Genomic DNA, 57671 nt, shown 5'->3' with positions numbered 1-57671 from the left:
ACCTATTTTCATTCGCTATTCCTCTTCTCTAACATCTTTTGTTTAGCACGTTCTTTCTTTTGACGCTGAATATCTTCTTGAATCATAGCACGTTTGGCTTTCCGTTTTAATTTTTCTACTTCCTGCTGACGCTTTTTCTTATAACCTGGCTTTACTTTTTTCTTCTTACGAGAAACAATCTTTGCAATTTCTTTCTCTAATGGGTCATCTTTGCGTACTTTCTTCTTATGCAAAGGTTCTAAATCGCACCACTGACCATTTTTTATGGTTTTATGATCAAAATGAATGCCTCGAACTTCTAACTGACGTATAGCAGTATCATCTTTTTTTTCATATAGTGCATAACAGATACCCTCATGTCCTGCTCTGCCAGTACGTCCGCTACGATGGATATAATAATCTAATTCTTTAGGAAATCCCATCGATATAACATGAGATATCCCTTCAATATCAATGCCACGGGCTGCAATATCGGTTGCCACTACATATGATTTTTGCAAATTGGACAAATCCTTCATCGCTTTCGTGCGCTCTCTTGGAGTTAAATCTCCATGCAATTCTATTACACCATAACCTGCATCTCGCATATTGCTTGCTACATTAGCAGCTTCACTTCGCGTATTAGCGAAGATTAAGCAAACATATGGGGTAAAAGAAGGTAAAATCTCTAATACTTTTTCAGCATATGTTTTATGCTGGACAGGCACTAAAATATGTTGGATCTTAGGATGAAATGCACTTTGTTCTTCAATTTGTACAGTTTGCGGATGATCCATATATTTCTTTAGAAACAAGCGCAGCTCCTGAGGAATCGTTGCTGAAAAACTCATCATCTGCAAGTCCTTGCGCATCTTCCCTGCAATCGCATCTACATCTTCCAAAAAGCCAAATTCTAAAGTCATATCAGCCTCATCCACCACCATGATATCTGCGGTATCCACGCGCAAGACCTGTTCGTTTAAAAACAAGTCCTTAATACGACCTGGAGTTCCTACAACAATATGTGGTTGAACTTTTAATTGTTCAATCATCCGGCTCTTTTCAATTCCGCCTGTAATTAAACGGATGACGAGTTTGGGATCCGCTTCACTCATCTTTTCACATCGCTGATAAATCTGTAAGGCTAATTCTCTGGTAGGTGCAGTGATTACCGCCTGCACACAAGGTTTACTGCTGTCTACTTTTTCCATAATAGGAATCAAAAAAGCGTGTGTCTTCCCTGTCCCTGTCGCTGAAATACCGATAATATCTTTTCCTTTACAAGCCATAGGGATTACCGCCTGTTGAATCGGTGTAGGTTCTATAAATTTTTCAAGTTCAATAAACATTTTTGTATGTTTTTGAAACATATAATCGCTATATTTACTCATGAATGCCCCTCCTTTTTTAAAAGCAGCTCTTCTATTATACATGAATCCTTTTTGTTGTAAATAAAAAACACTGTTTTTACTTCCTTATTATACCCGAAATTCTAGTATTTTCCTATCTTTTCACTCATAAAATACGGTATAATAACAACAGGAGGAACGCTTATGAAGGTAATAAAAGTCACTCCTCGCGGTTATTGTAAAGGTGTCACAAGAGCCATTGCTCTTGCTCGCAAAACAGCGATGGAGTATCCCGATAAAAACATTTATGTTTTAGGTATGTTAGTACATAACCGTTTTGTCATGCAGGCTTTAGATCAACTGCATATTCATACCATTGACGATAAAACGAAAACAAGATTAGCATTGCTGCAAGAGATACCATCTGGCAGTGTAGTTATTTTTACTGCTCATGGAGTTGCCCCAGCAGTAAAGCAAAAGGCCGCAGAACTTGGCTTAATTGGTATTGATGCCAGCTGTCCAGATGTTGTAAAGACACAAGCTATTGTACAAACAAAATTAGAAGAAGGATATGATGTGTTCTATATTGGAAAAGCTTTTCATCCAGAAGCTGAAGCTGTCATCTCATTAAGCCCAAAGGTTCATTTAATAACAAATATGGAAGATATTCAGCAGTTGCCTACGACAATGTCTAAGGTTTTTGTCACAAATCAAACAACAATGTCAATATTTGATATTGAAACATTATTTACCGCGATTGCTCAAGCATATCCGCAAGCAGAGTTTTGTGAAGAAATCTGCAATGCCACAAGAATCCGTCAGCAGGCCATAGCTGAGCTTGATGCTGCTGAAATAGATGTCTTATATGTAGTTGGTGATAAACATTCCAATAACTCCAACCGCCTTGCTCAGATTGCAAAAGAGCAAGGGATCGCAAATGTTTTTCTTATTGATGATGTACACGATATCACTGATGAACAATTGGCTAACTGTAAAGCTGTAGCTATTACAGCAGGTGCTTCCACACCAACCTATCTGACAAATCAGGTGATTCAGTATCTAAACAGCTATACACCAAAATTGGCGAAACCTATTACAGAGGTGGCCAAAATCTTGCAATAAGCTTAAAAAGATAAAGTACTCTATATGATAAATAGCCATCAGAATTTAACGTTTTGATTATTAAGACTGTATAATGATTGATAAAAAATCTGTGTTTCTAGCCTTATTTAGCCGGAAACACAGATTTTTTTGATTGCGCCAATTTATTTTTTATACGTTGTATATCCTGTTTTAAATCAGCATAGCCAACATGATGTGGCTGTAACTGCTTCAAAATATTTTCTTTTTTTTCAAGAACATACATCCAATATTCTGTAAATAAAGGATGTTGATCTAAAAAAACACCAAACAAAATCTCATCCTCAGTTAATGTTTGCTCACCGCTATGTACCGATAATATTTGATAATAGTGCTGTTCATGCACCAGATCCTCACCATCAATCACAAAATGATGCTCATTCAGCCATCGTCTTAAATCATCGACATGATTATTCGATTGTAAAACAAGTTGTGTACAATGATGTGCTTTTTCTATGTCCTGTGCCAGTATGGAAGTAATACTTTCCCACCCCATACCAGCGATCGTAATACAAGTAATATCATCCGCCACATTCTGTAGACCATCACTTAATACGGTATGGATCCGATCTTCAAGATGCACTTCTTTAATTGCCTTTGCGCCCCGCTGCAATGGTCCTATATGAATATCACAGGCATAAGCTTTTTCGCACTTCCCACTTTGCATCAATGCTATTGGAAGCATAGCATGATCACATCCGATATCCGCTAAAATGCAAGGGCTATTTACCATATCGTAAATAGCCTTTAATCGTTTACTTAATTTCATCTTAAGGTTTATCAACAAAATCCTTTAAACGTTTTGAACGGGTTGGATGTTTTAGCTTACGTAATGCCTTTGCCTCAATTTGACGAATGCGTTCACGAGTAACATTAAATTCCTTGCCGACTTCTTCTAAAGTTCTTGTTCTTCCATCATATAATCCAAAACGCAGACGCAGCACCTTTTCTTCACGTTCTGTCAATCCTTGTAATACGGTATTTATTTCATCCTTTAACAGCTGATTGTTCGCATATTCATCTGGTGATAAAGCCTCTTTATCTTCAATAAAATCACCCAAATGTGAATCGTCTTCTTCACCGATTGGTGTTTCTAAAGATACTGGTTCTAGAGCAATCTTCTGAATTTCACGTACTTTTTCAGGAGAAATGTTTTCCATTTTCGCTGCAATTTCTTCTGCCGAAGGATCTCTTCCTAAATCTTGCACCAATTGACGCTGAATACGTGTTAATTTGTTAATGGTTTCAACCATATGTACAGGAATACGAATTGTTCTCGCCTGATCCGCTATGGCACGGGTAATTGCCTGGCGAATCCACCATGTTGCGTATGTTGAGAATTTAAATCCCTTTGTATAATCAAATTTTTCTACTGCTTTAACAAGGCCCATATTTCCTTCTTGAATCAGATCCAAAAACAGCATGCCTCGTCCTACATACTTTTTAGCAATAGAAACAACCAGACGAAGATTGGCTGAAATTAATTTTTTCTTAGCCTCTTCATCTCCAGCCTGTATTCTTCTGGCAATTTCTGGCTCTTCTTTCGGATCCAGCAATTCTACACGACCGATTTCTTTCAAATACATTTTAACCGGATCATTAATCTTAGTATGAGAAGAATTGGCAAAAGATTGTTCTAAGCTTTCAATCTCTGCTGCTAAAGAGTCTTCCTCTTCATCTTCATCATCTAAAAAATCAATGTCGTCATCATCACCAACAAGAGCGTCGTCATCTAATAAGTCAACATCGTCTTCATCATCTTTGACAGCGATGCCGTTGTCGCTGAACCACTGCAACAATTCATCAAAGTCTGCATCACTCATATCTAAATGTTCAACCGCATCCATGATATCTTTTTGATACAGTACCTTATTGACCTGATATGCTTCCTGCAATTCATCTTTGATTTCATCTAATGTCTTATATTCCTGCAGCTGTGCTTTGGCTTTCGTTTTTTTCATATCTCTACTTCCTTCCTTGGCAGAGCCGTTCTCCGCGTTCTTTGATAAGTTGGTTTTTCTCACCTGCTAGCTTGGCTTTTTCCATAGGATCATTCACTGTTTTGATTTTTTCATTCAGCATTTGAATCTTATCATCAAGGAAACAGTCCTTAACCTTTTCTACCGCTTCTTTCAATACTTCCATATCTACCTCTTCTCTTGCTAGCTCCCAATCTGCTATATCAAGTGCTAACGTCTTGACCGTTTCTTCTTTGATGGTATCTAACAAATCAGCGATTTCCATGAGCGTATGCGTGCGATAATAATCGATGATATAGATTGCAAGCTTATTACAAGTATCATCCTTCAAAAAACCTAATTCTTCTTTATAGTAGTTGCTGGCAGAAATACCACTTAACATCTGCGAGAGTATTTCGTATTCGGCATGACTTCGTCCACTTTTGGGAAAAGTCAAAAAACTTCGTTTTCCAAATGTTTCTTTTTTCTGAATCTGTCGTTCATTTATAGCAGTATTTTTTTCCTGCATATCAAAATCAGTCAGTTCACGAAGTCGGATATAATAGCTTTCTTTTTCAAAGTCATCCTGCAGATGCTTTATGGCATCAGCCATTTCCATAGCAAATTCTTTTTTCTGTGAATAATTATCTAAATTATATCTTGTTAATAGGTATTCAAACAGAAAGTCTATCCAAGATAAGGTACGTGAAGAGAGAGCGATCAGTTCATCTTTACCATAAGCATCAATGATCTCATCCGGATCCAATCCATACCGATTATCGACGATTTCAAATGCAATTTGTTCCTGAACGGCCATCTTCCCAAACTTATAAGTTGCATTTTTTCCTGCCATATCCCCATCATAACAAACAACGATAGGAACATGAAGCATCTTTAATAATTGCAATTGTGTTTTGGTGATGGCTGTTCCTAAAGTAGCAAGCGCATTATGCAATCCAACCTTTTCAAATGCTAAAACATCCATTGCACCTTCAACCAAGAAGACCTTTTTGGCTTTTCTTGCTTCTGGTTTCGCCCGATGATAGTTAAAGATTAAATCCCCTTTTTTATAAACATCAGTTTCTGTTGTATTTATGTATTTCGCCTCGTCACTTTCTTTTATGCGGCGGGCTGTAAATCCAACAGGATGACCATCTGCATCATGAATTGGGATCATGATACGATTCGCAAACACATCTTTCATCCCCATAGAACTCATACGGGCAAGACCGGCAGCTAAAATGTCACTATCCGGTATTTTTTTTGCATGAAGGAAACGATATAATGCATCTTCTTCAGGATTATACCCAATTGCAAAGGTTTTGATAATCGCGTCAGTAAGATTACGTTTATATAAGTATTCTTTTACATGACGAGCATCTAAAGTATCTAATTGATAGTGCGTATATTCAATTGTTTCTTGATTTGCCTTATATAAGGCAGCTAAATGAGGGTCGATTTTTTTGACAGGAAGAGCCAAAGAATGCTCAATGGGTACTCCGGCATACTCTGCCACTTTATAGACTGCCTCAATAAAAGAAATTTTTTCATACTTTTGGACAAAACCAAAGACATTGCCGCCTGTCCCACATACAAAGCATTTAAAAATCTGTTTATCCGCATTTACTGACATGGATGGGTCATGATCATCATGAAAAGGGCACTGAGCAACATAATTACGCCCTTTTCGTGTTAAAGGAACATAGCGTCCTACGACATCAACAATGTCAGCTTTGGCGCGAATCTGATTAATTTCCTGCTCACTTAATCGAGCCATGCGCTACACCACACTTTTCGCTTATAGTTTGATACGTTCTTCAATATATGATACTAAATCATTCAGATTTACACGTTCTTGTTTCATCGTATCACGTTCACGTACGGTTACACAGTTATCTTGTTCTGTTTCAAAATCCACTGTGATACAGAATGGTGTACCGATTGCATCATTACGACGATAGCGTTTTCCGATACTTCCTGCATCATCATAATCACAATTTGCAACAGGCGCCAACATCTGGAATACTTCCATACCTTTTTCGCTTAATTTCTTTGACAATGGTGTAATACATGCCTTAATCGGCGCAAGGAAAGGATGCAAATGCATAACGATACGCGTATCATTTTCTAATTCTTCTTCATCATAAGCATCGCATAAAAAGGCTAACATCAAACGTTCCACACCAACGGCTGGTTCCACACAATATGGCAAATATTTTTCATTCGTTGTAGGATCTAAATATTCTAATGATTTTTTACTTGCTTCTTGATGCTGTTTTAAATCATAATCTGTACGGTCTGCGATTCCCCATAACTCACCCCAACCAATTTGAGAGTGAAAGTTATATTCAATATCACAAGTACCCTTGCTATAGAAAGCAAGTTCTTCCGGTGTATGATCACGGAAACGCAAATGCTCAGGATCTACCCCTAAATCTGTCAAAAATTTCATACAGTAGTTTTTATAATATTCATACCATTCTAAATCTGTTCCCGGCTGACAGAAGAATTCCAACTCCATTTGTTCAAATTCACGGGTGCGGAAGATAAAGTTACCTGGCGTTATCTCATTACGGAAGCTCTTACCGATCTGACCAATACCAAACGGCAGTTTTTTACGCATAGAACGCTGAACATTTTTAAAATTGACAAACATTCCCTGCGCTGTTTCCGGACGTAAATAGATGGTATTTTTACTATCTTCCAAAATACCTTGAAAAGTCTTAAACATCAAGTTGAACTGACGAATATCAGTAAAGTTGTGCTTACCACATTTCGGACAAGCTATATGATGTTCATTGATATACTCCATCATCGCTTCATTGCTCCATCCTTCGACACTGACTTCACCATTTGTTGCTTCTTCAATCAGCTGGTCAGCACGGAAACGTGATTTACATTCCTTGCAATCCATCAAAGGATCGCTAAATCCACCAACATGTCCACTGGCAACCCACACACTAGGATTCATCAAGATAGCGGATTGGATACCGACATTATATGGTGATTCCTGAATAAAACGGCGCCACCAGGCTTTTTTTATATTTTCTTTCAATTCCACACCTAACGGCCCAAAATCCCAGGTATTAGCCAAACCACCATAGATTTCACTACCCTGATAAACAAAACCACTGTTTTTCGCGTGGGCCACGACGGTGTCAAATAATTTTTCGCTGTTCATAGATACGCCCCTTTCAAAAAAAACACATCAGCTGATGATGCTTAGCGAACAATTAAAAATAGTTACAAGAATACACTATAATATAACACTTTTTAAAGGAAAATGTCAATGCGAATCGTGTGATTTTCCATGATGTTTGCGCATTTTGTTTGAGTTCTGCTTTCCTTTTGTCACCAATTCTTTTTCCACCTAGAAAACATTTGTTTACTTAAGATAAAAAAAGCCCTATTTCACATTTCATCAAGCATTCACTATTACTTTTTCACAAAAAAAATGAAGGATCAAATTAACTTGATCCCTAATTCTAATAATATTACAATAGCTATTCTTACATTGCTATGATCGTTTTTAAAAATTTTACACTTTTCAAAGATATTCCGGCGTATTCATAAAAAAATGCATACAAATCTTCAAAATTTTGATAGGTAAAAGCTTGATAGCTTTTCAAAATATCATAATGTTCCATATGCGCCTTACATAACAAACGAAATACTTTCAAATCTTCTTTAGAACGCATAGCATCCTGTTCCATACGGTAGCAGGAATGACATATGAAACCACCATCCCTTATGGAGATTGCATAAATTGCCTTTTGATTGCCACAGCGCACACAACCATCCACGTAAGGTTCAATACCATGCATACGATTCATGATTGCTTGAAATAAACATAAAATCCGTATTGGATGCGTTGTTTCTTGTAAGATATCCAAAACCGTTTGCACGACCTCAAATACATCTTCCTCAAATTTACTGGCATCTATACATTCACAAACATACGCGGCAATGCTTTGCTTTAATAGATCTTCTCGGATATGGCGATAGCCTTCGATAATTTCGGCACTACGTAATGTGTAAATACTGCGTGTTTCTTGTAAAGGCAACTGCATACGTACATGGGTGAACAATTGGCATGCCGGAGCGTTTTTGCTTTTCACCTTTTGAATTCCCCTGGCATTCACATGCACAATGCCGCGTTTTCGACAAAGCACATGTAAGATAGCATCGTGTTCACGATATTCCTGATAACGAATGATGATGCCTTCTAACTCATCCTTCATGCGTATCCTCTAATTCTAAATAGCCGAATTGCTGCAATTTGTTACTGCGATTGCGCCAATTCTTTTCTACACGCACATATAATTCAAGTTCTACTTTTTTATGAAATTTCTCTTTCAATTCTTTTTGCGCAGCTAAGCGAATGCTGCGAATCATCGCCGCCTGTTTTCCTATCAAAATAGCTTTTTGCGATGTGCGTTCCACGACAATAAGAGCCTGTAAGAAAACAGCGGTAGCTGTTTCTTCTTTTCTTTCAATAACGACTGCTACGGAATGAGGGACTTCTTCATTAGTTTTATACAAAACCTTCTCACGAATGATTTCAGCTATCTGAAATTGTTCGCCGTGATCACTCACCATTTCATCTGGGAAAAATTTCGGTCCTTCTTCTAAATATCCCTTCGTGACTTCCAGTAAGTCATTCAGATTATCCTTTTGCAAAGCGCTGACGGGAAAAATTTCTGCAAACGTGTGACGTTCTTGCCATTGTTGCAGAGTACGAATTAGTTTTTCTTTGTCTAAAAGATCAATTTTATTTAAGATCAAAAAACATGGGATATGCGATTGTTTAATTTTTTCTAATAAAAATTCATCCCCACTGCCAAAGCTTTGTGTAGCATCCACGACCCAGAAATTAACATCAGCTTCTGCAATTGCTGTATAAGCATTACGATTTAATGTTTTCCCTAGCTCATGTTTAGGCTTATGGATTCCCGGCGTATCCGTAAAGATAAATTGCGCATCCTCTCTGGTCAGTATTCCACTAATATTGTTTCTGGTTGTTTGCGGTTTCGGGGTGGTAATGGCAATCTTCTCATTTAATAGTGCATTAAGCAGTGTGCTTTTACCAGCATTCGGACGTCCGATAATAGCGATAAATCCTGATTTATAATTCATGATAGATCCTCACTGTCAAAACTCATTGGCAATAATTCCGCAATCGTTGTCACCAATGTATCTTTTCCATTGCTTAAAACAATCGGTGTATCCTTTTCTAATAGCTCCACAAGTACCTGACGACAAGCTCCACAAGGCGTGCCGATCCGTTTACCATCGCTGACAATTGCTAAAGAAACAATATCCTGCTTGCGATAGCCTTGAGAATAAGCTGCAAATATTGCACTACGTTCAGCACAATTGCTTAAGCCATAGGATGCATTTTCAATATTGGCCCCTTGAATATATGTACCATCTTTTGTCTTTACACAAGCTCCTACATGATATTTTGAATATGGCGCATAGGCATTTTTCATCGCCGCGAATGCTTGCGTTAAAATATCATCATAACATTCCATAAATTTTACCTCCTATAATAATGATACCTGAAATAGCTGCTGCTATGGATATTACCAATACAGCGGCAGCTGCATAGTCTTTGATTTTTTTGGCTTCCAATGAATATTCCGGTGAGATTTTGTCAGTAATGGTTTCTACTGCACTATTGATAAATTCAAAGGCAATCACCAGTGCGATCATAAGAATGATCACAAGCCATTCCCATACTGTTAAGTGCAAAAAGATACAGGCAATAAAAACAAATAAGCCTATCAGACATTGTAAAGCAATGCTGTGATCATGCCGAATACCATCAAACAATCCCGCAAACGCATAGCGGAATTTATTTATGAACTTTTTTAGGAACGATTGCATCTAATATCACATCCTGTAACGCAAACATTATTTTCTCATCATCTTTTTCCATATGATCATAGCCTAACAGATGAAGCAGACCATGGGTAAACAAAAAACACACCTCTCTGCGCAACGAATGACCATATTCCGCTGCCTGATCTACCACTGCTTGAACATTTATGAAAATATCTCCTAATTCATCCAGGCCTTCCATCATTTCATAAGTATCTTCTTCATCTTTTAGCGCAAAGCTGATAACATCCGTAGGACGGTCTATATGGCGATACTCACGATTGATTTCATGAATCATTGCGGGGTCCACAAAAATGATAGAAGCGTTGTAATCTTGTGATAAAGATAATATCATTTTCGTCCGTTCGGCGATTGCTACAAAATCTTTTTTATAACGATTCCAGCGTTTCTCGCTGCTTTGATTGTTGATGATAACATTCATAAGAAACACACTCTCTTTCATACTGTTTTATTATAACATGGTTTATGATGCTCTTCCTATAAGTTTTTGCATTCTTTCATAGCAATCGAATGTTTTAAGGATAAAGATGGATATCACTAATATTAAATTAAACATTTCTTTTTCATTTGCGGTATCCATATGTAAGTATTGTGATACCATTTATGTAAAAGTTCTGTATACATCAGGTAAAAATTCTGTTAAAATAAGAGTGTTTCAGAAAGGTTTTGGGAGGTTTTCTTATGATACATACCGCAGCACAGACCCTGACCCTGTCCAGCATCAGCTGGGACTTCATTATCGGAGGATTGGCATTATTCCTTTTTGGAATCCAATTTATGGGTGACGGGCTAAAGAGTATCGCAGGAGAAAAATTAAGAGATTATATCGATAAGTACACAAACAAGCCATGGAAAGGGATCTTGGTCGGTACTATCATCACTGTATTTATTCAGTCAAGTTCAGCAACTAGCGCTATCGCAATCGGTTTTGTCCGGGCAGGCTTAATGAGCTTGGAGCAATCGGTTGGAATCATCATCGGGGCGAATATTGGTACGACCATCACGGCATTTCTGATTGGTTTAAAAGTTGAAACACTGGCATTATATTTTGTCTTCCTCGGTGTCTTAATCACATTGTTTGCAAAACGTAAAAAACAAACCTATATGGGACAGATTGTCTTAGGGTTTGGGTTATTGTTTTTTGGCCTTCGTCTAATGGGTGATGAATTGAGCAAATTGGGTGAGTTGGATTTCTTTGCAAATCTAGCTACCACCATGCAGGATCAACCAATTTTAGGATTCTTGTGTGGTATTGGAATGACTGCTGTTGTCCAATCCAGTAGTGCCGTTGTCGGCATCATTCAAAAGATTTATGATTCTGGTGCCTTGACATTGACGGCGGCTTTACCTTTTGTTTTTGGTAGTAACATCGGTACGACCATCACGGCTGTGTTTGCTTCAATCGGCGGCAGTATTTCTGCCAAACGAAGCGCTGCTGTTAATGTTTTGTTTAATGTAGTTGGTTCTATCTTATTTATGTTCTTATTACATCCTTATGTAGATCTGATCACGAATTTGAGTACCACATATCATATTTCCCCAATGATGCAAATAGCGATGGCTCACATTTTGCGTACCTTAGTAATTTCCATTCTCGCCTACCCTTGCATCAATATCATGGTCAACATCATAAAGAAAGTGATTCCAGGAGAAGAAGAAAAAATCGAACTCAATTTGGATGTACTTGATCCCAAACTGGCCGCATCCTTGCCAGCTGGAGCTTTAGGTGTTAGTAAACAGGTTACCGTGAAAATGGGTGAACTAGCAGCTGATTGCATTCGCGCAAGTCAAGATTATTTTAATAAACAATCCGGCAAGTATTGCAATGCCTCTCGACAATATGAAGATGCCATCAATTCTCTGGATGCCAAGATTACAGATTATCTGGTAAATATTGCTCATAATAGTTTGAGTGAGCATGACACGGATGAATTTATTTCCAATCTGCAAGTCATTAAAAATATAGAACGTGTCGGTGATTTGACAATGAATTTAAATGAATTCTTTGAATTAACCTATGAGGATAAAGGAAACTTTACCGATGAGGCAATTCGTGATGTGAACGAAATGTATGCAACTGTTTTAGAGATGAATGAGATGGCCTTGGCTTATTTCACAAGTCGTGATGAGTCTTATTTGAAAATGTTGGATGATAAAGAAAATTATTTGGATCTTGTTGAAGAAAAAGCTCGCCAGCGTCACTTCAAGCGTATGGCTGGTGAAGTCTGTGGATCCGGTGTTGCGGCAAGTATTTATGTTGATATCCTTGGTACCCTAGAGCGTATTGGTGACCATATATGGAACATTGCAAAAGAAGATAATGAACCTATCCCAATGCACAAAACATTAGCCGAACAAGCCATTTAATTGTTTTATCATGATGAAGACCGCTTCAGTCAAGAAACGGTCTTTTTTTTACAACATTTTTTCAGAACCTTACCAATGCTGTAAGCCTTTTTCTGATATTACTTCTATCATCCTTATCCGAAATCATAATGCTGCCCTTTTACCATATAAATGATATGTTCACAAATATTTTTTGTATGATCTCCAGCACGTTCGATATTTCTAAGCATGGCACTTATTTCAAATAGTTCTACTACCAGCGTTTCATTCGGATGTTGCAACAAATTCTGTTTCAGTTCCTCATACAGTTGGTTAATGCCTTCATCTTTTTTAGGAAGTTGAAAAGCTGCTTTTACATCACGTTGTTCATATGCCTTTAAAGTTTCTTTCAACATTTCAATAAAGCGTTTTTCCATTGCCGCCGCATATGCCATCACGTTTTCTTCTAATACTTCAGATTTAATTAAAAAAGCCGCAATATTTTTAGCATAATCTGCAATTCTCTCTAATTCACTGGCTATTTTTATATCTGCCACCACTTTGCGCAAGTCACTGGCAACCGGTGATAATAAAGCTAAAGAGCGCACGGATTGATCATTGATTTCTTCTTCTAAATGATTAATAAAATCATCTCCCTGCACTATATCCAGAGCAATTTCACGGCTTGGTTTTTCCAAAACACAAACAACTTTTTCATGCATTTGTACAACACTTTCTGCCATCCTTTTAACACTATCTTCATTAACTTCTAGCTCTTTTTCAATTTTAACCATAATCTGACCTCCTATCCAAATCGTCCGGTGATATAATCTTCTGTACGTTTATCATCCGGCTGCTGAAAAAGTTTGCTTGTTTGATTACATTCAACAACTTCACCCAAAAGGAAAAATGCCGTTTCATCACTGATACGTGATGCTTGTTGCATAGAATGTGTTACAATGACAATCGTATAGTCTTTTTTCAATTCTTCCATTAAATCTTCAATCTTGCTTGTCGCAATCGGATCTAAAGCACTGGTCGGTTCATCCATTAAAATAACTTCCGGTTCCATAGCGATTGCACGCGCAATACATAGACGCTGCTGCTGACCTCCGGACATTCCCAAAGCACTATCCTGTAAACGATCTTTAACTTCGTCCCATAAGGCGGCTTTTTTTAACGATTGTGCAACAATATTATCCAAAATTTTTCTTTTTTTTATGCCCTGACAACGCGGACCGTAAGCAATGTTGTCATAAATGGACATAGGAAAAGGATTTGGTTTTTGAAAGACCATGCCAACTTTTGTACGTAAGTCTACAACATTCATTGAAGCATCATAAATATCAACACCATCTAATGCAATACTCCCTTCAATGCGACAGCCTTCAATTACATCATTCATGCGATTTAAGCAGCGCAAAAAGGTTGATTTGCCACAGCCACTGGGGCCAATCAATGCAGTGATATGATTTTTTCTTATCGTAAGATCCACATTTATCAATGCTTGTTTTTTTCCGTAATATAAGTTCAATTTCTCTACTTGAAATATCTGTTCATCCATGTCTTTTCTCCTATCTTTCCATATTCTGTACACATAAAACGATTTACCATCTTCAGGGTTTTCCATTGCTTCTTTTTCAATACCAGGCTTTATTGAAACGCCGGCTCATCAATTTCACCAAGAGATTTAACATGAATACAAACACCAAGATCACAATTGAAATCGCACAAGCTAATTCAAAATTGGGTTGCTCACTACTCATGATGTTATAAATATGTACCGCAAGTGAAGTACCTTGGGAGAGCAGCGTTGGACTATCGTTAACATAGGTTCCCATCGTATATATTAATGCGGCACTTTCTCCGATAACACGACCAATACTCAATAAAACACCACTCAAGATGCCGGGAACGGCACATGGCAACACAATTTTAAAAATTGTCTGACTTTGGTTAGCTCCTAATGATAAAGAAGCATCACGCAGTGTTTGCGGAACGATTGCTAATGCTTCTTCGCAAGAGCGAATGATGATTGGTAATAAAATAATGGCCATTGTCAAAGAACCTAATAAAACATTCGTTGTATCAGCTCCTGCTAATTTTGTTAATGGGAATAATACAGCGACGCCCATTAAACCAAAGATGATGCTCGGGACTCCTGTCAACATCTCAATAGCACTGCGAATCCCTGAAGTGATTTTATTCTTAGCCGCATATTCATGCAAATATATGGCTGCGCCGATTCCTAAAGGTAACGCAATCAATAAGCTGATTATAATGAGATACAATGTTGTAAGTAATGAGCCACGAATACCTCCACCAGGTGTTTTGAAATAGATTTTATTAATTGAAACGGCATCTTGATCTAGCAATCTTGCTACTGTTTTCGCATCTTGTGAAACGATATTGCCAGCTAAGCGTGTAGTTCCCTGTGTTGTTTGATAGGATAAGTTTTCTAATAAATAGCCACTTTCAGCACTTATGGAAGGCTTATTTTGACGACTTTCATCCTTAAGATGAGCAAATGGGGAAGCATCATCTATTGCTTCTACAAGAACGATAGCCTCATTATTTTCATTTCTAGCATCAACGAATCCAACACCCCAACGTTCACTCCAATACATATCATCCGAGGCATCTTCAGGTGATTTATACGTACTGGGATGATTGTTTTTCTCCTGGATACTCGTCATGTAGTTTTTTGCCCAATAATCGCCTGTTAATAATTTCATTCCAAGCATACCACTACCTTTACTAAAGATGAATATGAAGATACTCAACAATAACAATACACATATTGCACTGGATGCATATGTAAGCATGTTCAATATACCATCCGTAAAACGACGTTTATTTTTTTGATTGCGCATAGTTTCATTCATTTTAATTTCCCTACTTTCTTCTTCACTAGATTCAATATTAAATTTGACAGTAGTATAACCGCCATCAGTACCAATCCAGCAGAAAAACGTATATCATAATCTAAACCGGTCGTTTCTTTCAAACCGGCCAACATGGTCGTTGTTAAAGTACGGGTAGTATCAAACAAATGAAAGGTTGGGCCGAACATCTTATTCCCTGCGACCATTGCAACAGCTGTAGCTTCGCCAAAGGCTCTGCCAATACCTAAAATGGCGCCTGCGAAAATACCTGATTTCGCTGCTGTCAAAACAACCTTAAAATGCGTTTGTGTTGCTGTAGCTCCTAAGGCCAATGAACCAAGCTCTATTTCCTTATCGACAGAGCGAATAGCCGTAATACTTAAGGCTGTAATTGTAGGGAAAATCATAATTGCCAATAATAGAATAACAGCCAATAAAGAACTTCCCCCTGCTGTAACAAAACCGAAATTAGCAGCTAAGGAACTAACAAGCAAAGTGATCGTACCAGAAGCAAATACGCCATATACGACAGAAGGTATAGATGCTAGTAATTCGATAACAGAACTCAAAAGTACGGCAATACGCTTTGGCGCTATTTTTGCGATATAAAGAGCAGTGAGCACGGATATCGGAAAGGATAGCAGCATAGCCCCAAAAGCAGAAATGAGCGTATTAACGATAATAAATCCAACACCGTAAATCCCCTGATCTTGGCGCCATGTCATACCAGTTATAAACGGAAGAAAATCAACACTGCCATACGTATAATTGGGAAGAAAAGGTGCTATGCCTTTGATACTGATAAATACGATGATCACTGCAATCGCGCTGGATGCTAAAAGTGCCATCATCAAAAAGAGTTTTTTCATCCTTTGATCTTTTCTTAATTTCTTTTGATTCTCTATTGTATTAATATACTGTTTTACATAACTCTTCATTTTTACCCTTCCTCTTATCATAGGAAAGAACAGCTCTTCATTTCCCTTTGAGCTGTCCTTTTCAAACACGAATTATTTTACATCTTCCCAATTCGTAGTTTCACCAGTAAAGATTGCTTTTAGCTGTGCCTGTGTCAAATTGGCAAAGTCGTTATTCTCTTTATTTACAACAGCCACAACAGCATCAATACAGTATTGTCCACTCTTCATAGCTTTCGATATATCACCATCTTCTTCCTTAAAGGCACGTGATGCAAAACCGATATCGCCACGATTTGCTCCATCTTTTTCTGCACCTAATACACGTTTTGTAGCATCTCCACTACCCGAATGATTCATAACAAATTGGAAATTACCTGCCATTGGTGAAAATTGTTCTAGTGCAGCTTTTAATGTCTTTTCCACAGAAGTGGAACCACATGTCGTAATGGTAATTTTTGAATTATCTTTTGTTACAACTGGATATTTTTTCGCTAGTTCATCCCAAGATTTTGCTTTGCTCATATCAACTTCACCGCCGTTTTTCGCGACAACTGCCATACCTTCGCTGGAATTTTGAAGATAATCCAAGAATGCCAGTACCAACTGTTCTTTATCTGCACTGCCAAAATCATTTTTGGCTCTTGTCACAAAGTTGAATGGTCGCTGCAGTTGATAAGAACCATCCAATACAGTTTCGCTGCTTGCTGTCACACCCTCAAATTGCAAAGCTTTGACATTGTTCTTGGCAAAGTCTGTAGATAGTGATGTATAACCGATACCGTTTTTATCAGCACCCACTTTCGCCGCCATATCATCGTTACTGGAAACCTCATTTGCCTGCTTTGTCAGCTTTCCTTCAAAGTCTATTCCTTTCTCAAAAGCTTCTCGAGTTCCACTTGATGCATCTCTTGTATACACCTTGATAGCACCTGTGACTTTTCCTGCATCATCACCTGTTGCATTTCCACAACCTGCTAATAATCCTAACACAACTAAACTTACAAATATTTTTTTCATCTTAACCTCCATCTAACCGTTTTTTTAACGGCAACATATTCCTCCTTGAATACGCTCTTATCTTAAACCATAAATATAAATAGACCATCAATGTCGTGTTAAGCATTTGTTAAATAATTGTGATAATTACACTCTTTATAAAAAAAGAAATCATTCGGGTAATCACTAATACATTGCTTATTACCTTTCCTGTTTTTCTTACCAGCTATATAGAATTTTCCAAAATTTCCTTGCCAAGTTTATGTGATAATGCTATAATATGACAGCAGTAAAAACATGTCGCGTTCGGCAAGCGGTTAAGCCACAGCCCTCTCAAGGCTGTACCACGGGTTCAAATCCCGTACGCGATACCATGATAAAAATAAGCCCGAGTCATCGAGCTTTTTTTATGCGCGTTTAAGTATGAATCATTTTGATTTCGCTTTATACAAAATCATCTATTCATGTTAGCCTTTATTATTTTACGAACACATCATAAAACAATAATTGTGATAACAGATTTAACATGCATCAGAATTGTCGATACATGGTTTAATCACATAATCCCTATCTGGTAAATTGGATTTTGTCAAAATAGTCTTTGTTGCGACATTATTTCTTTTCATAGGTCTTCTGCCATCTGCTTTTATGATAATCCTACCATTTTTTCTTCACATTCAATATACTTTTCTCATAACTGCTTACGGAGCTATATATTACAACTATAAAAATAACAAAAAGACACGCTTATGTATGATCACTAGGAAAGAAACCGGTTCATTTATTTTATAAACTTGATGGTCATTTCATAATGTAAGCGTGTCTTTTAATTTTTTAACTTTATCCGAAATAAGGTTCCTTTGCCATAGGTGCTTTCCACTTCTATGTTACCGCCATGTGCCTCAATGATGGATCTGACGATCGGCAATCCTAAACCGCTACCACCACTTTGACGACTGCGTGCATCATCTACACGGTAAAAACGATCAAAGATTTTTTCCATATCCTTCTTTTGTATGCCGCATCCTTCATCCTCTACTTCAAGGATGTAATACGTAGTTTCCATACGGGTACGTAAGGTAATGGTACCGGAATCACTATATTTAATCGCATTGCTTAGCAAATTTAAGATTACCTGAAGCATTCTTTTAGGATCACAAAAGGCATATTCTAATGTCTGATAGTCCTTTTGAATGTTCAGTTGCTTTTTTTGCGCATTTTTCCATAAAGAATCGCATGCCTTATCAAATAAAGCACAAACATCACATTTTTCACGCTCTAAAATAACATTAGACAATGATAACCGTGATAACTGTAGCAAATCTTTGACTAAAACATCTAAACGTTGTACTTCCTTTGCCATCTGTGATAAAAACTCTTTTTCCGTGATGGGATCATCAAAATCATCACGGTTTAAGATTTCTACCATTCCTTTTAATACAGAAATAGGCGTTTTTAATTCATGAGAAGCATCAGCAATAAAACGTTTCTGCATCTTTTCCCCTTCCAATGTCTTCGATATATCTTGAAACAGTACCAAACAACCGCTATATTTACTTTTCGCCAATACCGGTATGCTGATAGCTTGAAATTCTACTCCATTGATATTTATGATCTTATCCATATCACGTTCCAAGATAAAAGCATCTTTAATAAATTCACGTACTCCATGAACAAAGGGATTATCTAAATAAGTTAAAGGCTCTAAATGACCCATGCATAACGATGCTATATTGTTATGCATGACAATGTTACCAAATTGATCAATCAGCAACATGGGAAAAGGAATACTTGAGACAATTGTTAATAACTGTTTATTTTTCAAATGTGCATCTTTAGCCGTAGAACGTATTTCCTCTTGTAATTCCTTATTTTCTTTGCTTTTTTTAGATTCATACTGCTGTTCATAAACCACTTCTACAATATATAATGAGATGGCCAATAATAACAAAATCACATATACATTCCATTGTGTCTCATACGCTAGCAAAGCATAGCTGCAAGTCAAAAGAATAAACCATGCATATTTAGGCAGTTTCATGCAATTCCTCCAGTAAATAGCCTACACCTCGACTGGATTTGATATGAACATTAGAACCTTGTAATTTTGTGCGCAATTTAAAGACATGTACATCAACGATGCGCGTATCCCCATCATAATCAAACCCCCAGATATCATTTAAAATGGCATCTCTTGATAAGACGATGTTTTTATTAGATACAAAGTACTCAAGCAAGTCAAACTCTTTTTTCGTCAACGTTAAAAGCTCATCTTTCAATAAAGCTTCACGTCGCTTTAAATTGATACGTAACTCTCCAATTTCCAAGTCTTTTTCCATTCGTTTGCTCTGACGTTTCATATGAGCATTTACTCTTGCTAATAATTCTCGTGGCGAAAATGGCTTTGTGACATAATCATCCACACCTTGATCAAATGCATAAAGTATATCGGTTTCATCATCTCTAGCTGTCAGCATGATCATCACGCTGTCTACATGCTGTGTACGTAATTTCTGAACGATTTCGATACCGCTGACATGGGGTAACATCCAATCAATGATTAACACATCAAAAGGTTGCTTTAAAGCAATATCCAATGCTTCTTGTCCATCCCCACTTTCTACGATCGTGTGTCCAGCTTTGCGCAGATCATAAGAAATGATCTTACGAATATTTTCTTCATCTTCAATCAGTAAGACTTTTGCCATACCTTTCTTCCTCCTGTTCATAGCGTTCAATAATCTTTTGAACCAGTGGATTACGGACAACATCAAGACTTGTCAGTTCCACAAAGGAGATTCCTTCAATTCCTTCCAACAGCTGTTTTGCATTTAATAAACCACTGTCCTTTTTCTTAATCAAATCAATCTGAGTAACATCCCCTGTAATGACGATACGAGAATGAAACCCCATACGGGTAAGAAACATCTTCATCTGCGCTCTCGTCGTATTTTGTGCTTCATCTAAAATAATAAAAGCATTATCCAATGTACGACCACGCATATATGCTAATGGCGCGATTTCAATCACTTCTTTTTCTAACAATTTTTCTACTTGTTCCTGTCCTAAGGTATCATATAATGCATCATATAACGGGCGCAAATAAGGATCAACCTTTTCCTTTAAATCTCCTGGTAAAAACCCCAGATTCTCACCAGCTTCAACTGCTGGACGCGTTAAAATAATCTTTCGTATCTCACCCTTTTTTAACAGACTAGCTGCATATACAACAGCTAAATAGGTTTTACCCGTACCGGCCACACCACTGGCAAAAACTATTTCTGATTTACACATGCATTGAAATAAATAACGTTGACCAATCGTTTTTGGATAAATCAATTTTCCATTCACTGTTTTACCAATCGGTTTTTGATAGGTCAAAGAAAGTTCATGCAAACGATGCAATTTCGCCAAACGGCATACATATTCAATATCTCTAGGTTGTACATCTAAATGCTGTTCCATCATTTGAAAAATGGCCTTAATGATTTCCTCAATTGTCGCAAACGTTGTTTTATCATCGCATAAGACACTTAGCTGATTATTACGCATAATCATTTCACAAGCAAAGGCTTTGCGTAAGATTTCCAAGTTTTGATCCTGGGCACCGCATAATTTCACGATCCATTCCATGGGATATTCTTCTAAAGCAATAGCATAATTTTGACTCATACAGACTCCTTTATTTTTATGGTGTTGTGATATCTTGTAGTAAAGTATAATGAATCACCATCTTTATTTTACCCATATCCTTGGAGAATTGCAAAATATTTTCCTTATGAATCTTATCATCTTTATGAAAATCTTGACTGACCTGTGCTCTGGCAGCCATTAACAGTTCAAAATATTGAAAAGCCTTCGGCATTTTGGTATCATCCATGCTTACTGTCACATCTCGCCATGTGTATGCGAAGACCCGCCCTTTTACATAAACTTCTTGATTTTTACTTTTACTATCAGCGATGACATTGCTGACAAGAACATCGCCTTTATGCACAAATTCATTTACTTTATGCACTTTATTTCCATGCTGTATATCAAAACGAGCAATGACGCCATCTTGTTTGGCAATGAGTTCACGATGATGCAACGTTTCCAAAGTGGCGAATTCTTTAGGTGTATACGTGATGATATAACGGCTGCCTCGCTTTTCTATTTCCAACCAAGCAATTTCATTCTCTAGTTTCTTTTTTAAAGCTTCCTTTAATTTATTTTCATCTTGATGATGAAATGGTGTCGTATATCCCATCTGTTTTAATGTTTTTTGAATCAATATGCGACTCTCGTCTTTTTCTCCCTTGATTGTTACCTCAAAGATAGTAGAACTGAGCCCATACCAAATAAGAATGGCTGCTACCACACTCAAAAGACGTGCTGGTTTTACCATACTGCGTAACAAATACCCTAACATCCCAGTCGTTGTCAAAAGAACAGCCTTCGGCAATAAGCGATAAATCGTATGCCGCTGTAAAACAGATGTGTAGAATTGAATTTCTCTTTGATGTATCGTAATGTCATATAGTTCAAGATTTCCTTGTTTACAAATATGCAAAAAAGCACTTGCATCCATCTGTACTTTCCATTTATCAAGACCAAGTTTTTTTCTAGCTTTCATATTGGAATGTCAGTTCCAGGAAGCAACCTTCCAGGAGCAGTTCCTCCTTTTCCAATGCCAGCATATGCAACTTATCTCCTCTGATTGAAATTTCCATCTGCGGCATTCGAATCTTTATGAGAGTTTCACTGACCAAAAGTACCTCTTGATAATGTTCAATTGTCATCTGGTTTTTATCAATGGAAAGCATGTCGTCACCTCTATACAAGATACGTTTTTGCTTTTCTATTTATGACTGTTTCTCTTCCGCCTCCTTCACATCTTTATTATAAAGAAGAATAAAGAGAGGATTTGTTATAATTTTGTTAATTTTTTGATACGATGAGCTTACTACCAAAAAAACAGAAAGTTTTTCAGTTTGTTTGTAAAAAATAGCACATACCTTTTATATAGGCATGTGCTATTTTTATAAAACTTTGCTTAAGAATTCTTTTGTCCTAGCATTTTGAGGATGTAAGAAGACTTCTTCTGGTGTTCCTTGTTCTGCAATTATGCCGCCATCCATAAAGAAGACACGATCACTGATTTGTTTTGCAAAGCCCATCTCATGCGTTACTATGACAATTGTCATTCCCGTATCTGCTAGTTCCTTTATGACCTCTAACACATCTTTGACCATTTCTGGATCAAGTGCACTAGTTGGCTCATCAAATAAAATCACATCCGGTTGCATTGCCATCGCACGTACAATTGCTAAACGCTGTTTCTGTCCACCTGACAACTTTCTTGGAAATTCATCCTTCTTGTCTAAGAGTCCAACTTTACTTAACAATTCACATCCCCGCTTTTCTGCTTCTTCCTTAGACATTTTCAATTCTAGACAAGGAGTGATGGTAATATTATCAAGCACACTGAGATGCGGAAACACATTGAAATGTTGAAAGACCATTCCGATTTTTCTGCGGTGTAAATCTAAATCTACGCTTTTATCCGCTATATTAACACCTTCAAAAATAACTTTGCCTGAAGTAGGCACTTCTAGCAAATTCAAACAGCGTAAGAAAGTACTTTTTCCTCCACCACTAGGTCCGATGATAGACACAACTTCCCCTTCATGAATTTCTTCGGTGATTCCTTTTAATACTTCCAACTCACCAAAACGTTTGGTTAGATTCTCTACACGAATTAAAGCTTCTTTAGTCACTGACACGCATCCTCCTTTCCATATATTTTACAAGTTTACTTAAACTGTAGGTAACAATCAGATAAATGATGGCCGCAATCGTCAATGGTTCTAATGAGAAATAGGTCGCTGTCTTTACGATATTGTTAACACTCATTAATTCACCGATATAGAAAGAGGAAGCCAATGATGTTTCCTTTACCATCATAATAAATTCATTTCCTAAAGAAGGAAGAATGCTCTTAATAGCTTGTGGGAATATGATTTTAACCATCATATGCTGATTACTCATTCCAAGACTTTTGGCAGCTTCCCACTGTCCTTTATCGACAGACAGAATACCACCGCGAATAATTTCAGCAACATAAGCACTACTATTAATGATTAAAGCAACAATCACACTGACCAGCATCGGAATATCACTGTTGATAGCCGCAAAAATACTTACAAACAACCATAATTGCAACAACAGAGGTGTACCACGTATTGCTTCTACATATGCACTTGATAATAATTGTATAAAACGATTCTTGCTCAATTTGATGAGAGCGAAAGCCGTTCCAATCAATGTACCACCTAACACGGTCACAAAGGCTAATCCAAGTGTCATACCCAAACCTTCTAAAAACATTGGCCAATAACGTACAGCAATTTTCCATGTTCGTTGGAGAAAGTTTCCTTCAATTTTTTGTTTATCGTAATTTACAGCAGCCTGATACCATTCTTCATATAACCCCTTATCTCGTACCTGCTGAATGATTTCATTCGTTTTATTTAATAGTGCAATTTCACCTTTAGGAATACCGACTCGTGTTCCCATATAATCAGGATTTAGTTTAAAGAGCAACTGTTTGCTCATGTGGATACCTTCATTCTGTTTTGCAAAATCCTGTCCGGTACCATAAGCGCAGGCAACGGCATCTACACTGCCATTTTTTAATAGGTTTATACCATCATTTAATCCGGTGATATATTGAATGTTGGCCTCTTTCAGTTGTGTCTTTACATAATAATCTTGTAAAGAACCTGCCTGTACTGCAACCTTTTTTCCTTTAAAATCGCGTAGTTTTGTATACACATCTTTTTTATCTGCCTTAATTAGCAATCCCTGCCAGCTGGATTCCCCATTTTCATCATAGTAAGATTCACTCATTTCCATCGCATCCATTCGCTCAGGCGTTTTGGTAATGCCGGTGATTGCCATATCAATCTGACCATTTCCAAGACTTGCCAATACAGCATCAAAATCCATTGCCTTAATGGTCAGTTTGACCCCCATCTCATCAGCAATATATCTGGCAAAGTCCATATCACTACCGACGTATTGATCTTGTCCTGTTTTCGTCGTATCGATAAATTCATTCGGTGGAAAGTCTGGTGAGGTTCCAACAATCAGTTCTCCACGTTCCATGATTTTGTCTAACAGTTCCCCTTCACCATTCGCCTTGGTGCTTTCTTTTGCCTGTATCTGTATTAAAAAGCTTCCACAAAGCACGCTAAGTAGGATAAATAAGGTACTTATTTTTGTGAATTTCTTCATCATCATCTTCCTTTCTCACTCATAAAATAAAAACGCCGTCTCTATTCCAGAGACGACGTTTTATCGCGGTACCACTCTAGTTATTCCTATAATCTATAGGAATCCCTCAACCTGTAACGCTGGTCAGCGGTTTCTCCTACTAAGTTCAAAGAAACACTCCCAGATGCGTTTCCATTATCACGTTACCGTTGAACTTCCACTCTGTTTCAACTCGCTGTTGGTATATGATAATGTACTCTTCTGATCATGCGATTTTTTATAAGTGGCTTTATCATACTGGATTCATTTTTATTTGTCAATACATAATAGAAAGTTTCTATAACGATTCTTAAAAAATCATGCCCATTTGTTTTTATGCCAGTAACAAGATAATAATCGAGGAAGAGAGAATAATTAATTTCCGTCCTCTCACACCACTGTACGTATGGAACCGTATACAACGGTTCAAAACAATACAAAATATGCTTGAACTGAAATCGATTTGCTTTGGTTCTTATTCCTAGATACAGAGATTTGCCTCGACCTTCCTTCACCTCACGATGAACACCCTTGGTTCTGGCTAGTGATTGACGACTGTGATGAACGCCTCCACCGTACTCTTTTACCACCTAGTTATGATCCATGCCAAGAACACGAAAAAAACATCATGCTAGCACACATGATGTTTCACTGATTATTTACCAAAATAACGGTCTAATAAGCCTTTAAATGCTTTGCCATGACGTGCTTCATCACGTGCCATTTCATGAACCGTATCATGAATCGCATCTAAATTAGCAGCTTTTGCTCTTTTTGCCAAATCAAATTTACCTGCTGTTGCGCCATTTTCTGCATCTACACGCATACGTAAATTCTTTTCTGTAGAATCACTTAAAACCTCACCCAATAATTCAGCAAACTTCGCTGCATGTTCTGCTTCTTCAAAAGCCGCTTTTTCATAATACATGCCGATTTCTGGATACCCTTCACGATGCGCAACACGTGCCATTGCTAAATACATACCAACTTCACTGCATTCCCCTTCAAAGTTCATGCGTAAATCGTTCATGATATCTTCACTGGCACCCTGTGCAACGCCAAGGACATGCTCAGCAGCCCAACTCATTTCACCTTCTTGTTTCGTGAATTTTTCAGCAGGTGCTTTACAGATTGGACAGAATTCAGGTGCTGTATCACCTTCATGTACATACCCACATACACTACATACAAATTTAGCCATTGTAATATTTCCTCCTTATAGTATGTTAATCGATTATATTTTACAACATCCTAAGCAAAATGTGAATGCATTTGCCCTTTTTCTATCCCAAGTTTATCCTATAGTGTATATCTGGATAATCATCTTCCTTGCTTAAAAAAACGATGGCATCTACATACCATCGCTTTCCTCATAATGACATATTTTTACGTTGAAACAACACATTTGCAGCACTAAAACAACCAATAGCAATGAGTAACAAAATACCACTCATATACCAGCCTTTAGCTGCATTGACAATTAAAGCATCTCGATCAAACAACGTCATAAGCGTTGCATATTTCATATTTTCTAAATTCCCCTTCATGTTTGCCAACATTTGAACGAGTATAAAGTATATTCCAAATCCTGCGCCAAAGGTTGCTGCCTGCCGATATTCATTGCAGATACAGGAAAACAAGAAACTAATTCCTGCCAGTGCCATATGCAAACACAACACACCGAAATTCAACCGCAGATAGGCTGCCACATCTAAATCCTGAGGAAACATAAATGAGCTACACACTAAACCTAGTAGCGTACAATACGCAATCAGCAAGAGCAGATTGGTAAGCAAAACAAAACATTCTGTCCGCCACACACAGCCACGTGTACTTCCCGAGGATAAAAGATATGCCATAGATCCATTATCAACTTTCTTGGCAATGTATTTTAAAGATAACAAAACCGTGAACAAGAAAGGAAATACGATCATTAACATTCCGTATAGATAGGTTGATAAAAAATGCACCAACGTAGCGGTGGAACCATTCATGCCCACCATTGACATGATTTCCGGCATCATTTTGGCAAATTCATCCAATGCACTTCCTAAAGAAGGATCAAACATCGTTAACATGATAGTCGTATACATCGTAAGGATCAAGCAGAAAATCAATAATAATTTCCAGCTATTCTTCATTTCAGTCACATATAACGCTTTATTCACCATGATGCTCACCTCCATAATATTGCATAAAGATTTCTTCCAAGCTTTGATGAGTAACATCAATATCTTCGACTTCATAGTGAGACAGCGTTTGAATGAGCTTAGCTAGATTTTTATGAATTTCAACTTCTACCATATGCTTATGCATTGCTGTAATATAAAACCCCTCCTGTTGAAAGCGGACAACTTCATTTATATTCGCAAAACGGATCTGATAACGGCGTTTTTTAGATTGCCGCAAGGTTTGTGCATCTTCCACACAGACGATATGGCCATCTTTGATAATGCCGATACGATCACATGTTCGTTCAACTTCTTCAAACATATGTGAAGACATTAAGATGCTTTTGCCTTTCATCTTTTCTTCCTGAATTAGATCCACAAAAACATTTTGCATTAATGGATCTAAACCACTGCTGGGCTCATCCAGTATCAAAATTTGGGGATCATGCATAAAAGCAGCGACAATGCCAACTTTCTGTTTCATTCCTTTACTCATTTTCTTAATTCGCCCACTTGGATCAAGTTCAAAACGTTCCATTAATTCTTCACAGCGTCCCATATCTTTCATACCGCGAAACTTTGCCATAAATTTTAAAAATTGCATGCCGCTCATTTCTTCCCATAAGTTTATTTCACCAGGAATGTAGCCAAGCTCTTTTTGTATGGTAGCTGCTTGCTTACCACAATCCATTCCTAAGATAGAACAATTTCCTTCTTTGGCAAAAATAAATCCCAGTAAATGACGAATCGTTGTTGTTTTACCAGCACCATTAGGCCCTAAAAAGCCAAATACTTCTCCCTCATCGATAGTAAAGCTAATATCAAATATTCCCTTACCATGCCCATAGTCACAGGTCATATGCGAAATTTCTATCGCCTTCATCAATTTCCTCCTCACCAAACAGTTTATGTCATCTGTTTTACCATTACTGACATTATAGCAGATTCTTTATAAGCTACAATGATTTTCACATTTTCTCTGCATTTTAGATAGGTTCATTGCATGAACAATACTTCACCTTCTTATAAAATTAATTTCTGCTATGAATCTAACTGTTCAGGAAATGACACTTGTCTATTTCGAATGTAATGGATTGTTTTTTGTAAATGAAACATAAAAAAAAGAGATCCTCGATCTCTTCCTATTTTCCACGACGTGCTTTACGTGCAGCTTCTGACTTTAACTTACGACGAACGCCAGGTTTTACGTAAAACTCTCTTTTGCGAGCTTCAGCAAGGGTTCCATTTCTTGACACTTGACGTTTGAATCTACGTAAAGCATCATCAAGAACTTCGTTTTCTTTGACTACTACTTTCGGCATGATTTACCCTCCCTTCTGATGCAAGCATATTTATTATACTGAAAAACATATGAAAATGCAACAGAAATATAACATTTTTCTAGCATTTACCCATAAAATATGTGAAAATACCGTCTTATGTATAGATTCCTCTTGCGAAATTCTGCTGTTTTTAGACAAATGTCATCACTTCTCTAGTTCATCCTCTAATCCCAGACAATGTTTGCGAATCACATGGCGTGCAGCGATATGATCGCCAATCCAAGGTTCTCGTCCAAATTCACGATACATAAAAACCTCATCCCCTTTTCCAAGGATAAGTACTGTATCGTTGACATTTGCGCTTTCAATCGCCTGGCGAATAGCCGAATAACGATCCTCGATAAAAATGTTATTGGTATCCTTGATACCACCTTTGATTTCATTTGCAATATCCCTTGGGTTTTCATCTCGTGGATCATCTTCCGTTAGAATAATGCTATCGCAATAGCGATCAGCGATTTCTCCAAACACCTTACGTTTTTTCGTATCACGTTTACCGGCGGAGCCAAATACTGCGATAATTGCATTCCCATCCGGCGTAATGCTATTGGCAAATTCAAAAACCTTTTCCATTCCATCAGGCGTATGAGCAAAATCTACAATCACATTGAAAGCCTGACCCTCATCAATGCGTTCCATACGGCCATCTACCTGTGTTAATTCAGATAAATAAGGAACAATTTCTTTTAATGCAACGCCGCTTTCACACATTGCCGCGATTGCTCCTAGCAGATTATAGATATTATACATAGCGACTAAATTGGTCGTAATTGTATAGGTTTCTTCATGATGAATCAAATCAAAGGTTGATCCATTCGTGCCAATATGGATATTATCACCACGATAATCGGCATCAGCCGTCACACCATAAGATACGATATGTGCTTTACAGCCAGCCACCATTCGTTTAGCAAAAGGATCATCTACATTTATAACGGCCACACCGTCACTCTTTAATTGTAAAAACAATTTGTGCTTAGCTTCAAAATAGTTTTCAAGTGTTCCATGGAAATCCAAATGATCGTATGTCAGATTCGTAAATACGGCTACATCGAAATCAACACTTTGTACGCGCCCCATCTCTAAACCATGTGAACTGACTTCCAGCGCAACTGCCTGCATGCCATAATCAACCATATCCTTCATGGAATGATGTATTAAAATCGGATCTGGTGTAGTTAGACTGGGCGGCATCGTGACATCGCCATAACTGATGGAAATCGTTCCAATATAACCACAAGGTTTAAAATGTGAGTAGACATCTTTAATGATGCTAGTAATCGTACTCTTTCCATTGGTACCGGTCACTCCAAATACCGTTAATTGATGACTTGGGTGTCCATAAAATTTGCTAGCCACCATATTTAAAGTACGATTTACATTTTCGACTTTTATATAGGCTACTCCTTTGTGCATGGTTTCAATGTCTTTCGCATGAACGATGCATACTGCACCTTTCTCGACAACTTCTTCAACAAATTGATGACCATCAAAAGTCATACCATCCATGCAAAAATACATATCCATAGGCTGAATTTTCCGTGAATCCGTACATAAGCCGCCGATTTCAATATCCGGTGCATTTTCAAATAGCAGAGACAGTTTCATGAGGTACCTCCTTGACGTCGCAGGCGATAAGCTTATCGTCTATATAAGAAGTGATGACAACCTGTTTCATCTGATGCAGCGCTTTTACATCCATTGAACAATATACCTCTAAATATTCACTGGTATGTCCAAAGAGCATGCCATCTTTTTCTTTTTCAAATAATACAGACACTTCTTTTCCTACAAATTTCTGTTTATAAGCAGTATATAACGCTTTTGAACATTGCGCAAGTCTTGCCGCACGTTCTTTCTTTATTTTATTTTCTAAATGCCCGCTCATTGTTGCTGCCACTGTATGATCACGACGAGAATAAGGAAAGATATGCAAAAAGCTTAATTCCATCTGTTTGATATTTTCCATTGTATCAACAAATTGTTCTTCACTTTCCTGAGGAAATCCTACAATGACATCGCTGGAAATACTAATATCAGGCATAAGAGAGCGGATATACTTCACACGTTCTTTAAACCATTCTACATCGTAAGGACGATGCATGTTCTTCAATACTTCATTATTGGCAGACTGTATCGGGATATGCAAATGGCGCGCGATTTTGGGTTCCTTTTGCATAAATGTCAATAATTCATCACTGATTTCATTCATTTCAATACTGGAAATACGAATACGCCGCAATCCCTTTACTTCTTTACACATCCGTTTCATTAGCTGCGTCAGATTCGTATTTATGTCTCTTCCATATCGACCCGTATGAATACCGCTTAAAACAATTTCCTGATGACCGCTGGCACATAAATCTTGTGCAATCTTAATAACTTCATCCTCTGGTAAAGAACGTTCTGCCCCACGGGCATAAGGAATGATACAATAACTGCAAAATTGGTTGCAACCATCTTGGATTTTTAAAAAAGCGCGCGTCTGATGTTCAAAATGTTGAATCGGCAAAGCTTCAAACACGCGCAAAGCACGAACATCATGTATTTCATTGACCTGTTTTTCTCCTTGCAAGGCTTTTTCAATACGATCAGCTAATGTTCTTTTGCCATCACTACCGATTAAAATATCAACATGTTCTTGTTGTTCTAACTGTTCTTTAGCGGTCTGTACATAACAGCCGACAACAGCAATCAAAGCATTTTGATTCAATGCTTTTGCTTGATGTATTTTCTGACGAGACTTACTACCTGCCGTGTTTGTCACTGCACATGTATTAATGATATAGACATCTGCTTTTTCCTTAAATGATACTTGTTGATAGCCCTTTGCCAGCAAAGCACTCTCATATCCCTGTGACTCATAGGTATTCACCTTACAGCCAAGTGTAGCAATCGCAAATGTTGTCATGATTCTTTCTCCTTCGTTTTTTTCTTTAATCGTTTATGCTGGTACTTTTTTAATTTTTTCTTAAATCGTTCATTTACGATTGGATATTCCAGCAAAAACATGAATAATGCATCCTCATCTTTTTTTAATAGTGCTTTCGCAATTTCAAAACGCATAGCTGCAGGACATTCTTTCTGCTTTGGATCTAATGAAAAGGTAGATACACAAACATCTTGTCGATACACATAAAATCGTTTTGTCAATGGATGATATAAAACATAATCCATGAGCCCTTCGGTTGCACACACCTCGCAGCTACTAAAACCGTGTGCATAGCTTTCATAACCATACATATGTGGAACTACTTCGTTTGCACAATTACGGATAAACGTATGATATTGTTTCAAATCCAACAAGACAATTTCATCTGTATAAAGATGATTAAAACGTGGTGAGAAACACGGCATATAGATTTCTTTATCCTCATATGTGAAATATTCTAATGCTTCTTTTTGTTTTGCTATTTCCAAATTCATTTGTTGTTTTCGTTCTATATAAGTCAAATCATACCAATAGTCAAACATTTGAACATACGTATCAAAAAAGACATCTTCAAATTTACGTTTGTTCAGCAAGGAGTGATATAACATTTCCACATAAAAACAATCACTGTCACTTTTCAAGACACATGGGATATTGTATTCCTTCACCAAAGCACGCATTTTATCGAGTTTCTTTTTATATGATTTAAAATCAAGCAGTTTCTTATCAAATTTCTTATTTACCAGTTGTTCCAGTGTTTTCATGATGATCACCTGCCATTTCATAAAAGAAGGATATGCAGGCAAGTAAACTTAATGCGGCAGTTTCCGCACGCAGGATACGTGCACCTAAAGATACCCTATGAAAGCCAACTTCTTCTAATTGAATAACTTCATCTTCACTGAATCCGCCTTCGCATCCTACCACGATAAATACCTTGTGGGGTGCCGGATATTTTTGCAGCACTTCTTTGACATGCGCACTTTTTACATCTGCACGCTCATAGGCGATCAGCTTTACATCGGCATCTTCACTTGCTTTTATCAATTCAGCAAAACTTTTTGGTGAATCTAGCGCAACAAGTGTTGAACGTTTGCATTGTTCGCAAGCCTCTTGCAAGATTTTATTCCAACGCAATCGTTTTTTATCCACTTTTTCATCTTTGGTTTTCACAACGGTCCGACTGCTTGTAAAAGGAATAATTCGCTGTACACCTAATTCTGCACTCTTTTGTAATAAGAAATCCCATTTTTCTTTTTTAATCAGCCCTTGTGCCAGTATCATATCAACAGGCGTACGGGTGTGATCTTCCATTTCTTCATCCACACATGCAAAAACCTTATGATCACGAAATACCACATGGGCATAATACATATGCCCCTTTCCATCAGCTAAGCGAATAATTTCATCTGGTTTCATGCGCATGACATGTTGTATATGATGCGCTTGTTCGGGTTCCATCTCTACAAGATCGTGTACCTGTAACGGTTTATGTAAAAAGTATTGCTGCATAACTTCACCTCATAACTAATAAATAATACAATATTTTTTTAAATCTTACAATTCCTATTCACTCAAGCTCATGAAAAAACAGTGGAATCCACTGCTTATCGACTCTTCATCTTTCCTTTCGTGGCAAGTGAGCGCAACTGCGCCACCTCGAAAGGTTTTAATATACGATACTCTCCTTGGCGCAAATCGCTGCACTTTAAAAAGGCCAATTCTTTTCGGTGTAAACGACGTACCTCATAGCCCAATGCTTCCATCATTCGTTTGATCTGGCGATTTCTTCCTTCATATATCGTCAAATCAAAACTACATTGATTTTTGGCAACATCCTTTTCTGTCAGCTTAAGCTTCGCCGGTAATGTCTTTTTCCCATCATCTAAAACAATACCTTTTTTGATCTGGATCATTTCTTCCGGTGTCAAAATACCGTTAATTGTCAGATTATACACCTTTGGTATATGATAGCGTGGATGAATGATTTCATTAGCGAATTCTCCATCATTGGTTAAAAGTAAAACACCACTTGTATCATAATCCAGACGCCCTACCGTAAAAATACGTTCTTTACATGGAATCAAGTCAATAACGGTCGTACGATCAAACTCATCATTGCTGGTGCACATTGTTTTTTTTGGTTTGTTCATTAAAAAATAAACTTTATTTTCCTTTTCAATTGGATTTCCATCCACTTCTACTACATCACCGCGTTTTACTTTGTATCCCATTTCTGTGATAATATCCCCATTTACACACACTCTACCCTGTGCAATCATCTCTTCCGCTTTTCTTCTTGAGGCTATGCCAGCTTGTGCAATTACTTTCTGCAAGCGTTCCATGCTACCACCGTCCGTTTCTTCCTAGTTATTTTACATGATAACCTTATTTTTGCAAAGCTTTATTTTCATTTTGTTTAATACGCAGCAGATTATCTCCCATAACTTTTACCATACTGGAAAAAAAGCTGATCAACATTTCCTGAAGAACCTTTCTGGTATCCTCATCTAATTCACTAAAACCTTTTAAAATCACCAGCATATTTTTTATGTTGGTAATAGACAAATCTTTTATCGTATTCGCATTGGTTCGTGATAAAACATCATATATCGCATCCACTGCCAATGCTCGCTGGCTATCTTCCATGTGCGACAGCCACTGTTTTAAAGCATGGTCAAAGAGTTCACTGGAGGCCGTTATAGATTGCAGATAAATGAAATCTGCACCTTCTAATTGCCAAGAATATGGATCATGCTGCCAAAGTGACAATTGATTGCTTTGTATGACGTGATAAGCTTCTTCATGCTGTAAAAGCATACCGACAACGCTCGATTGTGGGACATATGTATAAATGCGTGGTAAAATGCGTTGAAAAGACGCCTGCTTTATGATTGTCTTATCAAATCCAGGACCATCCATATTGTATACCCCTGCAATACGATCTTGCAGTGCTTCATTAGCAAAGGCACTGGCATAAACAGCAAGATTGCCTCCTTTTGAATGTCCGCAGATATATAAGCGTCCCTTATAATGCTCGCTAATCTGCTCCACGTATTCCAAAGCATCGTGCTGTGAAGGTATCACAGGTAAAAAACTCATATTAAAATCTTCTTTCCAGCCCACCAATGTGCTGTCTGTACCACGAAAAGCAATACATATATCTCCTGTTTCCAATAAAAAGCTCATCGCACAAAATTGTTTTTGTTGCTGTTCATCAAAGCGTGATACATAGCGAAAGATTTTAACCTCTCCATATCGTCTGCTTTCTGCCATCTCAGATAATATACGTTTATCATTTTCTACCCTTGCTTGTTGTAAGTCAATGTGTAATTTTTGATAGGCCTCATTTACCTGCCGTAAAGACAGTGGAGCGCTTGTCTCATTTAACAACGCATCAAAGCGAACATACGATAAACAACAAAAAGCTAATGCGTCTAAATTACGAAAAGCATCTTGCCTCATCGTCAGATCTTTACGCCATGTCAAATATGTGAAAATCGAATCTTTCTCCATATGCTCACTTCCTAACCGCCTTCCTATGTATTTTAACAAAGATTTTGTTATCTGTCACTTTGAAAAGACAGCGTTTCACGCCGTCTCAGCCAAAAAACCATACTGTTAAAAAAATCGCCATCGCAATGCCGGCAACATCCGCAAGCAGCCCAATGGGCAATGCATTCTTTGTTTTTTTAATGCCGACACTGGAAAAGTATAAAGTGATGACATAAAATGTTGTATCTGTAGAACCTTGGATAATACTCGCCATGATTCCTTGTAAAGAATCAACTCCACAAGTTTTAAAAATATCGACAAGCACTGCTAAAGAGGCATTACCAGAAATCGGGCGAAAAAAGACCATCGGCCATATCTCTTTAGGAATTCCTTCAATATAGGTAGCAATCCCATTACAAATAACTTCCATTAAGCCACTTTCTCGCAATAAAGTAATAGCACACATCATTGCTAATAATGCAGGATAAATATCACTAAACAAAAAAATACCATCTTTTACACCTTCAATAAATGAATGATACGCATTTACACGACGCAACAAAGCGATTACACAGATGAAAAGAACTAGTAATGGAAGAATATAAGAAGTGTTAATCACGATAATTCCACCACCTATCCACGCATAGCCCTACAAATGAGGCAAAGCAAGTTGAAAGAATGGCGAACGGCATAAATCCCGTAACATCTAAAGAATGGAAAGAGGAACGCATGGCAATAATGGTCGTACTTAATAAAGTAACGCCCGCTGTATTTAAAACCAGAAACGTTACCATCGAACGGCTGGCTTCTTCTTTATGGGGGTTATGTTGTTGCATACCTTGCATCGCTTTTAAACCCATTGGTGTAGCTGCTGAACCTAAGCCTACCATATTCACGATTACATTGCTGGCAACATATCCCAATGTTTCGGCATCATTCTTTAAATCAGGAAATAAGCGTTTTAAAATCGGATGTGCCAATTTTTCTAAAGCCGCTAAAATTTTAGCATCTCTGGCAATATATAACATACCATTCCAAAATGCTGTCACACATAACAATGGTACAACAAAATCAAATGTTTCTTTTCCAACGCTGACAAACACCGCATTAATTACATCCACCCGTCCATTGCAAAGGCAATAAAGAACAGTGATGCAGATAATCAACAACCATATGACATTCATGAGAAAAGCCCACCCTTCTTATCCCTTACTTTTTTATAGGGAAAATTATAGACTTGCTGATTGTTCCCATTACGTATTTCTATAATGAATTCTTTATCTTCAAAATGCGAGCTTACCATAAGCTTTGCTTGTTCCTTTTGAGTAATGGTAACAGCGATATCCTCAGGTATGCAGATTTGTTTATGATCTATGACATATTTTCCTTTGGCCAGGATAGGAATTACCTTAATCTCATCGAAAGCTTTGGTGTGCTTTTGCTCATGAAAAGTAAAGTCATCTCCCATACCAAGCGTAACGATGACATTTTCAACATTTTCATGCTTCGCTGCGCTGATCAAAGTCCTTCCAGCTTTCTTCGTAAATCCTGTTTTCCCGGCGATAGCAAAAGGATATTCAAATAAGAGTTTATTTTTATTGCGCCAGCGATAGTTCCATTCACTCGTATAATACTTGGTTCCGCTTATTTCACGAAAGGCAGGGTTTTTCATAGCATAAGACATCAGCAATGCCATGTCATATGCACTGGACAAATTGCCACCATCTTCTTCATCTAAACCACTGGGATTTGCGAAATGTGTATCTAGCATACCGATTTCTTTTGCCTTTTCATTCATCATCTGGACAAATTTTTTTTGTGTCTTACCAATATGCAAAGCGATTTCTAAGGCTGCATCATTACCACTCCTAAGCATTAATCCATATAATAACGAGCGCAGCGATACCTGTTGTCCTTCCTTTAAATAAATCATGGAACCATATGCCTGTTTTAATTCCTTCCCGGTTTTCCATGTTGCATTTAAATCACCTTTTTCTAATGCAAGTATCGCTGTCATCACCTTCGATATGCTAGCAACACTTTGCACCTTGTGCATATCCTTTTCCTCTATGACTGTATTATCTGCATCACTCATCACACAATAAGATTGCCCATGCACAGTTTCTAAGTTGATTATCAGGCACAAGAAAAAGCAGAGCAGTTTTTTCATTCTCATCACCTGTTGAAGTATATGTTAACCAGATGCTTTTCATGCTCTTCTTAGATAATAGAATTCGCTAAACATAAAACGAAAAAACGTCGTATAGTCATAAAAATCATCGCTATAACTACCCTATAAAGAATGCTGTCAACATACCTAATCCACAAATATAAACTTAACTTTTTTAGATGATAATTATAAATCGACAGCATAAATGTATAAAATCATTCATCTTACCCTTCTTAATCACCACATGAAAAGAGGAGCCACGCATGCTCCTCCTTTCTCTATTATGCCATATCCCATCGTTTCTCTTCGATTTCCTTTGATATGACACTCCAAGGTACTTTGTTTGTTTACTTACAAAGCCTTTTGCGTTTTCCATTTTCTCATTCTTTACTCACTCATTCAGCTTTATTTTCAACAGCCTGTGTTATCTGCGACTACCTTATCTCCTGACTTCCTTATTTCGCATATGTCCTTATCCATAGTTCTAAGTATCATCAGTTTTGTCGTTTACCGGCTTCCCTTGGCTCTTACAGGATGCCACTACGCGCTGATCTTGTATATGATCGTTTTTTTATTATGTGCGACATATCTCTCATCAGTTTCATGAACCCTTCCTGTGATAAGCTTTTTTTCATACCTTTCTTGGTACATCTTTACTATATACTTAGGTGTTTTATCTGTAAATCCTTCTGGCAAAATAGGAAGCTTATTGGTAAAATCAGTAAAAAAGAGAAATTATTCAAACAATTCCTCATCTCTTTCTTCTTTGAATTCCGGAAGATCCGGCAATTCTTTTAAACTTTCTAACTTAAAGGTATCCATAAATTCTTCTGTTACCTCATAGAGAAATGGTCTACCTGGTGCATCTGTTCGGCCACATTCTTTAATCAGATTACGCGCCAACAACTTACGTACCATCATATCACAATTGACACCACGAATTTCTTCAATTTCAACACGTGTAATCGGTTGCTTATAGGCCACGATTGCCAAGGTTTCTAACGCTGCGCTAGATAAAGTGGACATTTTCGTAGATGAAAATAGCCGTTGCGCATATGGATGAATAGACTCTTTTGAAACAAATTTATATACACCACCAAAGCGTACCAATTCTATACCATGTGTGTTCTCAAGATATGCTTTCATCATCGTGTCTAATGTTTCTTCTAATTCTTCCTTACTGACTTCTTCTAGACAATCTAAGAGTTGTTCCATCGTTATGCCTTCATCTCCACTCAGAAACAACAATCCTTCCAATATTGGTTTCAAATGCTCATGCATATACAACTTCTCCTTTGATAATCCAAATTACATCTTGCGCATCAAGTGTAAATGTGATTTCTTTATGTTTAATTAAATCCAAAACTGATAAAAAGGTCACAATAACCATATGCAAACTGTCACAATCACTACATAAATCTTCAAAGCTCATTTTACCAACAAAATCACGGAGCCGTTTCTTAATTTGGACGACGCGTTCATCCAGCGATAACTCTTTCACCGTCATTCTGGTTTCCAAAGGATGTGATAATGCCATACGTCTTAAAACACGATTCATAGCCTTAATCAAATCATAAGGATTACCATCAATTTCTGCTTCCGTAACCGTATGTACCCATTTATTGGTTTCTTCACTTATCGGCTTGCTCATCATCAACTGACGTTCTTCATATTTCTGTTCAAACTGAGCACTTACCTCTTTGTAACGCTGATATTCCAATAGACGTTTTACTAGCTTTTCGCGTTGATCCTCTTCATATTCTTCCTCAATCACTACTTTTTCCCTTGGCAATAGTTTCTTACTCTTATACTCCAAAAGTCCTGCTAACTCAGCTAAATACTCGCTGGCAACTTCTAGATGCATGGATTCCATCGCATTTAAATATTGCAGATATTGATCTGTTAAGATATTCATATCCAAATCAAACAAATCCAATTTATTATCTTTGATCAGATGCAGCATTAAGTCCAAAGGACCTTCAAACTGATCGATCATGATCGTAAATGCCATGAAATCACCTCGCGCTTAATTATATCAAAAAAAAAGCGGAATGAGTAGAAATATTTTTATATGCTTTAGATTACCGGCATTATGTCGAATGGCAAGTGAAAAATCACTTTTCATATGAATATGAAAATATATTCTTTTTTAACGCCATTATCCTTAGCAATTAAGCAATAAGATCATGGATAAGCAACCCTTTCTGTCTTAATTGGGTTATGGAAATATATCAAAATAGCATTTCATCCTACACATTACACCTTACATAAAAATTTGTAATAGCGATTAAAAAGCTGAAATCACTTAACGATTTCAGCCATTTTCATGTATATCGCATCATTTCTTCACCTGATATTAACACTGAATTTAAGATGATCGCAATCCATCCCCTGTTGCTTATAAAAATGATGAGCATACTTGCGAGATTGTTTGCTAGAAAGTTCTAACTGTATACAAGACTGCTGTTTTGCGAACGCAAGCGCCTGTGCAAACAATGTACTGCCATACCCCTGCCGTTGTTTATCTTTTTTGACGATGAGTTCTTCTATCATAGCGATGTTGGCACAATGATGTAAATGATAGAGTATCCGCAAAGATACATAACCAATAATTTCTTCATCATTTGTTAAGACCCATGCCTTCATACTTCTGTCCTTGCGTTGCATCGCAAATCCTTTCAAAAATAAAGCCTTATTCAACTCTTTATTTTCTAATTCACAAAGCAATTCATATACAGGCGTTTCATCCCCTGACATTACTTCCCGTATTTCCATCATGCTCACCTCAAATTAAGTATATCATATTTATTTTTTTCTCGCTTTATTTACGCGAATCGGAGAACCAAATAAGATACGACTACATTCTTTATATGAGAATGGTATCAATGGATATAAATAAGGAAATTTAATCGTTTTCGTAGACATTAAAACGACAATATGTAGAAATACCCCGAAACAGAAGCCAGTTTGTCCAAAGAATAAAGCTAATGCGCCAATAAAAATACGGAATACTTTATTAGCCAATGATAACTCATAAGATGGAGTTAACAGATTGCCAATGTTACACAACGCCACCATAATTAGAATTTCTTTGGTATAGGCACCTAGCTCTATTGCCATATCCCCTAATACAAAAACAGCGATAAAGCTCATGATGCTCGATAAGATCGTCGGTGTATGGATGAGCGATTGCCGTATCCATTCCACCACAATATCTGCCAAAATAATTTGAAAACCAAATGTAAATAAGTGTACATTTTTCATAGGTAAGTGCAGCATGGTTGGATTTTGATCTATGACAAGGGCTATCCATAATGGCAACAAGTATAAGGAAAACAGAATGCCAATCAGGCGTAGGATACGTGTAAAAGATGCGACAATAGTCGTTTGTGTATACTCTTCAATTTGTTTCGTTTGTTCAAAAAAGGTGGTAGGTAAAATAACGGCTGTCGGAGCATTATCCACCAAGGCAACCAAATATCCTTGCAATAAGTGAATAGCACAGATATCCGGACGTTCTGTATAGCGAACATGTGGATATGGATTTAAAGTTTTTCCATATAACTGTTCAACTAAATTACGCTCACTTAAAATTTCTGTTTCACTCAATTGTTTCATTCGTGTTTCAAAATCGTTGAGCACATCTGGATCTACTAGATGTTTGATATACACATAAGCAACATCTGTGCGTGTTTTTACTCCTTCTTTATGCATAATGACACTAAGGCGAGGATCACGGATGCGCCGACGAATTAGGCCGACATTCAAAATGACATTTTCAACAAAACCATCATGTGCTCCGCGCACGCTTCTTTCAACACTTGGTTCTGCATTGCTACGCGATGGATAATGTCTTGTTTCAATGCAAAAATAATATTGAGAACTATCCAATAATACTAAGCACTGCCCACTAAGCATGTTAATTACTGCTTTTTTTGGGTCCTTCACCTTTTCCACCGAGCCAGGATAAAAGGTCAGTTCCACATGGTTAGTTGCCGTTATCGTCAAGCCTTCTACCAGATTGGAAATCAGTTGACTATCCGATAAAGAAGAAAGAAAAAGCAAGATCGCATCATGTCCTTCAATCTGCAAATGCCGTTTTACAACATCAAAGGAATCAGACAACTCTATCGTTAACTGTTGTAGGCGTGCTTGTAGCTGTTCCTTCATGATTTTGGTTTGCACAAAATAGCTACAAAGAAAGCAAACAAAATACCACTCGTGATACCGGCAGCAGTTAAATCAAACATGCCAAGTAAAATACCGAGCAGTCCTTCTTTTTGGGCCTGTGCTAATGCCCCATGAATCAAACTATGTCCAAAACTAGTAATAGGAAGACTTGCCCCCATACCAGCAACCTTTAACAGCCAATCATAAATACCAAAGGTGTCCAAAGCTGCTCCGATAGCCACAAATAAAGAAGTGATATGTCCGGCCGTTAATTTGGTATGATCATATAAAAGTTGTCCTGCTAATGAAATACCGCCACAGACTAAAAAGGCATAGACAAAAACCATATCATTCACTCCTTTCGTAAACGATGCCATGAGCAATACAGGGAATCGTTCCTTTTTGTTGTACAGCGACGGGTGATAATAAAGCACCCGTTGCTAAGACCATGATACGATGATATTCCCCTTGTTCCAAACGATTTAACAAATCACTCATAGATACACACATGCTGCATGCACAACCACTACCACCACAAAACACATCCTGTTTACTATTATCGTAGATCATCAATCCACAATCAGATAACCGATTATCTATTTCATATTGTTCCTGCGTTAATAAGTCCGTTAGAAACGCAAAGCCAACTTGCGATAAATCACCGGTCACAATGCGATCAAAATCGGTAATCTTTTGCTTACTCTCTTTTAAATACGTCGTCAACGTATCATAAGCAACTGGAGCCATCGCTAATCCCATATCATTCGCATCGGTGTGATTCCAATCAACAATCTTACCAGGAACAAAAGCAGTGACTTTGATGTTCGATGGCTTTGTGCCTAAGACAATAGCACCGGCGCCACAGACAGTTGTCGTTGTCGTATCTTTTTTCTGTATGCCATATTCATTAGGAAAGCGAAATTGACGTTCTGCTGCAGCTGTATGTGAGCTGGTAAAAGCCATTGCATGAGATGCCATATGATGTTCTATCCACATGGCCGCAGTGCCAATGACCAATGAACTTGTAGCACATGCTGCATACATACCAATAAAAGGTACATGAAGATCTTTCGCAAAATAATGCGAGCTCATTAACTGATTCAATAAATCGCCACCTACCAGCACATCCAAATCAGAAACTTGGAGCTGCGCTTTTCGTAAAGCAATATCACTTGCGTCATATAATAAACGACGTTCTGCTTTTTCAAAGCAATCTTCACCACAGTAGGTATCTTCATAACATTTATCAAACTGCTCTGCTAATGGACCTTTTGCCTCAACAGGGCCACCTACGGCAGAGCGTGATGTCACATAGACATCATGAAATTGAATAATTGCCATAATTATCCTCCAAATAAGATAAAACGAATCATCCCAAATACAAAGGCTGAGGCAATGCCATATGTTAATACAGAACCGGCAAGCTTAAACATATTGGATCCAATACCATAAATTAGTCCTTCACTTTTTCCTTCTAAAGCACAAGCAGTTAAAGAATTCGCAAACCCGGAAATAGGAATAAATAAACCTGCTCCACAAACCTGGGCAAATTTATCATAAATACCCAAACCAGTTAAAATCGCAGTAATTAAGATTACCGTTACTACGGTCATCGAAATAGCTGTTTTTTCATCAACGCCCAATAGTGTTTGATATGCCATCATAACGAATTGAGCAGCGATTGCCAAAGCTCCACCGCTGAGAAAAGCAATCACTTCGTTTTTCACATAATGTGATTTTGGCGCATGTTTTTTCGCCGTATCTTTTATTTTTTTCTGATTCATATGCATCCTCCTTTATAACGCTAGTATGCACAACGTTTCTTGCATTATGTATAAAGCACATTCGGAAACCATGAAGAATTCTCATTCTAAACATTTCAAGAATACTTCAGTCAATCTTCACGATACGACCATTTTCCAATCAATCTTTACCATCATAATGAAAGGGCAAAGACTTATTTACCATAAGGAGGAGCTATGATATGAAAAAAAGAATTGTTTCATTATTTGCCTTGGCAATAACAGGTGTAGTATGTTTAACACTATATTCCCTAGGGGATATACATCTTGTTATGGAGATCATGGGAATAGAACAATATGAAGAAACGATACATGCAAAAGAAGATATAAAGACAACGATCGTATTAGATAGTGGCCATGGTGGTTATGATACAGGATGTATTGCTAACGATGGTACTTATGAAAAAGATATTACTTTAGCGATTGCTTTAAAAACGGGAGCATTATTATCTTCCTATGGTTATCATGTCGTTTATACACGTACAAGTGATGAAGTAAGTTGGTCTAACAACAATAAAGATGATTTAGCTACACGTGTAGCGATTGCCCAAGAAACAGATGCCGACTATTACATATCTATCCATATGAATGCAAGTGAAAATAATGATGGAGCAAATGGCTTTGAAATTTATGTAAAGGGCAACAACGAACGTATCTTACAAATCGCTTCACGTTTAGAATCATCGCTTACTTCATTGGCCTATACTAATGATCGCGGCATTAAAACAACAGCTTCTTCTCCCCTGTATGTCATTGATAACAATACAGTACCTGCCATGCTGATTGAATATGGTTTTCTTACTGATCAAAACGATGCAGCCTATGTATGCAGCGAAGATGGGCAACAAAAGTTAGCACAACAATTAGCCATCAGCATTCAGAAAAATGTGCCTCTTAGTAAAAGCTGATTTGTTATATATTTTTTTATAAAACGGTAAAAAAACTATGACACCATATAAAGAAAATGCTATAATATTACAAAGTGGTATGCTCATAATTTCTTTATGATGTATCGTATATAAAAATGGTGATTATATGACAATGGATGAAGCAAGAGCTTTAGTGACTCAATTAAATTTAGTATTTGACATCGTACGTTTTGTCGATGTGCGCATGATGCAGGAATATACCTTTGCTGAAGATGGGCAATTTATAGGCCATCCATACCATTGTTACAATGTCTGGAAGAAGAAACGTCGCTGTGAAAATTGCATTTCAGCGAAAGCTTTTATCCATCGTGGACGTATGACAAAATTTGAATTTATTGATAATGAAGTGTATCATGTAATAGCTATGTATACGGAAATTGATAAGATAGCCTATGTATTAGAAATGGTTACGCTTATAACGGATGAGGCTTTGTTCTCTGCGTATGGAAACAATGAATTTGTGGAAACCATTAATCGTTATAACCGTAAACTGTATACGGATCCTTTAACTGGTGTATACAATCGACGCTATTATGAAGAACAGTTAAGTGGGCTATCGAAAGAGTTTTCCATAGCCATGCTGGATGTTGATGATTTTAAAAATATTAACGATACGTATGGGCATAAAGCCGGTGATGATTCCCTATGCAATATTGTGACGACCATATCCTCCCTATTAGTAGAAGATGACTCTTTGATACGATATGGTGGAGATGAATTTTTGATTTTGTTTCAACATATGAATAAAACAGGATTCATTCAAAAGTTAGAAAGTATTCGCAAGGCAGTAGAAAATATTCGTCTACAAGATTATCCTAGCATTAAGTTATCGGTTAGCATTGGTGGAATATCCGCAATACAAGAGGCAATGGATGCCATAGAGGCTGCCGATATTCAGCTTTATAAAGCGAAACATAGTAAAAATTGTGTCCAGGTGGATTAAATAAGGAAATGCTTTGGTTTCCTTTTTTGCTATTTCTAATGGGTTTCTTTGTGAAGAAAAGGTATAATGTAGTTGAGAAAAGATAAGAAAGCAACTTTTTACATATTATAATAGACTCACATTCGTGTGAGAGATTGGAGAAAATCATGCAAAAAAAACGATCTTCGAAAACCCTTTATGAAGGTACTATCTTTACCGTTACAAAAGATGAAGTAGAAATAAAAGGATGTGTCTATGAACGCGACATCATCCATCATCATGGTGGTGTTGGTGTTTTAGCCATCAAAGAGGATAAGATCCTTTTTGTAAAACAATATCGTTACGCAATTGGTAAACACACCTTAGAAGTACCTGCTGGTAAATTAGAAAAAGGTGAAGATCCTTATACTTGTGGCTTGCGGGAATTGGAAGAAGAAAGCGGGCTTACTAGCCCTTTATTGCATCAACTATGTACCTTGTATTCTACTCCTGGATTTTGTAATGAAAAAATATATCTGTATTGGACAGATCAGTTAACACAGGTGGAAAATCCCGCACCTATGGATGAAGATGAAGATATTGAAGTTTTATGGATACCAATAAAAGAAGCTTTGGATATGGTTGAAACCGGAGAGATTGAAGATGGAAAAACCATTGTTGCTGTACAATTTGCCGCTATACATTTTTCCTAACTATACTAAGTATCAAAAAAAAAGCATCCTTATAGCTAAAAAAGAAGATTGCATACTATTATAAACATAGTTGTGCAATCTTCTTTTTGGATATTTGAAAGAGGTAAGTGATTACGCTCACCTTCATCAAACATTACGCTGAAAACTTAAGAAGCGCGTACCCTGAAATTGTAATTCACCTTGATCTTTTTCCGCAAGTTGTCCATACAATTTACCAGAAACGCGAAATTCTCTACGCTCACCATTTTCTAATTCAAAAGTGACGTAGTAAGTTGTTGTACTTGATGAAACTTTATCACCATTGCCATAATGATCTACATCTATGCGTTTTGTAACAATACAAGCACGATGCGTTTCTTGTTCTGCGTGATTATTACGCTGCCATTGTGCAATACCACGAACAATTGCCACCACAAAAATACCAATGACAATAACAAATATAATCCCGATGATGGCAGGTACGATATCAAATACTGGATCTTCCACTTCAAACATATGCTATTCCTCCTATCCAATCTATTTTTTTAATGCCGCTTCCCAAGCTAATTGAAACGCACTTTTTTCTTGTTTCACTGCCTGTTCCTGTTTACGCATATACGCTTTCAGCTCCTGCTTCCCTGCTTTATTGTTTTTTTGTTTCAACTGTTCATTAAAACGATCAAATTTCTCACGGAAACCACAAGTACACGTATATAAGCGTTTTTCTTTTTCTCCGACTACCGTCAATTTCTTATGACAGTTAGGACAACGGGCATTGCTGTTTAAGGTAAGATTTTGTTTATACTTGCATGCAGGATTGCTGCAAACCAAGCGTTTTCCACGCTTCCCATTTACTTCCAACAAATAATTGCCACATTCCGGACACTTTTTCTGTGTCATATTATCGTGGCGATAACTGGCTTCGCTTTGTTTCACCGCTTCTACCAAACTTGCCGCATAGCTTCTCATCTCTTTCATGAACTGCTGTGGTTTTAACTGCTGTTGACTGATCTTTGTCAGCTTATCCTCCCATTGTGCCGTTAACAAAGGCGAACGCAATTGTTCTGGAACAAGGTTGATCAATTGGATACCCTTGCTTAAAGGATAAATGGTATTGCCTCTTTTTTCAATATAATTTACATGAAAGAGCTTTTCGATGATATCCGCACGAGTAGCTACCGTACCGATACCATTGGCATCTTCTAACACTTGTTTCCATTTTGCATTATGAATAAATTTTGCAGGATGTTCCATTGCTGACAGCAAACTTGCTTCAGTATAACGAAGCGGTGGCTTTGTAAATGATTTCTGTTTGATGACTTGGCGTATTGCATAGTTCTGCCCTTGTTTTACGATTGGCAGACTTTGTATTTCTTCTTCCTCTTCCTCATCGAAAACATCATTACGCTGATATAAACTGCGCCAGCCTGCCTGCTTCATGATCTTCCCGCTCGCAAAGAAATGATGTTTATTGCAAGATCCTTCAATGCGTGTCTTTTCATATAGGCACACATCGGATAAAACCGCTAAAAAGCGGCGAATAACCAAATCATAGATACAACGTTCATCATGACTCAAACGCTGCAGCTCAACATATTCTTCTGTTGGAATGATGGCATGATGATCACTCACCTTGCTATCATCCACGATACGCTTGTTTACCTTGATTCCCTTTTTTAAGATCATATGCGCAAATGGCTCATAGGCATCAATGGCAATCGCTTGCAAACGCTCTTTTAATGTAGGAACGATATCTGCGGATAAATAACGAGAATCACTCCGTGGATAGGTTAATACTTTATGCGTTTCATATAAGCTTTGCATGAGATTTAACGTATATTTTGCACTAAAACCAAAACGTTTATTAGCATCACGTTGCAATTCCGTCAGATCATAAAGCTGTGGCGGCAATTCCTTCTTGCTGCTGCATTCTACTTTATCAATGGTGATGTTCCCATGGGCTAAGGAATGCTGCAATTGCTCGGCCAATGCCAAATCAAATAAGGCCGCCTGCCCTTGCTTTCGATATTCCATAACAAAGCCATCCAGTTCTACTTTGATAGTCGCAAATTCCTTTGGCTGAAAGTGGCGAATTTCTTCTTCACGCGCAACAATCATCGCTAGTGTTGGTGTCTGGACACGTCCGGCAGACAGCTGTGCATTGTATTTGCAGGTCAATGCTCTGGTAACATTTAACCCAACCAGCCAATCAGCCTCTGCCCGACATACCGCACTTTTATATAAGGGCTCAAATTCCTTTGCAGGACGCAAATGGGCAAAACCTTCTTTAATTGCTTTATCCGTCTGCGAAGATATCCATAAACGTTGCATCGGCTTATGACAATTGGCCTTATCTAAGATCCAACGAGCAACCAATTCGCCTTCTCTACCCGCATCAGTCGCAATGATGATCTGTGTCACATCCTTACGTTGCAACAATGTCTTCACCAATCGGTATTGACGAGCCGTTTGTGAAATAACCTTAAGCTTCATCTTTTCCGGTAACATTGGCAGATCTTGCATATCCCAAGTTTCATAACGTTTATCATATTCACTAGGATCTGCTAACTCCACCAGATGCCCAAAGGCCCAGGTGACCACATATTGTTTATTTTCCATATAGCCATCTTTGGCCATCGTACAACCTAAGACACGCCCCAATTCTTTACCAACCGATGGTTTTTCTGCTAATACCAGTGTTTTCATTGCTCATCCTCCCAAAAGCCTGCCAGCTTCATTAATTGCTTTGCATTTGTTGTCTGACAGCGTCCTTGTTTCAAAGTATAATCAAAACAGATACGATCCTTTTCATAATACTCTGAGAAATGATAATTCTTTGCCTGTATTTGCTTATTGTTTTCTAAGTCACATAATTCGAAATCATGTGTAGACACCATGGTGATGATCCAAGGCTGATGCAATCGTTTGATCGCTTGAATGGCACACTGAATACGATCTGCGCTATTGGTGCCTTTAAAGATTTCATCAATTAACACCAGCATAGGCTCTTTTGTCTTGCTGGCATCCATCATTTCCTTAATGCGCAAGATTTCTGCATAAAAGGTCGAAATCCCTTCACTGACATCATCTTGTACTCGCATACTTGTATATACATGTACGATAGCAGAGCTACAAGTTTTTGCACATACCATAGCCCCGGCATGTAATAAGATCATGTTCATCCCAATCGTTCGTAAAAACGTCGTCTTTCCCGACATATTACTACCCGTAATTACATAAGAACCATCTTTCGCAGCAAAGTTATTTTTGACTGCTTCCTGCTCTTGTAATAACGGATGGTGCATGCCCTCCATAGTAAAGGATGGCTGTTCTTGTACAAGCAGTGTAGGAAATGTCACCGTATCTTTGGCATAAGACAATTGCGCAAGGGATACCAGCATTTCCATCTGACCAATCGCTTTTAGCCATGTTTCTACATGAATGCCATATTTCTGCCGCCAGTTGTGATAAGCTCTGGCACAGTGAAAATCTAACAAGAAACAACCGTTCAATAAAATATTCATAATAAAATTATTACGTGCCTGGACAAACCCTAATAAGATATTCAGGTGGTTCATGCCTTGCTTGGCATCTTGTAAACGTTGCTGCAATTCTAAAAGATACGCACTATGAAAGCTTGTTTCCTGCATTCTTTTGATCATACGTTCATAATCCTTCATCAGCTCTTGCATCTTTCCAACTGTTGCCAGTTGTTCGCCATGCGATAGCGTAGCCAAAAGTGATACACATAACGATAGTGTAAAACCAACACTAAACAGTAGATAACTTTTACCTAAAAAAGCCATTCCGATCAATCCTAATAAAGTGATACAAGGCAAACCATAAGATAACAAATGAGCTAAGAGCGATTGTGGTTTGCTTGCTTTTTGTAAATCCGCGTAAAATTTATCTAACAGGCGTTTTTTTCGTTTTCGCCCATGCTTTTCAAATAACTTTAACAACTGAACCATTTCCATTGTGAATGCTTCCTGTTGCACGCACTCCTTCACCGCTTCTTGGCGTTTTAAAATCGTTTCTTTAGCAACGAATTGCCAGCTGAATGCAGCAGCTAAAGCAGCTCTGCCTTCTTCGGTTTTCGCAACGCTAAGATACTGAAATAAGCTAGCCTTGCCAAAGATATCTAAATCGTATGCCTGTGTAGTTTTTTCAGTAAGAAAATCACTGCCCTCATCCAAGAAGTTTTTCCAATCATTCCCTTTCCGTTTTACGATATCTTCATATGCTTCCTTTAACAGCTGCGTATCTTCCATCGTGCTTTTTATTTCCGTATGTTTATAAACAGTTAGAAAAAACATACATAAAACAAGGCCGCAGCCTCCATACCATAGCCATCCTGTATTTTGATACCCCTTATAAAAGCAGAATACAAACAATGCTACTTCCAGCAATCTTATAATCGAAAATTGATGCGATTGCTGTTGCATCCGTGTAAATTGTTCTGTTAATTGTTTTATTTTTGTTTGAATATATGCGGCGTCCATGATAAAACTCCTCTCTCATAGGTATCATTATACCATATTCACCCTGTGATGATGGTATGGAATTGCCTATTCTGCAAAATTAAAAGTTCTTTGTGAATTGCAGGGATCATTAGAAATACGATGTATCTTTGGATATCACAGGTTTCTTTAAGATTCATTATTTCATTATCACTATCGTAATTTTCACGCAAAAAAATAGAACTCTGGTGTTATCCCTATGAGTTCTATTTTTGCTAATCTTCGTATTTACATATCCAATCGTTTTTTTATGCTTTATTCAAACAGTGATAAAGCTTCAAAATCTTCTTCTTCCACTTCTTCCTGTTTAGGTAGTTCACGAAGTTCTACTTTAGGAAGTTCTTTTAACAAATAGAAATCCGTAATTCCCTTTAACATAGCAGAGAACGTTGCATCCTTTGCCATAAGTGGAATGTCTTTTGAAACCACCTTATGGATCTCACTATTTGCAATCACGATTTCATCATTTAAGTCATGTAGACTGATATAAGCAATGTGATATGGTTTGGATTTTACTTTTTTACATAGCATACTGCCTTTGGTAGGTCGCCCTGTTACATCGATATCTGTCAGCTTCATACGTTTGCATGCACAATTATCACTAAAGACAACCAGCTGGCGATTATCATTGTTATAAATCAGGGCACTCGCAATTTCATCCTCAACCAAATTCATCGCTTTTACACCCTTTGAACGTGGTGAAGTTGCCGGTATCAAAGAGATTGGATAGCGTGTGATATAACCTTTTTTGGAAGCAATCAAAATCTCATCTTCTTCATATGCTACATATGTCTGTACGACTTCATCATCTTCCAACAGCTTCATATTGCTCATGGTTTTATTGTTGCGTGATACCTCATATTCACAAATTGCGGTTTTCTTGACCAAGCCATGGCGGGTAATGGAAAGCATATACGCATTTGTTTTAAAATCTTTGACAATGAAAGCATCTGTTATTTTTTCATCCGATGTTATTTTAATCTTTGAATTGATATGCGAACCAATTTCTTTCCATTTCGCATCATCAACTTCATAGACCGGCACATATCCATATGTACCCTTTGAGGTAAAGAAGAGGATGTTATCTAACGTATTCACTTCTCCATAACCAATCAAATGATCGCCTTCCTTAATGCCCGTCATTGCATCATTTGCTGCACCATAACTGCGCATCGACACGCGTTTCACATAACCATCACGAGAAATTGTGAACATGACTTGTTCTTGAGGAATCATGGCAACCTTATCAATGACGATTTCCTCGATTTCATGTTCGATTTTTGTTAAACGTGGTGTAGGGAAAGCTTTTTTCACTTCTTTTAATTCCGCAACCATCACTTTCTTTAATTTTTTCGGATCTTCCAGAATTTCGTGCAGTTCTTTAATTTCCGCTTGCAAATTAGCAAATTCTTCACGCAATTGCGTGATATCGGTATTTGATAAGCGATAAAGGCGCATTGTGACAATTGCTTCCGCTTGTGGTTCACTAAAACCAAATGCTTCAATGATCTTTACTTTGGAATCTGCTTTATCTTTACTAGAGCGAATCAAGGCGATAATTTCATCTAAAATAGATACTGCTTTGATTAAGCCCTCTAAGATATGACAGCGTTTTTCTTTTTTATCCAGATCAAAGGCACTGCGCCGTAAAATAACTTCACGGCGATGGGCAATAAAAGCATCTAGCATCGCTGCCAAGCCCATTTGAACCGGACGTTTATCCTTTATGGCAATCACATTATAGTTATACGATACCTGAAGATCGGTATTCTTATATAAATAATTCAAAATAAGCTGGGCATCGGCATCCTTTTTCAAATCAATGACGACTCGTAATCCATTACGATCACTTTCATCACGGACATCTAAGATACCATCAATTTTTTTATTCAATCGAATGTCATCAATCTTTTTTACCATGTTGCTTTTGACAACTTCATAAGGAATTTCATGCACAACAATCTGTTGTACCGTCTTTGTTTGCTCTATCGACACCTTACTGCGCACCATGATACGTCCTTTACCGCTCGTAAAGGCATCTTTGATACCATCTAATCCCTGCACGATACCTCCGGTAGGAAAATCAGGGCCTTGTACAAATTCCATCAAATCATCCAATGTGCAATCTGGATGCTGAATGCGATATATGCTGGCATCAATACACTCTCCTAAGTTATGAGGTGGAATATTGGTCGCATAACCGGCTGCGATACCGGTAATCCCATTTACTAAAAGGTTGGGATAGCGAGCAGGCAATACGGTAGGTTCCATTGCTGTATCATCAAAATTAGGTGCCCAGCTAACTGTATCCTTATCAATATCTTGCAGCAGATATTCACTGATCTTACCTAAACGCGCTTCGGTATATCGCATAGCCGCTGCCGGGTCATCATCAATAGAACCATTGTTCCCCTGCATATCAATCTGGGGTGTACGTATTTTCCAATCTTGTGACATGCGCACCATCGCATCATATACCGAAGAATCCCCATGAGGATGGTAATTACCAATAACCAAACCAACGGTCTTCGCACTTTTTCGATAGGCCTTATCCCATGTATTGCCGTCCACAAACATAGCATAAAGAATCCTGCGTTGTACAGGTTTTAAGCCATCACGTGCATCTGGCAGAGCACGTTCCTGAATAATATATTTTGAATAGCGACCAAAGCGATCCCCCATAATTTCTTCTAAAGGAGATGTCAGAACATTCGCATGATCAACAGCTTCTTCTACTGTTTTTTTCTTCATCGGTTATGCACCTCCACTTGGTAATCATCTTCCAGGGTAAAGGAAACATTTTCCTCAATCCAGTCACGGCGTAGATTTGCTTTATCTCCCATCAATACGGAAACGCGCTTTTCAGCCACGACCGCATCTTCAATGCTTACCTGAATCAGGGTTCTAGTTTCCGGACACATGGTCGTATCCCAAAGCTGATCGGCATTCATCTCACCAAGACCTTTGTAACGCTGTAATGTATAGCCTTTGGGAAAGTTCTTACGCAGCTGATCTAATTCTTCATCTGTCCATGCATAACACATTTCTTTTCCCTTTTGTAATTTGTATAAAGGTGGCATGGCAATGTATACCATTCCTTTTTCAATCAATTCACGCATATAACGATAAAAGAAGGTCAGTAATAAAATCTGAATATGTGCACCATCATCATCGGCATCGGTCATGATGATAACTTTATGATAATTGGAATCTTCCGCATGGAAATTTGCCCCCACACCGGCACCTAAGGCATGAATGATCGTATTCAACTCTTCATTCTTTTCAATATTGGTAATACTTGCTTTTTCTGTATTTAATACCTTACCTCGTAAAGGTAAGATTGCCTGATATTTGGAATCTCTTCCCTGCTTCGCACTGCCTCCGGCAGAATCACCTTCGACCAGGTATAATTCCTTTTTGCGAGCATCCTTGGATTGTGCGCTGGCCAATTTACCGGAAAGGATCTTTTCACTCTTCCCTTTGGATTTTCCCTTACGAGCATCCTCACGTGCCTTACGAGCAGCTTCACGTGCTGTGCTGGCACGCTGCATTTTTTTGATCAAGGTTGTCGCAAGTTCTTTATTTTCTTCTAAGAAAAAGTTTAATTTCTCACTGACAATGGAATCTACCGCATTTTTTGCCTCTGGTGTTCCTAATTTACCTTTGGTCTGTCCCTCAAACTGCAGCAGATTTTCCGGTATGCCTAAAGATAAAATAATCGTTAATCCCTCACGGACATCGCTGCCTTCAAAATTCTTTTCTTTTTCTTTTAATAAGCCATTTCTTCTTGCATAATCGTTGAATACTTTTGTAAAGGCATTACGGGCTCCAGTTTCATGAGTACCGCCATCCTTTGTACGCACGATATTAACAAAAGAAAAGATATTTTCCTGATATTCATCCGTATATTGAAATGCACAATCTACCTTAATCCCATTCACCTCTCCGCTAAAGGCAACTGGTTTATGGAAGGTTTGTTTATCTTCATGTAAATATTCCATGAAAGCAACTAGACCTTCTTCATAATGATAGACTTCTTCACGTTCTTTTCCTTCACGTTCATCTCTCACCACTAAACGCAGACCTTCTAAAAGGAACGCATCTTCTTGTGCACGTTCGGCAATCTGTGAAAAAGAGAAACGCGTTGTAGAGAAAATTTTCTTATCTGGCATAAAACGTGTTTTACTGCCAGTTTTATTCGTTTTCCCAATTACTTCTAGCTTTCCGATTTTCTTGCCGCCATCTTCAAAACGCATCTGATAGATCTTGCCATCACGATAAACACTGACTTCCATCCAAGAACATAATGCATTTACTACACTGGCACCTACACCATGTAAACCACCACTTGTCTTATAGCCACCCTGTGAGCTAAATTTACCACCGGCGTGCAAGACAGTATGGATGACCTGTAAGGTAGGTACTCCGCTCACATGCATATCTACCGGCATACCGCGACCTTCATCTTCCACACAGATCACACCATCTTTTTCAATCGTTATCTTTATAGTTTCTCCAAAGCCGTTTAATGCTTCATCAATGGAGTTATCGACAATTTCCCAAACCAAATGATGCAAGCCTCTACCATCCGTAGAGCCTATGTACATACCGGGACGTTTCCGTACGGCATCAAGTCCATCCAGAATCTGTATGCTGCTTCCATCATATGTCTTCTCTGCCATACAATCACCTCTTCCTCTCTTATTTCTTAAATTTACCTTGTTTAGTTTATCAAATTCTCATACTGAACGCAAACAAAACTCATGGTATTTACTAAACAACATTCTAATTATATACGAATTTTTTAAAAAGTGTCGTTTAATTTTCGGCTTTTTCTTTTCTCATAACGTAAATGATGATAAAATAAACGCATATAGAAAGTTATTGAGGTGACATTATGAATATGTATTGGATCTTATATATTTTATTAGGATATTTGCTTGGTTCCCTGCCATTTGCTTTGATTATTGGGAAACTCTTTTATAAAACAGATGTAAGAAACTATGGTAGTGGGAATTTAGGTGGTACCAATGCAGGACGTGTACTTGGTAAAAAAGCAGGCATCTCTGTCATTGCTTGCGATGTCCTAAAAGTTGTCGTTGCGGTTGGCATTGTATCATACTTCGATCGCGAAGCTAGTATTTGGGCCGGTTTTGCTGCTGCATTTGGACATTGTTATCCTATTTTTGCAGGATTTCGTGGTGGCAAGGCAGTGGCAACCATGTTTGGCTTTTTATTAAGCACTTCTATCTTTACCTTTCAAAGTGCTTGGTATGTCATCATTCCTTTTCTCTTTTTCCTTGTTGTTTTATATCTAAGTAAAATGGTATCGTTGTCTAGCATGATGGCTGCACTTATCAGTAGTCTTTACATTACATATAGGCAATTTGATAGTAGTATTGAAATTATCATTGCCAGCTGGTTATTGACGATTTTGGTGATTTATCGTCATCGCTCTAATATTAAAAAAATAGCCGACGGAACAGAAAATAAGATATCATGGTTGTAAAACGAGCCTTTTCACGGTTTCGTTTTTTTAATAACTTTCTCATAAAACCTCATACCTTTTACTTTTTCCCATGAGATAGTACAAGAAAATGATGTTGAGCATTCCGAAACTTTTAAGTCAAAAAAAGTGATATTTGTACAAACTTCTCAAATACCACTTTTTAAATGTAACTATCTTTTCATAGCAATACCATAGGCATCAATAAGGGATTGCATTTCTTCAGCTGATTTGCCATACAACACTCTCGTCTTGGCATCATAGCGTTCCTGTTCTTCTAATTGAAGTACTTTAACAGCTGTTTCATAAGGAAGCTGTCCCATAAAACGTTCTTCTTCATAATGATACATGGATAAATACCATTCATGTACTTCTAATTCCTCATTGGTTTCTGCATCACGCATATGAAAGGGAACAATCGGTTCTAAAGGAAGAATGGAATCTACGTCGTTTGTTAATGTATAAACACCCAAATAGCCGCCATCTGTTTTCTGATAAATATGTGGTCTAGCATAATATAAATCTCTGCTTTGGCGATGATGCAGAAAAGCAGCAAAATTGATTTGCATCTCTTCCAAATCTTGTTCATCATAATATATTGGATGTAAGGCGCTAAAGAAACAGCCATCCGTATGCTTAGCTAAAAAATCACGCAGGCACTCATTGGAAAAAATCTTAATATTTTCTCTCATATCAGCAAGATCACTAATTTTCTGTTCAACACCATCCTGCTCATATTTTTTTAATTTCCAAAGCTTTGCAATACGCGCAATGATATCATAAAACATATCCACTTCTTCGCGCACAGTAGGTAACAACAGACTTAATCTTAGGCAAGCGCTATCCTTTTCATCCCAAACAAGAGAAATACCTCTGGCAATATGCTTTGGATCATATAAGATCATATCATTTGATATTTTATCAGGAACTAATATCCAACTTTCCGAAGTACCATAAGCAAACTGTCCATTCGTGATATCTGATAATGAAATTGCCTTTTTGAAAAATCCTTTTTGTTTCAAACATACATCAACACTCATGTTATCCCTCTTTCATATATTTTCATGCTTCCATCTAAAGCTGCATCATCAAATAAGTCACTTCCATGATCTATAATATTTTCGTTGTCCAATCTTCCAAATTCCAAACTTCATCTACCAGATCTTCGTAAAAATCTGGATCATGAGAAACTAATAAAACACTTTGATGATATTCCTTTAACGCACGTTTTAATTCTTCCTTTGCATCAACATCCAAATGATTGGTCGGCTCATCAAGTACCAAAACATTACAAGGACGATTCATCAATATACACAGACGTACCTTTGCTTGTTCACCACCGCTCAACACACACATACCAGATTCGATATGATCTGTCGTTAAACCACATTTAGCTAAAGCAGCACGTACTTCTCCATTTGTATATGCCGGATATTCTTGCCAAAAATAGTCCAATGCACTGATACCTGTAGCGACTTCTTCCTGCTCAAAAAAGCCAATTTCCGCAAATGGATCTACTTCTACATTCCCTGATACAGGCGGTAGTAACCCTAATAAAGTTTTTAACAATGTCGTTTTGCCTAATCCATTGACTCCCTTGATTGCGATTTTTTTATTACGTTCAAAATTTAGATGCAATGGACGACATAATGGTTCCCCATAACCGATAACCAACGCATTTGTTTCAAAAACGATTCGTCCAGTGGTACGTGATGGTTGAAAACCAAATACCGGTTTTACCTTTTCTTTTGGCTTTGTGATAATATCCATCTTATCTAATTTCTTCTGGCGCGAATGTGCCATATTTCTAGTTGCTACCCTGGCTTTATTGCGTGCAATGAAATCTTCAAGATCTTCAATTTCTTTTTGCTGCTTGCGATAAGCAGCTTCTAATTGCCGTTTTTTTAAGGCATGTTGTTCAAGGAAATAGTCATAATCCCCCACATATCGTGTTAAAACGCAATTTTCGACATGATAGATAATATTGACAACCTGATTCAAGAATGGTATATCATGAGAAACTAAAATAAAGGCATTTTCATAATTGCAAAGAAAATTGGTTAACCATTGTATGTGATTTTCATCCAAATAATTGGTTGGTTCATCTAAAATTAGAATCATCGGATTTTCTAGCAATAATTTGCATAATAAGACTTTAGAACGTTGACCACCAGATAACATGGATACATCTTTTTCTAAGCCGATATCCATTAACCCCAGACCTTGAGCAACCTCAGTCGGTCATTTTTTGCGGACAGTTCATACATGCTATCCTTTTCTGTTCTCTG

56 protein-coding genes, 1 tRNA gene, 1 pseudogene and 1 other annotated feature (1 of these 59 running past the window's edge) are annotated in these 57671 nt (G+C 37.6%); of the genes and pseudogenes, 7 read left to right on the top strand and 51 right to left on the bottom strand.

The features are described 5' to 3' along the window. Together AC1VS3_RS01545 and AC1VS3_RS01540 are read right to left on the bottom strand one after the other, a co-directional pair. On the bottom strand, positions 1-12 hold the 5' portion of the coding sequence (locus AC1VS3_RS01545; RefSeq protein WP_008688426.1) for a deoxyribonuclease IV. It extends 873 nt beyond the left edge of the window; only the first 12 of its 885 coding nucleotides appear in the window; its start codon is at positions 10-12; the stop codon falls past the left edge of the window. Then, positions 9-1370: a DEAD/DEAH box helicase gene (locus AC1VS3_RS01540; protein ID WP_008688424.1), complete on the bottom strand. Its 1362-nt coding sequence runs from the start codon at positions 1368-1370 to the stop codon at positions 9-11. The genes AC1VS3_RS01545 and AC1VS3_RS01540 overlap by 4 nt, the downstream gene beginning before the upstream one ends. 162 nt (positions 1371-1532) lie before the next feature. On the opposite strand from AC1VS3_RS01540, the gene ispH reads away from it, so the two are divergent. Then, positions 1533-2450, top strand: coding sequence for a 4-hydroxy-3-methylbut-2-enyl diphosphate reductase (gene ispH, locus AC1VS3_RS01535; RefSeq protein ID WP_008688423.1), 918 nt, complete (start codon positions 1533-1535; stop codon positions 2448-2450). A gap of 103 nt (positions 2451-2553) precedes the next feature. On the opposite strand, the gene AC1VS3_RS01530 is transcribed toward ispH, so the two are convergent. From AC1VS3_RS01530 to ybeY, 9 genes are all read right to left on the bottom strand, one after another. Then, positions 2554-3237, bottom strand: coding sequence for a tRNA (adenine(22)-N(1))-methyltransferase (locus tag AC1VS3_RS01530; protein ID WP_017144654.1), 684 nt, complete (start codon positions 3235-3237; stop codon positions 2554-2556). Between the two features lies 1 nt (position 3238). Further along, on the bottom strand, positions 3239-4429 hold the full coding sequence (gene rpoD, locus AC1VS3_RS01525) for an RNA polymerase sigma factor RpoD (protein WP_008688418.1): 1191 nt from the start codon (positions 4427-4429) through the stop codon (positions 3239-3241). Positions 4430-4433: 4 nt separating this feature from the next. Next, complete coding sequence (gene dnaG, locus AC1VS3_RS01520; protein WP_008688416.1) at positions 4434-6203, bottom strand: DNA primase; 1770 nt, start codon at positions 6201-6203, stop codon at positions 4434-4436. A 21-nt stretch (positions 6204-6224) separates the two neighbouring features. Next, entirely contained in the window at positions 6225-7607 is a 1383-nt protein-coding gene (locus tag AC1VS3_RS01515; protein WP_008688414.1) for a glycine--tRNA ligase, read from the bottom strand. A 328-nt stretch (positions 7608-7935) separates the two neighbouring features. Next, positions 7936-8667 carry a DNA repair protein RecO gene (gene recO / locus AC1VS3_RS01510; RefSeq protein ID WP_008688413.1) on the bottom strand — a complete coding sequence of 244 codons (732 nt, stop codon included), beginning with the start codon at positions 8665-8667 and terminating at the stop codon, positions 7936-7938. Continuing rightward, a complete protein-coding gene (gene era, locus AC1VS3_RS01505) occupies positions 8657-9562 on the bottom strand; it encodes a GTPase Era (protein ID WP_008688412.1) in 906 nt (301 codons plus the stop codon). Before era ends, recO begins: the two co-directional genes overlap by 11 nt. Continuing rightward, entirely contained in the window at positions 9559-9960 is a 402-nt protein-coding gene (cdd, locus tag AC1VS3_RS01500) for a cytidine deaminase (protein WP_008688411.1), read from the bottom strand. The genes era and cdd overlap by 4 nt, the downstream gene beginning before the upstream one ends. Continuing rightward, on the bottom strand, positions 9947-10315 hold the full coding sequence (locus AC1VS3_RS01495; protein WP_008688410.1) for a diacylglycerol kinase: 369 nt from the start codon (positions 10313-10315) through the stop codon (positions 9947-9949). Before AC1VS3_RS01495 ends, cdd begins: the two co-directional genes overlap by 14 nt. After that, entirely contained in the window at positions 10284-10772 is a 489-nt protein-coding gene (ybeY, locus tag AC1VS3_RS01490; RefSeq protein ID WP_008978401.1) for an rRNA maturation RNase YbeY, read from the bottom strand. Before ybeY ends, AC1VS3_RS01495 begins: the two co-directional genes overlap by 32 nt. 239 nt (positions 10773-11011) lie before the next feature. On the opposite strand from ybeY, the gene AC1VS3_RS01485 reads away from it, so the two are divergent. Further along, on the top strand, positions 11012-12697 hold the full coding sequence (locus AC1VS3_RS01485) for a Na/Pi cotransporter family protein (RefSeq protein WP_008688408.1): 1686 nt from the start codon (positions 11012-11014) through the stop codon (positions 12695-12697). Positions 12698-12810: 113 nt separating this feature from the next. On the opposite strand, the gene phoU is transcribed toward AC1VS3_RS01485, so the two are convergent. The 5 genes from phoU to AC1VS3_RS01460 form a co-directional block, all read right to left on the bottom strand. Then, positions 12811-13449, bottom strand: coding sequence for a phosphate signaling complex protein PhoU (phoU, locus tag AC1VS3_RS01480; RefSeq protein ID WP_008688407.1), 639 nt, complete (start codon positions 13447-13449; stop codon positions 12811-12813). 11 nt (positions 13450-13460) lie between these two features. Further along, a complete protein-coding gene (gene pstB / locus AC1VS3_RS01475; protein WP_008688406.1) occupies positions 13461-14219 on the bottom strand; it encodes a phosphate ABC transporter ATP-binding protein PstB in 759 nt (252 codons plus the stop codon). A gap of 76 nt (positions 14220-14295) precedes the next feature. After that, positions 14296-15540 (bottom strand): phosphate ABC transporter permease PstA, encoded by a 1245-nt coding sequence (pstA, locus tag AC1VS3_RS01470; RefSeq protein WP_008688404.1) that lies wholly within the window; start codon positions 15538-15540, stop codon positions 14296-14298. After that, a complete protein-coding gene (gene pstC / locus AC1VS3_RS01465) occupies positions 15537-16478 on the bottom strand; it encodes a phosphate ABC transporter permease subunit PstC (RefSeq protein ID WP_008688403.1) in 942 nt (313 codons plus the stop codon). Before pstC ends, pstA begins: the two co-directional genes overlap by 4 nt. 72 nt (positions 16479-16550) lie before the next feature. Next, positions 16551-17477, bottom strand: coding sequence for a substrate-binding domain-containing protein (locus AC1VS3_RS01460; protein WP_008688402.1), 927 nt, complete (start codon positions 17475-17477; stop codon positions 16551-16553). Positions 17478-17755: 278 nt separating this feature from the next. On the opposite strand from AC1VS3_RS01460, the gene AC1VS3_RS01455 reads away from it, so the two are divergent. Continuing rightward, positions 17756-17830 (top strand) — tRNA-Glu (locus AC1VS3_RS01455). Positions 17831-18282: 452 nt separating this feature from the next. Here AC1VS3_RS01455 and AC1VS3_RS01450 read toward each other — a convergent pair. The 28 genes from AC1VS3_RS01450 to AC1VS3_RS01315 form a co-directional block, all read right to left on the bottom strand. Further along, positions 18283-19497, bottom strand: coding sequence for a sensor histidine kinase (locus AC1VS3_RS01450; RefSeq protein WP_481275483.1), 1215 nt, complete (start codon positions 19495-19497; stop codon positions 18283-18285). Continuing rightward, positions 19484-20164 carry a response regulator transcription factor gene (locus AC1VS3_RS01445; RefSeq protein ID WP_008688400.1) on the bottom strand — a complete coding sequence of 227 codons (681 nt, stop codon included), beginning with the start codon at positions 20162-20164 and terminating at the stop codon, positions 19484-19486. The genes AC1VS3_RS01450 and AC1VS3_RS01445 overlap by 14 nt, the downstream gene beginning before the upstream one ends. Next, on the bottom strand, positions 20142-21128 hold the full coding sequence (locus tag AC1VS3_RS01440) for a PhoH family protein (RefSeq protein WP_008688399.1): 987 nt from the start codon (positions 21126-21128) through the stop codon (positions 20142-20144). The genes AC1VS3_RS01445 and AC1VS3_RS01440 overlap by 23 nt, the downstream gene beginning before the upstream one ends. A 16-nt stretch (positions 21129-21144) precedes the next feature. Beyond that, positions 21145-22071 carry a sporulation protein YqfD gene (locus AC1VS3_RS01435; protein WP_008688398.1) on the bottom strand — a complete coding sequence of 309 codons (927 nt, stop codon included), beginning with the start codon at positions 22069-22071 and terminating at the stop codon, positions 21145-21147. Next, positions 22061-22261: a YabP/YqfC family sporulation protein gene (locus AC1VS3_RS01430; RefSeq protein WP_008688397.1), complete on the bottom strand. Its 201-nt coding sequence runs from the start codon at positions 22259-22261 to the stop codon at positions 22061-22063. The genes AC1VS3_RS01435 and AC1VS3_RS01430 overlap by 11 nt, the downstream gene beginning before the upstream one ends. A 216-nt stretch (positions 22262-22477) precedes the next feature. After that, positions 22478-23215, bottom strand: a complete 738-nt coding sequence (locus tag AC1VS3_RS01425; protein ID WP_008688395.1) for an amino acid ABC transporter ATP-binding protein — start codon at positions 23213-23215, stop codon at positions 22478-22480. Next, a complete protein-coding gene (locus AC1VS3_RS01420; protein ID WP_008688392.1) occupies positions 23208-24734 on the bottom strand; it encodes an ABC transporter substrate-binding protein/permease in 1527 nt (508 codons plus the stop codon). Before AC1VS3_RS01420 ends, AC1VS3_RS01425 begins: the two co-directional genes overlap by 8 nt. 45 nt (positions 24735-24779) lie before the next feature. Next, positions 24780-24990: a binding site (T-box leader), on the bottom strand. A 417-nt stretch (positions 24991-25407) separates the two neighbouring features. Further along, positions 25408-25953 (bottom strand): NADH peroxidase, encoded by a 546-nt coding sequence (locus AC1VS3_RS01415; protein WP_008688391.1) that lies wholly within the window; start codon positions 25951-25953, stop codon positions 25408-25410. 169 nt (positions 25954-26122) lie between these two features. After that, entirely contained in the window at positions 26123-26923 is an 801-nt protein-coding gene (locus tag AC1VS3_RS01410; protein ID WP_008688389.1) for an ABC transporter permease subunit, read from the bottom strand. After that, positions 26913-27806: an ABC transporter ATP-binding protein gene (locus tag AC1VS3_RS01405; RefSeq protein WP_008688387.1), complete on the bottom strand. Its 894-nt coding sequence runs from the start codon at positions 27804-27806 to the stop codon at positions 26913-26915. The genes AC1VS3_RS01410 and AC1VS3_RS01405 overlap by 11 nt, the downstream gene beginning before the upstream one ends. A 259-nt stretch (positions 27807-28065) precedes the next feature. After that, positions 28066-28245: a 30S ribosomal protein S21 gene (gene rpsU / locus AC1VS3_RS01400; RefSeq protein WP_008688385.1), complete on the bottom strand. Its 180-nt coding sequence runs from the start codon at positions 28243-28245 to the stop codon at positions 28066-28068. A 165-nt stretch (positions 28246-28410) separates the two neighbouring features. Beyond that, the gene (locus tag AC1VS3_RS01395; RefSeq protein ID WP_008688384.1) at positions 28411-29874 is read right to left on the bottom strand and encodes a UDP-N-acetylmuramoyl-L-alanyl-D-glutamate--2,6-diaminopimelate ligase; all 1464 of its coding nucleotides are present in this window, start codon (positions 29872-29874) and stop codon (positions 28411-28413) included. Continuing rightward, a complete protein-coding gene (gene mtaB / locus AC1VS3_RS01390) occupies positions 29852-31177 on the bottom strand; it encodes a tRNA (N(6)-L-threonylcarbamoyladenosine(37)-C(2))-methylthiotransferase MtaB (RefSeq protein ID WP_008688382.1) in 1326 nt (441 codons plus the stop codon). The genes AC1VS3_RS01395 and mtaB overlap by 23 nt, the downstream gene beginning before the upstream one ends. Then, positions 31174-31983 (bottom strand): hypothetical protein, encoded by an 810-nt coding sequence (locus AC1VS3_RS01385; RefSeq protein WP_481275482.1) that lies wholly within the window; start codon positions 31981-31983, stop codon positions 31174-31176. Before AC1VS3_RS01385 ends, mtaB begins: the two co-directional genes overlap by 4 nt. Then, positions 31934-32710: a 16S rRNA (uracil(1498)-N(3))-methyltransferase gene (locus AC1VS3_RS01380; protein ID WP_008688379.1), complete on the bottom strand. Its 777-nt coding sequence runs from the start codon at positions 32708-32710 to the stop codon at positions 31934-31936. Before AC1VS3_RS01380 ends, AC1VS3_RS01385 begins: the two co-directional genes overlap by 50 nt. A 95-nt stretch (positions 32711-32805) precedes the next feature. Next, positions 32806-33543, bottom strand: coding sequence for a pseudouridine synthase (locus AC1VS3_RS01375; RefSeq protein ID WP_008688376.1), 738 nt, complete (start codon positions 33541-33543; stop codon positions 32806-32808). Between the two features lie 43 nt (positions 33544-33586). Beyond that, positions 33587-34714, bottom strand: coding sequence for a DUF2974 domain-containing protein (locus AC1VS3_RS01370; RefSeq protein WP_008688374.1), 1128 nt, complete (start codon positions 34712-34714; stop codon positions 33587-33589). 85 nt (positions 34715-34799) lie between these two features. Continuing rightward, positions 34800-35312 (bottom strand): spore maturation protein, encoded by a 513-nt coding sequence (locus tag AC1VS3_RS01365; RefSeq protein ID WP_008688372.1) that lies wholly within the window; start codon positions 35310-35312, stop codon positions 34800-34802. Then, positions 35305-35877, bottom strand: coding sequence for a spore maturation protein A (locus AC1VS3_RS01360; RefSeq protein ID WP_008978415.1), 573 nt, complete (start codon positions 35875-35877; stop codon positions 35305-35307). Before AC1VS3_RS01360 ends, AC1VS3_RS01365 begins: the two co-directional genes overlap by 8 nt. Then, positions 35874-36788: a D-alanyl-D-alanine carboxypeptidase family protein gene (locus AC1VS3_RS01355; protein WP_404809301.1), complete on the bottom strand. Its 915-nt coding sequence runs from the start codon at positions 36786-36788 to the stop codon at positions 35874-35876. Before AC1VS3_RS01355 ends, AC1VS3_RS01360 begins: the two co-directional genes overlap by 4 nt. Next, complete coding sequence (locus AC1VS3_RS01350) at positions 36781-36906, bottom strand: hypothetical protein (RefSeq protein ID WP_481275481.1); 126 nt, start codon at positions 36904-36906, stop codon at positions 36781-36783. The genes AC1VS3_RS01355 and AC1VS3_RS01350 overlap by 8 nt, the downstream gene beginning before the upstream one ends. 692 nt (positions 36907-37598) lie before the next feature. Continuing rightward, on the bottom strand, positions 37599-38144 hold the full coding sequence (gene scpB, locus AC1VS3_RS01345; RefSeq protein ID WP_008688367.1) for an SMC-Scp complex subunit ScpB: 546 nt from the start codon (positions 38142-38144) through the stop codon (positions 37599-37601). After that, positions 38137-38874, bottom strand: coding sequence for a segregation and condensation protein A (locus AC1VS3_RS01340; RefSeq protein WP_008688365.1), 738 nt, complete (start codon positions 38872-38874; stop codon positions 38137-38139). Before AC1VS3_RS01340 ends, scpB begins: the two co-directional genes overlap by 8 nt. Positions 38875-39209: 335 nt before the next feature. Continuing rightward, the gene (locus tag AC1VS3_RS01335; protein WP_017144655.1) at positions 39210-39638 is read right to left on the bottom strand and encodes a GNAT family N-acetyltransferase; all 429 of its coding nucleotides are present in this window, start codon (positions 39636-39638) and stop codon (positions 39210-39212) included. A 30-nt stretch (positions 39639-39668) separates the two neighbouring features. Next, positions 39669-41033, bottom strand: a complete 1365-nt coding sequence (locus AC1VS3_RS01330) for a spore germination protein (RefSeq protein WP_008688361.1) — start codon at positions 41031-41033, stop codon at positions 39669-39671. Next, entirely contained in the window at positions 41030-41380 is a 351-nt protein-coding gene (locus AC1VS3_RS01325) for a SpoVA/SpoVAEb family sporulation membrane protein (RefSeq protein WP_008688358.1), read from the bottom strand. The genes AC1VS3_RS01330 and AC1VS3_RS01325 overlap by 4 nt, the downstream gene beginning before the upstream one ends. A gap of 1 nt (position 41381) precedes the next feature. Further along, positions 41382-42374, bottom strand: a complete 993-nt coding sequence (locus AC1VS3_RS01320) for a stage V sporulation protein AD (protein ID WP_481275480.1) — start codon at positions 42372-42374, stop codon at positions 41382-41384. Positions 42375-42376: 2 nt separating this feature from the next. Next, positions 42377-42817 (bottom strand): SpoVA/SpoVAEb family sporulation membrane protein, encoded by a 441-nt coding sequence (locus AC1VS3_RS01315; RefSeq protein WP_008688354.1) that lies wholly within the window; start codon positions 42815-42817, stop codon positions 42377-42379. A gap of 200 nt (positions 42818-43017) precedes the next feature. Between AC1VS3_RS01315 and AC1VS3_RS01310 the strand changes: the two genes are divergently transcribed. From AC1VS3_RS01310 to AC1VS3_RS01300, 3 genes are all read left to right on the top strand, one after another. Next, positions 43018-43743 carry an N-acetylmuramoyl-L-alanine amidase gene (locus AC1VS3_RS01310; RefSeq protein ID WP_008688353.1) on the top strand — a complete coding sequence of 242 codons (726 nt, stop codon included), beginning with the start codon at positions 43018-43020 and terminating at the stop codon, positions 43741-43743. A gap of 127 nt (positions 43744-43870) precedes the next feature. Continuing rightward, positions 43871-44707 carry a GGDEF domain-containing protein gene (locus tag AC1VS3_RS01305; protein ID WP_008688351.1) on the top strand — a complete coding sequence of 279 codons (837 nt, stop codon included), beginning with the start codon at positions 43871-43873 and terminating at the stop codon, positions 44705-44707. Between the two features lie 146 nt (positions 44708-44853). Then, the gene (locus AC1VS3_RS01300; RefSeq protein WP_008688349.1) at positions 44854-45378 is read left to right on the top strand and encodes an NUDIX hydrolase; all 525 of its coding nucleotides are present in this window, start codon (positions 44854-44856) and stop codon (positions 45376-45378) included. 126 nt (positions 45379-45504) lie between these two features. Here the strand turns inward: AC1VS3_RS01300 and AC1VS3_RS01295 are convergent, their stop codons facing one another. The 5 genes from AC1VS3_RS01295 to parE all read right to left on the bottom strand — a co-directional run bounded on the left by AC1VS3_RS01295 (position 45505) and on the right by parE (position 54559). Continuing rightward, positions 45505-45873 (bottom strand): DUF2500 domain-containing protein, encoded by a 369-nt coding sequence (locus tag AC1VS3_RS01295; RefSeq protein ID WP_008688346.1) that lies wholly within the window; start codon positions 45871-45873, stop codon positions 45505-45507. Between the two features lie 21 nt (positions 45874-45894). After that, positions 45895-48063, bottom strand: coding sequence for a DNA topoisomerase III (locus AC1VS3_RS01290; RefSeq protein ID WP_008688344.1), 2169 nt, complete (start codon positions 48061-48063; stop codon positions 45895-45897). After that, a complete protein-coding gene (locus tag AC1VS3_RS01285; RefSeq protein WP_008688343.1) occupies positions 48060-49859 on the bottom strand; it encodes a MutS-related protein in 1800 nt (599 codons plus the stop codon). Before AC1VS3_RS01285 ends, AC1VS3_RS01290 begins: the two co-directional genes overlap by 4 nt. A 273-nt stretch (positions 49860-50132) precedes the next feature. Further along, positions 50133-52628: a DNA topoisomerase IV subunit A gene (parC, locus tag AC1VS3_RS01280; protein ID WP_008688342.1), complete on the bottom strand. Its 2496-nt coding sequence runs from the start codon at positions 52626-52628 to the stop codon at positions 50133-50135. Continuing rightward, entirely contained in the window at positions 52625-54559 is a 1935-nt protein-coding gene (parE, locus tag AC1VS3_RS01275) for a DNA topoisomerase IV subunit B (protein WP_119957458.1), read from the bottom strand. The genes parC and parE overlap by 4 nt, the downstream gene beginning before the upstream one ends. 215 nt (positions 54560-54774) lie before the next feature. On the opposite strand from parE, the gene plsY reads away from it, so the two are divergent. After that, the gene (gene plsY / locus AC1VS3_RS01270) at positions 54775-55386 is read left to right on the top strand and encodes a glycerol-3-phosphate 1-O-acyltransferase PlsY (RefSeq protein WP_008688340.1); all 612 of its coding nucleotides are present in this window, start codon (positions 54775-54777) and stop codon (positions 55384-55386) included. A 170-nt stretch (positions 55387-55556) separates the two neighbouring features. Here the strand turns inward: plsY and AC1VS3_RS01265 are convergent, their stop codons facing one another. Together AC1VS3_RS01265 and AC1VS3_RS01260 are read right to left on the bottom strand one after the other, a co-directional pair. Next, entirely contained in the window at positions 55557-56423 is an 867-nt protein-coding gene (locus tag AC1VS3_RS01265; RefSeq protein WP_008688339.1) for a DUF4299 family protein, read from the bottom strand. Between the two features lie 70 nt (positions 56424-56493). Then, positions 56494-57618, bottom strand: a pseudogene (locus AC1VS3_RS01260) (ABC-F family ATP-binding cassette domain-containing protein); the annotation flags it as partial. Positions 57619-57671 lie beyond the last annotated feature (53 nt).

Source organism: Longicatena sp. (assembly GCF_982403165.1).
Note: the sequence above shows the minus strand (reverse complement) of the source record. Positions and strands in the feature narration are given on the sequence as shown.

Bases quoted from the DNA above. Each gene is read 5' to 3' on its own strand.
- AC1VS3_RS01540 (WP_008688424.1), bottom strand. From the start codon at position 1,370: ATGAGTAAATATAGCGATTATATGTTTCAAAAACATACAAAAATGTTT.
- ispH (WP_008688423.1), top strand. From the start codon at position 1,533: ATGAAGGTAATAAAAGTCACTCCTCGCGGTTATTGTAAAGGTGTCACA.
- AC1VS3_RS01530 (WP_017144654.1), bottom strand. From the start codon at position 3,237: ATGAAATTAAGTAAACGATTAAAGGCTATTTACGATATGGTAAATAGC.
- rpoD (WP_008688418.1), bottom strand. From the start codon at position 4,429: ATGAAAAAAACGAAAGCCAAAGCACAGCTGCAGGAATATAAGACATTA.
- dnaG (WP_008688416.1), bottom strand. From the start codon at position 6,203: ATGGCTCGATTAAGTGAGCAGGAAATTAATCAGATTCGCGCCAAAGCT.
- AC1VS3_RS01515 (WP_008688414.1), bottom strand. From the start codon at position 7,607: ATGAACAGCGAAAAATTATTTGACACCGTCGTGGCCCACGCGAAAAAC.
- recO (WP_008688413.1), bottom strand. From the start codon at position 8,667: ATGAAGGATGAGTTAGAAGGCATCATCATTCGTTATCAGGAATATCGT.
- era (WP_008688412.1), bottom strand. From the start codon at position 9,562: ATGAATTATAAATCAGGATTTATCGCTATTATCGGACGTCCGAATGCT.
- cdd (WP_008688411.1), bottom strand. From the start codon at position 9,960: ATGGAATGTTATGATGATATTTTAACGCAAGCATTCGCGGCGATGAAA.
- AC1VS3_RS01495 (WP_008688410.1), bottom strand. From the start codon at position 10,315: ATGCAATCGTTCCTAAAAAAGTTCATAAATAAATTCCGCTATGCGTTT.
- ybeY (WP_008978401.1), bottom strand. From the start codon at position 10,772: ATGAAAGAGAGTGTGTTTCTTATGAATGTTATCATCAACAATCAAAGC.
- AC1VS3_RS01485 (WP_008688408.1), top strand. From the start codon at position 11,012: ATGATACATACCGCAGCACAGACCCTGACCCTGTCCAGCATCAGCTGG.
- phoU (WP_008688407.1), bottom strand. From the start codon at position 13,449: ATGGTTAAAATTGAAAAAGAGCTAGAAGTTAATGAAGATAGTGTTAAA.
- pstB (WP_008688406.1), bottom strand. From the start codon at position 14,219: ATGGATGAACAGATATTTCAAGTAGAGAAATTGAACTTATATTACGGA.
- pstA (WP_008688404.1), bottom strand. From the start codon at position 15,540: ATGAATGAAACTATGCGCAATCAAAAAAATAAACGTCGTTTTACGGAT.
- pstC (WP_008688403.1), bottom strand. From the start codon at position 16,478: ATGAAGAGTTATGTAAAACAGTATATTAATACAATAGAGAATCAAAAG.
- AC1VS3_RS01460 (WP_008688402.1), bottom strand. From the start codon at position 17,477: ATGAAAAAAATATTTGTAAGTTTAGTTGTGTTAGGATTATTAGCAGGT.
- AC1VS3_RS01450 (WP_481275483.1), bottom strand. From the start codon at position 19,497: ATGAAACTGCCTAAATATGCATGGTTTATTCTTTTGACTTGCAGCTAT.
- AC1VS3_RS01445 (WP_008688400.1), bottom strand. From the start codon at position 20,164: ATGGCAAAAGTCTTACTGATTGAAGATGAAGAAAATATTCGTAAGATC.
- AC1VS3_RS01440 (WP_008688399.1), bottom strand. From the start codon at position 21,128: ATGAGTCAAAATTATGCTATTGCTTTAGAAGAATATCCCATGGAATGG.
- AC1VS3_RS01435 (WP_008688398.1), bottom strand. From the start codon at position 22,071: ATGAAAGCTAGAAAAAAACTTGGTCTTGATAAATGGAAAGTACAGATG.
- AC1VS3_RS01430 (WP_008688397.1), bottom strand. From the start codon at position 22,261: ATGCTTTCCATTGATAAAAACCAGATGACAATTGAACATTATCAAGAG.
- AC1VS3_RS01420 (WP_008688392.1), bottom strand. From the start codon at position 24,734: ATGAAGAAATTCACAAAAATAAGTACCTTATTTATCCTACTTAGCGTG.
- AC1VS3_RS01415 (WP_008688391.1), bottom strand. From the start codon at position 25,953: ATGGCTAAATTTGTATGTAGTGTATGTGGGTATGTACATGAAGGTGAT.
- AC1VS3_RS01410 (WP_008688389.1), bottom strand. From the start codon at position 26,923: ATGGTGAATAAAGCGTTATATGTGACTGAAATGAAGAATAGCTGGAAA.
- AC1VS3_RS01405 (WP_008688387.1), bottom strand. From the start codon at position 27,806: ATGAAGGCGATAGAAATTTCGCATATGACCTGTGACTATGGGCATGGT.
- rpsU (WP_008688385.1), bottom strand. From the start codon at position 28,245: ATGCCGAAAGTAGTAGTCAAAGAAAACGAAGTTCTTGATGATGCTTTA.
- AC1VS3_RS01395 (WP_008688384.1), bottom strand. From the start codon at position 29,874: ATGAAACTGTCTCTGCTATTTGAAAATGCACCGGATATTGAAATCGGC.
- mtaB (WP_008688382.1), bottom strand. From the start codon at position 31,177: ATGACAACATTTGCGATTGCTACACTTGGCTGTAAGGTGAATACCTAT.
- AC1VS3_RS01385 (WP_481275482.1), bottom strand. From the start codon at position 31,983: ATGAAATGGCAGGTGATCATCATGAAAACACTGGAACAACTGGTAAAT.
- AC1VS3_RS01380 (WP_008688379.1), bottom strand. From the start codon at position 32,710: ATGCAGCAATACTTTTTACATAAACCGTTACAGGTACACGATCTTGTA.
- AC1VS3_RS01375 (WP_008688376.1), bottom strand. From the start codon at position 33,543: ATGGAACGCTTGCAGAAAGTAATTGCACAAGCTGGCATAGCCTCAAGA.
- AC1VS3_RS01370 (WP_008688374.1), bottom strand. From the start codon at position 34,714: ATGGAGAAAGATTCGATTTTCACATATTTGACATGGCGTAAAGATCTG.
- AC1VS3_RS01360 (WP_008978415.1), bottom strand. From the start codon at position 35,877: ATGAATGTCATATGGTTGTTGATTATCTGCATCACTGTTCTTTATTGC.
- AC1VS3_RS01355 (WP_404809301.1), bottom strand. From the start codon at position 36,788: ATGAGTGATGCAGATAATACAGTCATAGAGGAAAAGGATATGCACAAG.
- AC1VS3_RS01350 (WP_481275481.1), bottom strand. From the start codon at position 36,906: ATGAAAAGCATCTGGTTAACATATACTTCAACAGGTGATGAGAATGAA.
- scpB (WP_008688367.1), bottom strand. From the start codon at position 38,144: ATGCATGAGCATTTGAAACCAATATTGGAAGGATTGTTGTTTCTGAGT.
- AC1VS3_RS01340 (WP_008688365.1), bottom strand. From the start codon at position 38,874: ATGGCATTTACGATCATGATCGATCAGTTTGAAGGTCCTTTGGACTTA.
- AC1VS3_RS01335 (WP_017144655.1), bottom strand. From the start codon at position 39,638: ATGGAAATACGGGAAGTAATGTCAGGGGATGAAACGCCTGTATATGAA.
- AC1VS3_RS01330 (WP_008688361.1), bottom strand. From the start codon at position 41,033: ATGAAGGAACAGCTACAAGCACGCCTACAACAGTTAACGATAGAGTTG.
- AC1VS3_RS01325 (WP_008688358.1), bottom strand. From the start codon at position 41,380: ATGGTTTTTGTCTATGCCTTTTTAGTCTGTGGCGGTATTTCATTAGCA.
- AC1VS3_RS01320 (WP_481275480.1), bottom strand. From the start codon at position 42,374: ATGGCAATTATTCAATTTCATGATGTCTATGTGACATCACGCTCTGCC.
- AC1VS3_RS01315 (WP_008688354.1), bottom strand. From the start codon at position 42,817: ATGAATCAGAAAAAAATAAAAGATACGGCGAAAAAACATGCGCCAAAA.
- AC1VS3_RS01310 (WP_008688353.1), top strand. From the start codon at position 43,018: ATGAAAAAAAGAATTGTTTCATTATTTGCCTTGGCAATAACAGGTGTA.
- AC1VS3_RS01305 (WP_008688351.1), top strand. From the start codon at position 43,871: ATGACAATGGATGAAGCAAGAGCTTTAGTGACTCAATTAAATTTAGTA.
- AC1VS3_RS01300 (WP_008688349.1), top strand. From the start codon at position 44,854: ATGCAAAAAAAACGATCTTCGAAAACCCTTTATGAAGGTACTATCTTT.
- AC1VS3_RS01295 (WP_008688346.1), bottom strand. From the start codon at position 45,873: ATGTTTGAAGTGGAAGATCCAGTATTTGATATCGTACCTGCCATCATC.
- AC1VS3_RS01290 (WP_008688344.1), bottom strand. From the start codon at position 48,063: ATGAAAACACTGGTATTAGCAGAAAAACCATCGGTTGGTAAAGAATTG.
- AC1VS3_RS01285 (WP_008688343.1), bottom strand. From the start codon at position 49,859: ATGGACGCCGCATATATTCAAACAAAAATAAAACAATTAACAGAACAA.
- parC (WP_008688342.1), bottom strand. From the start codon at position 52,628: ATGAAGAAAAAAACAGTAGAAGAAGCTGTTGATCATGCGAATGTTCTG.
- parE (WP_119957458.1), bottom strand. From the start codon at position 54,559: ATGGCAGAGAAGACATATGATGGAAGCAGCATACAGATTCTGGATGGA.
- plsY (WP_008688340.1), top strand. From the start codon at position 54,775: ATGAATATGTATTGGATCTTATATATTTTATTAGGATATTTGCTTGGT.
- AC1VS3_RS01265 (WP_008688339.1), bottom strand. From the start codon at position 56,423: ATGAGTGTTGATGTATGTTTGAAACAAAAAGGATTTTTCAAAAAGGCA.